This window comes from Aliiglaciecola sp. M165, assembly GCF_007197995.1.
GTDB lineage: Bacteria > Pseudomonadota > Gammaproteobacteria > Enterobacterales > Alteromonadaceae > Aliiglaciecola.
This window is the reverse complement of record NZ_VKKH01000006.1, coordinates 173,015-230,685: the sequence shown is the minus strand read 5'-3', so window position 1 is coordinate 230,685 and position 57,671 is coordinate 173,015. Positions and strand designations below refer to the sequence as shown.

General features: G+C 41.3%; 58 protein-coding genes and 1 tRNA gene (1 of these 59 cut by a window edge). 26 read left to right on the top strand and 33 right to left on the bottom strand.

Annotation, left to right across the window (positions count from 1 at the left end):
- On the bottom strand, nucleotides 1–1,101 hold the 5' portion of the coding sequence (locus tag FM019_RS12890) for a hypothetical protein (RefSeq protein ID WP_143836350.1). Its footprint begins 561 nt before the window's first position; 1,101 of the gene's 1,662 nt are visible here — the first part of the coding sequence; it begins with the start codon at nucleotides 1,099–1,101; its stop codon lies beyond the left edge, outside the window.
- A 104-nt stretch (nucleotides 1,102–1,205) separates the two neighbouring features.
- Nucleotides 1,206–3,299 carry a glycosyltransferase family A protein gene (locus FM019_RS12885; protein WP_143836349.1) on the bottom strand — a complete coding sequence of 698 codons (2,094 nt, stop codon included), beginning with the start codon at nucleotides 3,297–3,299 and terminating at the stop codon, nucleotides 1,206–1,208.
- 266 nt (nucleotides 3,300–3,565) lie between these two features.
- Between FM019_RS12885 and FM019_RS12880 the strand changes: the two genes are divergently transcribed.
- A complete protein-coding gene (locus tag FM019_RS12880) occupies nucleotides 3,566–4,276 on the top strand; it encodes a glycosyltransferase (RefSeq protein WP_185969282.1) in 711 nt (236 codons plus the stop codon).
- Here FM019_RS12880 and rffA read toward each other — a convergent pair.
- From rffA to wecA, 15 genes are all read right to left on the bottom strand, one after another.
- Complete coding sequence (rffA, locus tag FM019_RS12875; RefSeq protein ID WP_143836347.1) at nucleotides 4,260–5,387, bottom strand: dTDP-4-amino-4,6-dideoxygalactose transaminase; 1,128 nt, start codon at nucleotides 5,385–5,387, stop codon at nucleotides 4,260–4,262. The genes FM019_RS12880 and rffA overlap by 17 nt on opposite strands.
- Nucleotides 5,374–5,826, bottom strand: coding sequence for a CatB-related O-acetyltransferase (locus FM019_RS21095; protein ID WP_313901695.1), 453 nt, complete (start codon nucleotides 5,824–5,826; stop codon nucleotides 5,374–5,376). The genes rffA and FM019_RS21095 overlap by 14 nt, the downstream gene beginning before the upstream one ends.
- 205 nt (nucleotides 5,827–6,031) lie before the next feature.
- On the bottom strand, nucleotides 6,032–7,225 hold the full coding sequence (locus FM019_RS12865; protein WP_143836346.1) for an ATP-grasp domain-containing protein: 1,194 nt from the start codon (nucleotides 7,223–7,225) through the stop codon (nucleotides 6,032–6,034).
- A 20-nt stretch (nucleotides 7,226–7,245) separates the two neighbouring features.
- A complete protein-coding gene (locus FM019_RS12860) occupies nucleotides 7,246–10,101 on the bottom strand; it encodes a hypothetical protein (RefSeq protein WP_143836345.1) in 2,856 nt (951 codons plus the stop codon).
- 57 nt (nucleotides 10,102–10,158) lie between these two features.
- Complete coding sequence (locus FM019_RS12855; protein WP_221934380.1) at nucleotides 10,159–11,568, bottom strand: hypothetical protein; 1,410 nt, start codon at nucleotides 11,566–11,568, stop codon at nucleotides 10,159–10,161.
- Nucleotides 11,569–11,582: 14 nt separating this feature from the next.
- Nucleotides 11,583–12,662: a dTDP-glucose 4,6-dehydratase gene (rfbB, locus tag FM019_RS12850; RefSeq protein ID WP_143836343.1), complete on the bottom strand. Its 1,080-nt coding sequence runs from the start codon at nucleotides 12,660–12,662 to the stop codon at nucleotides 11,583–11,585.
- Nucleotides 12,659–13,528, bottom strand: a complete 870-nt coding sequence (gene rfbD / locus FM019_RS12845; RefSeq protein ID WP_143836342.1) for a dTDP-4-dehydrorhamnose reductase — start codon at nucleotides 13,526–13,528, stop codon at nucleotides 12,659–12,661. The genes rfbB and rfbD overlap by 4 nt, the downstream gene beginning before the upstream one ends.
- Before the next feature lie 2 nt (nucleotides 13,529–13,530).
- Nucleotides 13,531–14,082 carry a dTDP-4-dehydrorhamnose 3,5-epimerase gene (rfbC, locus tag FM019_RS12840; protein WP_143836341.1) on the bottom strand — a complete coding sequence of 184 codons (552 nt, stop codon included), beginning with the start codon at nucleotides 14,080–14,082 and terminating at the stop codon, nucleotides 13,531–13,533.
- Entirely contained in the window at nucleotides 14,079–14,957 is an 879-nt protein-coding gene (gene rfbA / locus FM019_RS12835; protein ID WP_143836340.1) for a glucose-1-phosphate thymidylyltransferase RfbA, read from the bottom strand. Before rfbA ends, rfbC begins: the two co-directional genes overlap by 4 nt.
- An 87-nt stretch (nucleotides 14,958–15,044) precedes the next feature.
- A complete protein-coding gene (locus FM019_RS12830) occupies nucleotides 15,045–16,487 on the bottom strand; it encodes a lipopolysaccharide biosynthesis protein (RefSeq protein WP_143836339.1) in 1,443 nt (480 codons plus the stop codon).
- Between the two features lie 3 nt (nucleotides 16,488–16,490).
- A complete protein-coding gene (locus tag FM019_RS12825; protein ID WP_143836338.1) occupies nucleotides 16,491–17,141 on the bottom strand; it encodes an ABC transporter ATP-binding protein in 651 nt (216 codons plus the stop codon).
- Nucleotides 17,138–17,923: an ABC transporter permease gene (locus tag FM019_RS12820; protein ID WP_143836337.1), complete on the bottom strand. Its 786-nt coding sequence runs from the start codon at nucleotides 17,921–17,923 to the stop codon at nucleotides 17,138–17,140. The genes FM019_RS12825 and FM019_RS12820 overlap by 4 nt, the downstream gene beginning before the upstream one ends.
- Nucleotides 17,924–17,941: 18 nt before the next feature.
- On the bottom strand, nucleotides 17,942–19,690 hold the full coding sequence (locus FM019_RS12815) for a polysaccharide biosynthesis/export family protein (protein WP_221934379.1): 1,749 nt from the start codon (nucleotides 19,688–19,690) through the stop codon (nucleotides 17,942–17,944).
- Nucleotides 19,690–20,049, bottom strand: a complete 360-nt coding sequence (locus FM019_RS12810; RefSeq protein ID WP_143836336.1) for a hypothetical protein — start codon at nucleotides 20,047–20,049, stop codon at nucleotides 19,690–19,692. The genes FM019_RS12815 and FM019_RS12810 overlap by 1 nt, the downstream gene beginning before the upstream one ends.
- 102 nt (nucleotides 20,050–20,151) lie before the next feature.
- Complete coding sequence (gene wecA, locus FM019_RS12805) at nucleotides 20,152–21,219, bottom strand: UDP-N-acetylglucosamine--undecaprenyl-phosphate N-acetylglucosaminephosphotransferase (RefSeq protein WP_143836335.1); 1,068 nt, start codon at nucleotides 21,217–21,219, stop codon at nucleotides 20,152–20,154.
- A 679-nt stretch (nucleotides 21,220–21,898) separates the two neighbouring features.
- On the opposite strand from wecA, the gene FM019_RS12800 reads away from it, so the two are divergent.
- From FM019_RS12800 to galE, 3 genes are all read left to right on the top strand, one after another.
- Nucleotides 21,899–23,428, top strand: a complete 1,530-nt coding sequence (locus tag FM019_RS12800; protein ID WP_143836334.1) for a peptide MFS transporter — start codon at nucleotides 21,899–21,901, stop codon at nucleotides 23,426–23,428.
- A 171-nt stretch (nucleotides 23,429–23,599) separates the two neighbouring features.
- On the top strand, nucleotides 23,600–23,905 hold the full coding sequence (locus FM019_RS12795) for a DUF6170 family protein (RefSeq protein WP_143836333.1): 306 nt from the start codon (nucleotides 23,600–23,602) through the stop codon (nucleotides 23,903–23,905).
- A gap of 1 nt (nucleotide 23,906) precedes the next feature.
- The gene (gene galE, locus FM019_RS12790) at nucleotides 23,907–24,920 is read left to right on the top strand and encodes a UDP-glucose 4-epimerase GalE (protein ID WP_143836332.1); all 1,014 of its coding nucleotides are present in this window, start codon (nucleotides 23,907–23,909) and stop codon (nucleotides 24,918–24,920) included.
- A 291-nt stretch (nucleotides 24,921–25,211) separates the two neighbouring features.
- On the opposite strand, the gene FM019_RS12785 is transcribed toward galE, so the two are convergent.
- A complete protein-coding gene (locus FM019_RS12785) occupies nucleotides 25,212–25,418 on the bottom strand; it encodes a cold-shock protein (RefSeq protein ID WP_143836331.1) in 207 nt (68 codons plus the stop codon).
- Nucleotides 25,419–25,798: 380 nt separating this feature from the next.
- On the opposite strand from FM019_RS12785, the gene FM019_RS12780 reads away from it, so the two are divergent.
- Genes FM019_RS12780 through FM019_RS12770 form a run of 3 tightly spaced genes read left to right on the top strand, consistent with a single transcriptional unit; the run spans nucleotide 25,799 to nucleotide 29,727 of the window.
- Nucleotides 25,799–26,143 carry a gamma-glutamylcyclotransferase family protein gene (locus FM019_RS12780; protein ID WP_143836330.1) on the top strand — a complete coding sequence of 115 codons (345 nt, stop codon included), beginning with the start codon at nucleotides 25,799–25,801 and terminating at the stop codon, nucleotides 26,141–26,143.
- A 49-nt stretch (nucleotides 26,144–26,192) separates the two neighbouring features.
- Entirely contained in the window at nucleotides 26,193–29,036 is a 2,844-nt protein-coding gene (pulA, locus tag FM019_RS12775) for a pullulanase-type alpha-1,6-glucosidase (protein ID WP_185969281.1), read from the top strand.
- Nucleotides 29,037–29,052: 16 nt separating this feature from the next.
- Nucleotides 29,053–29,727, top strand: coding sequence for a YceH family protein (locus tag FM019_RS12770; RefSeq protein WP_143836328.1), 675 nt, complete (start codon nucleotides 29,053–29,055; stop codon nucleotides 29,725–29,727).
- 19 nt (nucleotides 29,728–29,746) lie between these two features.
- On the opposite strand, the gene FM019_RS12765 is transcribed toward FM019_RS12770, so the two are convergent.
- Together FM019_RS12765 and FM019_RS12760 are read right to left on the bottom strand one after the other, a co-directional pair.
- Nucleotides 29,747–30,850, bottom strand: a complete 1,104-nt coding sequence (locus FM019_RS12765; RefSeq protein WP_143836327.1) for a glutathione S-transferase family protein — start codon at nucleotides 30,848–30,850, stop codon at nucleotides 29,747–29,749.
- Nucleotides 30,851–30,862: 12 nt separating this feature from the next.
- A complete protein-coding gene (locus tag FM019_RS12760; protein WP_143836326.1) occupies nucleotides 30,863–31,918 on the bottom strand; it encodes an alpha/beta hydrolase in 1,056 nt (351 codons plus the stop codon).
- 149 nt (nucleotides 31,919–32,067) lie between these two features.
- On the opposite strand from FM019_RS12760, the gene FM019_RS21090 reads away from it, so the two are divergent.
- On the top strand, nucleotides 32,068–32,571 hold the full coding sequence (locus FM019_RS21090; RefSeq protein ID WP_143836325.1) for a prepilin-type N-terminal cleavage/methylation domain-containing protein: 504 nt from the start codon (nucleotides 32,068–32,070) through the stop codon (nucleotides 32,569–32,571).
- A gap of 99 nt (nucleotides 32,572–32,670) precedes the next feature.
- On the opposite strand, the gene FM019_RS12750 is transcribed toward FM019_RS21090, so the two are convergent.
- Nucleotides 32,671–33,423: a glutathione peroxidase gene (locus FM019_RS12750; RefSeq protein WP_143836324.1), complete on the bottom strand. Its 753-nt coding sequence runs from the start codon at nucleotides 33,421–33,423 to the stop codon at nucleotides 32,671–32,673.
- Between the two features lie 536 nt (nucleotides 33,424–33,959).
- On the opposite strand from FM019_RS12750, the gene asnB reads away from it, so the two are divergent.
- Nucleotides 33,960–35,627, top strand: coding sequence for an asparagine synthase B (asnB, locus tag FM019_RS12745; protein ID WP_143836323.1), 1,668 nt, complete (start codon nucleotides 33,960–33,962; stop codon nucleotides 35,625–35,627).
- 241 nt (nucleotides 35,628–35,868) lie between these two features.
- On the opposite strand, the gene FM019_RS12740 is transcribed toward asnB, so the two are convergent.
- From FM019_RS12740 to queE, 3 genes are read right to left on the bottom strand one after another with little or no spacing between them, the layout of a single operon-like run.
- On the bottom strand, nucleotides 35,869–36,711 hold the full coding sequence (locus tag FM019_RS12740; protein WP_185969280.1) for an amino acid ABC transporter substrate-binding protein: 843 nt from the start codon (nucleotides 36,709–36,711) through the stop codon (nucleotides 35,869–35,871).
- Nucleotides 36,708–37,133, bottom strand: coding sequence for a hypothetical protein (locus FM019_RS12735; protein ID WP_143836322.1), 426 nt, complete (start codon nucleotides 37,131–37,133; stop codon nucleotides 36,708–36,710). Before FM019_RS12735 ends, FM019_RS12740 begins: the two co-directional genes overlap by 4 nt.
- Before the next feature lie 13 nt (nucleotides 37,134–37,146).
- Nucleotides 37,147–37,830, bottom strand: a complete 684-nt coding sequence (gene queE / locus FM019_RS12730; RefSeq protein WP_143836321.1) for a 7-carboxy-7-deazaguanine synthase QueE — start codon at nucleotides 37,828–37,830, stop codon at nucleotides 37,147–37,149.
- Between the two features lie 94 nt (nucleotides 37,831–37,924).
- Between queE and queC the strand changes: the two genes are divergently transcribed.
- From queC to hemW, 3 genes are read left to right on the top strand one after another with little or no spacing between them, the layout of a single operon-like run.
- The gene (queC, locus tag FM019_RS12725) at nucleotides 37,925–38,611 is read left to right on the top strand and encodes a 7-cyano-7-deazaguanine synthase QueC (RefSeq protein WP_260681632.1); all 687 of its coding nucleotides are present in this window, start codon (nucleotides 37,925–37,927) and stop codon (nucleotides 38,609–38,611) included.
- Nucleotides 38,612–38,623: 12 nt separating this feature from the next.
- Nucleotides 38,624–39,235 (top strand): XTP/dITP diphosphatase, encoded by a 612-nt coding sequence (locus FM019_RS12720; RefSeq protein WP_143836319.1) that lies wholly within the window; start codon nucleotides 38,624–38,626, stop codon nucleotides 39,233–39,235.
- Nucleotides 39,232–40,371, top strand: coding sequence for a radical SAM family heme chaperone HemW (gene hemW, locus FM019_RS12715; RefSeq protein WP_143836318.1), 1,140 nt, complete (start codon nucleotides 39,232–39,234; stop codon nucleotides 40,369–40,371). Before FM019_RS12720 ends, hemW begins: the two co-directional genes overlap by 4 nt.
- Nucleotides 40,372–40,420: 49 nt before the next feature.
- Here the strand turns inward: hemW and FM019_RS12710 are convergent, their stop codons facing one another.
- The 9 genes from FM019_RS12710 to FM019_RS12670 all read right to left on the bottom strand — a co-directional run bounded on the left by FM019_RS12710 (nucleotide 40,421) and on the right by FM019_RS12670 (nucleotide 47,688).
- Nucleotides 40,421–41,218, bottom strand: a complete 798-nt coding sequence (locus tag FM019_RS12710) for a DUF2884 family protein (protein ID WP_143836317.1) — start codon at nucleotides 41,216–41,218, stop codon at nucleotides 40,421–40,423.
- A 90-nt stretch (nucleotides 41,219–41,308) separates the two neighbouring features.
- The gene (locus FM019_RS12705) at nucleotides 41,309–41,836 is read right to left on the bottom strand and encodes a DUF1566 domain-containing protein (RefSeq protein ID WP_409553374.1); all 528 of its coding nucleotides are present in this window, start codon (nucleotides 41,834–41,836) and stop codon (nucleotides 41,309–41,311) included.
- A gap of 1 nt (nucleotide 41,837) precedes the next feature.
- Nucleotides 41,838–43,547 (bottom strand): DUF1566 domain-containing protein, encoded by a 1,710-nt coding sequence (locus tag FM019_RS12700; protein ID WP_260681620.1) that lies wholly within the window; start codon nucleotides 43,545–43,547, stop codon nucleotides 41,838–41,840.
- Nucleotides 43,548–43,636: 89 nt separating this feature from the next.
- Nucleotides 43,637–44,122, bottom strand: coding sequence for a PAS domain-containing protein (locus FM019_RS12695; RefSeq protein WP_143836316.1), 486 nt, complete (start codon nucleotides 44,120–44,122; stop codon nucleotides 43,637–43,639).
- 2 nt (nucleotides 44,123–44,124) lie between these two features.
- Nucleotides 44,125–45,120, bottom strand: coding sequence for a response regulator (locus tag FM019_RS12690; protein ID WP_143836315.1), 996 nt, complete (start codon nucleotides 45,118–45,120; stop codon nucleotides 44,125–44,127).
- A gap of 261 nt (nucleotides 45,121–45,381) precedes the next feature.
- The gene (locus tag FM019_RS12685) at nucleotides 45,382–46,086 is read right to left on the bottom strand and encodes an LrgB family protein (RefSeq protein WP_143836314.1); all 705 of its coding nucleotides are present in this window, start codon (nucleotides 46,084–46,086) and stop codon (nucleotides 45,382–45,384) included.
- On the bottom strand, nucleotides 46,076–46,432 hold the full coding sequence (locus FM019_RS12680; RefSeq protein WP_143836313.1) for a CidA/LrgA family protein: 357 nt from the start codon (nucleotides 46,430–46,432) through the stop codon (nucleotides 46,076–46,078). The genes FM019_RS12685 and FM019_RS12680 overlap by 11 nt, the downstream gene beginning before the upstream one ends.
- A 294-nt stretch (nucleotides 46,433–46,726) precedes the next feature.
- Nucleotides 46,727–47,074, bottom strand: a complete 348-nt coding sequence (locus FM019_RS12675) for a DUF3718 domain-containing protein (RefSeq protein WP_143836312.1) — start codon at nucleotides 47,072–47,074, stop codon at nucleotides 46,727–46,729.
- Nucleotides 47,075–47,358: 284 nt separating this feature from the next.
- Nucleotides 47,359–47,688: a hypothetical protein gene (locus FM019_RS12670; protein WP_143836311.1), complete on the bottom strand. Its 330-nt coding sequence runs from the start codon at nucleotides 47,686–47,688 to the stop codon at nucleotides 47,359–47,361.
- Between the two features lie 313 nt (nucleotides 47,689–48,001).
- Between FM019_RS12670 and FM019_RS12665 the strand changes: the two genes are divergently transcribed.
- From FM019_RS12665 to FM019_RS12600, 14 genes are all read left to right on the top strand, one after another.
- Complete coding sequence (locus FM019_RS12665; RefSeq protein WP_143836310.1) at nucleotides 48,002–49,429, top strand: DUF945 family protein; 1,428 nt, start codon at nucleotides 48,002–48,004, stop codon at nucleotides 49,427–49,429.
- A 201-nt stretch (nucleotides 49,430–49,630) separates the two neighbouring features.
- A tRNA-Ile gene (locus FM019_RS12660) sits at nucleotides 49,631–49,707 on the top strand.
- A gap of 173 nt (nucleotides 49,708–49,880) precedes the next feature.
- On the top strand, nucleotides 49,881–51,128 hold the full coding sequence (locus tag FM019_RS12655; protein WP_143836309.1) for an integrase domain-containing protein: 1,248 nt from the start codon (nucleotides 49,881–49,883) through the stop codon (nucleotides 51,126–51,128).
- A gap of 29 nt (nucleotides 51,129–51,157) precedes the next feature.
- Entirely contained in the window at nucleotides 51,158–51,583 is a 426-nt protein-coding gene (locus tag FM019_RS12650; protein WP_143836308.1) for a hypothetical protein, read from the top strand.
- A 15-nt stretch (nucleotides 51,584–51,598) separates the two neighbouring features.
- Entirely contained in the window at nucleotides 51,599–52,024 is a 426-nt protein-coding gene (locus tag FM019_RS12645; protein WP_143836307.1) for a hypothetical protein, read from the top strand.
- Between the two features lie 89 nt (nucleotides 52,025–52,113).
- The gene (locus FM019_RS12640) at nucleotides 52,114–53,415 is read left to right on the top strand and encodes a hypothetical protein (protein ID WP_143836306.1); all 1,302 of its coding nucleotides are present in this window, start codon (nucleotides 52,114–52,116) and stop codon (nucleotides 53,413–53,415) included.
- Nucleotides 53,416–53,522: 107 nt separating this feature from the next.
- Nucleotides 53,523–53,798, top strand: coding sequence for a helix-turn-helix transcriptional regulator (locus tag FM019_RS12635; protein WP_185969279.1), 276 nt, complete (start codon nucleotides 53,523–53,525; stop codon nucleotides 53,796–53,798).
- Nucleotides 53,799–53,809: 11 nt separating this feature from the next.
- Nucleotides 53,810–54,124, top strand: coding sequence for a helix-turn-helix domain-containing protein (locus FM019_RS12630; RefSeq protein WP_143836304.1), 315 nt, complete (start codon nucleotides 53,810–53,812; stop codon nucleotides 54,122–54,124).
- Nucleotides 54,121–54,360: a hypothetical protein gene (locus FM019_RS12625; protein WP_143836303.1), complete on the top strand. Its 240-nt coding sequence runs from the start codon at nucleotides 54,121–54,123 to the stop codon at nucleotides 54,358–54,360. Before FM019_RS12630 ends, FM019_RS12625 begins: the two co-directional genes overlap by 4 nt.
- 8 nt (nucleotides 54,361–54,368) lie before the next feature.
- On the top strand, nucleotides 54,369–54,794 hold the full coding sequence (locus FM019_RS12620; RefSeq protein ID WP_143836302.1) for a hypothetical protein: 426 nt from the start codon (nucleotides 54,369–54,371) through the stop codon (nucleotides 54,792–54,794).
- A 595-nt stretch (nucleotides 54,795–55,389) separates the two neighbouring features.
- On the top strand, nucleotides 55,390–55,992 hold the full coding sequence (locus tag FM019_RS12615) for a hypothetical protein (protein WP_143836301.1): 603 nt from the start codon (nucleotides 55,390–55,392) through the stop codon (nucleotides 55,990–55,992).
- Between the two features lie 51 nt (nucleotides 55,993–56,043).
- A complete protein-coding gene (locus tag FM019_RS12610) occupies nucleotides 56,044–56,250 on the top strand; it encodes a hypothetical protein (RefSeq protein WP_143836300.1) in 207 nt (68 codons plus the stop codon).
- 195 nt (nucleotides 56,251–56,445) lie between these two features.
- Nucleotides 56,446–56,688, top strand: a complete 243-nt coding sequence (locus tag FM019_RS12605; protein ID WP_143836299.1) for a hypothetical protein — start codon at nucleotides 56,446–56,448, stop codon at nucleotides 56,686–56,688.
- 599 nt (nucleotides 56,689–57,287) lie between these two features.
- Complete coding sequence (locus FM019_RS12600) at nucleotides 57,288–57,509, top strand: hypothetical protein (protein ID WP_143836298.1); 222 nt, start codon at nucleotides 57,288–57,290, stop codon at nucleotides 57,507–57,509.
- Nucleotides 57,510–57,671 lie beyond the last annotated feature (162 nt).

The window sequence follows — 57,671 nt, the reverse complement described above, 5'->3', positions numbered from 1 at the left end:
ATAAACCGCCGTATTGTGAAATACATCTACAACTACCGGAACTTTAAAAATACGATTGTCGTCTACACCTGATTTTCGTAGTTTTCTGTAATAGGCATCTTTTGTGCTTACTACGGTGTCATAGTTTTTCTTGGGGATATGTTTAATACTCGTCGGCAGGAACACAGTCTTGTATTTTAGACAAATTAATGCTCTGGCTACGTAGCTCTCATATACACCACTAAGGAAAACAACCAATGTTGGTTCTTGCTTAGTAATCCAATTAAACATTTTTTCCATATAGCTTTTTTTACAAATCACTTGGCCACCGTGGAGTGCCTCAGGAAAAATCGAACCAGGATTTACGTTAACCTGCTTCCACTTTTCAGTATGAAACCGTGACCTTGCTTTATCGTAAACGCCAAAATTGCCCCATGGTGTCACTAATGCATCCTCAGGTGAAAGTGCCAATTTCACATTTATGTGAGGGGCTTCATAGGTCAGAGCTCTAGCGACATTGAGCAACACATTAAAATGCGTATTTTTTTGATCAGGAAATGGACGACTTGCTACAAAGACAATAGTTGTTTTTTTCTCTGGTTCAAAAGCTTTTTCTGACTTAACTTTAGAGAATATCCATTTTAAAAGCGGTGTGTAGAAGTTTATCTTTTCTGGCTTGTGAGAAACACACATTTTGTCTATTACAATTTCCGCTTTGGCTCTTATTTTTTTTAATCCCCTCACATGATTGAATAGTGGAATTCCAACCCTTCTGCCACGGATAATAATTGATCCCCTGCATATCGAGTACATTTCCAACGGCCATTTAAGATCAGAATTTTGATAGCCGGACTCAATCAGCTCACAAGCAAACTTAACCCATCTCTTTTTTTCTCCATCTCCCTCTAGTATGGCTAAAATAGAAAGCTTAGTAGAGACCGATTCTTCCCAACTTGAAAATATTGACATGAGCAGCATTTGCGTAAACTTTCTGCATTCTCCATGCTTAGCGATGCTCTTCAGGTAGTCGTCGAATCTAATTGGATCAAAGTTGTCTAGTGACAACTGACAAAGTAGTTCAAACACCATTTCGAGAGAAAGCGACTCGTCGCTAGCTTCCATATTGCTATCTCCAAGCGATACGGAAACGTATGAAGGAAGGGATTTGGGATAGGGAGGTATATCGCAGGAACCAACTAATTCAAAAAATTTACTCCTTTCCATTATTATTGTTTAGCCTCTTTTTCATCCGTGATTTTTGAAATAATTTGAGTAGCCTCTGAGGCAAGAACGTAGCGGGCATGCTGTCCAAAAGCGTTATGCAAGAATGCGTCAAATTTTGATTCGTATCCATCACCTTTCAATACAATAGATTCATTGTTTCCAATAACCTCTGGGAAGCTATCGACGGGAAACTCCAACAATTTATGATTTGCAGTAATAACAAGGCTTGTTTTAACTTTCTCTCCAGCGACTACAGGGAAAGTCGTATCGTTTAATAAAGCTTTAAAGTAGCTTGCATGAAGTTGCGACGGTTTTTTGTTAAAGTCAGGCCAGTGAAACATTGCGACTTTAAAGCGGTTTTTAGCGAGGTTATCAACAAATTCAAACAAGTGATGACTCATTTCTTCATCCGAAAAATCAGAAACCAAAAGCACATCAGCAAGCATAGTATCAACGTTATTCCTCGTCATTTTCTGAGGAAAAGAAGGGTAAACAAGTTCCTTAAAATCTTTATTGGAAGCAGCGTAATCAGCGTGGGTCCATTTACAGGCTGCCCGATAAATATGACGAAGACCAAAGTAAACAGTTTTCACATGAGTAACTTTATTCCTTGTAAGTGATGCATCATCATCAAGAGCGAACGCGAAGGGAATCTTTTGGTCGCTTAGTTGGTATGAGTCGTCCCCATAGAAACTTTTCATTCTCCAAATGAATTCTGTATCACCTCCAACCCTCACATCATTCCAACCGCCTAAATCCTCATAGACTTTTTTTCTAAACATAAAGGATGAATGACTCCAATGCGTAAGTGAGTCATTAGGCCTCCAATTCTGGGTAAAAAACATATTCTCATTGGCTCGAATCCAATGGAGACACATTCCCATTTTTTGAGGGTTTGCTTCAAAAAATTTAACTTGTGTTTCGAGTTTTTGTGGGTGGGACCAATCGTCACTGTCGTGAGTCGTTATAAGTTCTCCAGTACATATCTCAAGAGCAAGATTTCTAGCTGCGTATGCTCCTTTGTTCTCGTTTTGCCTAACAGCGACTATACGGCCATCTAAACTTTGGAAATGTTGACAAATTTCAAAAGTTGAATCTGTAGAACAATCATCGACAACAATTACCTCGATGTTTCGCCAAGTCTGATTGATGAGAGATTCTAAAACGACCTTAATACGTTCTTCAGCGTTAAAAGCAGGTATAATCACTGAGACTTTAGTTTCGCTACTGATTCTTTTCTCTGTCGAGCAACAGAGATTGCTGATACTCAGCGGAAGTCGTTCATTTTTTTTCTCTATACTTGACAAATTGTAAGCGTTCAGAGCTTGATTGATAAGCGCTAATCGCTTTGCGTCATCATCAATGTATGCATTTGAAAGTGCAAACAGCGCGTCAACCGATTTTGGATTAATTTTCAAATATTTTTTTAATATTCGACTGGCCTTATCAGGATATCCCGTATAGAAATGGCAAAATGCCTTCAAATAAACTGACTCGATGATCAATTGGTTATTAGGATAAACTCTATCCATTGTATCCGCCATCGACATAGCTTTTTCAAAGTCGCCATGAAAGTACCACCATCGAGCTATATGCCAGGCGGCCAACCAACGTTCAGAACTTTTGACTCCATGATTTTCAACAATTTCATTGAGCTTTTTGAGAGCGTGTTGCGACAAACCGCCCCACAAATGAGCTGACAACCGCCGTCGGATCTGCCACTGTTTAGAGACTTTTGGATCAAGGTGAACGTTTTTACTTGGTTCACGACCTTCATGAATTCCGTGTTGAATATAGTGCAAAAGTGGATTTACACCAGCTTTTTTCACATCACTGTTTTTGGATAAGTACCATACAGTATTGAACCAAGGAGACGGATCGCGCCCCTCTTCGGCACCAAACTTTAGATAATGCTCCTGCGGATTCTGAGACCAATAAATGCTCTCAGAAACGTCATTATATTTAGCCTTATACCATGTTGCATCAAAGTGCCCACTGTGCTTTATCATTTCAACTAAAAATTCGTTTTCGTTTTTCTTCTTACTTCTTTTAATAGTTGTGTTTTTAATAAAGTCTTTAATTTTCTTAATTACCATTTAACACTTTTCTTCCACTTTCTAAATATAGGATTTTAAAACCAAATAACTTAAGGGTATGATACATCATATGCAATCTGTCATACAGAAAGAAAACAACTCACTTTTGCTACTTGTGCAAATTTTAAGGTAACTTATTCATTAAGCAGTAGTACAAATGTAAGGAAGAAAACCATAGGCGCGTTATGCATGCATCAAATCTATACTTGGTCACCCGATACAGTCTGAAATCATGGGATTTGTTTGAGGGACTGACAAGGAATTTATTGAGAGATGACCAATTACGGCGCGAATGGTTGTTGCACCGAAATGAACTATTTTTAAGTCTATGCCTACCTTCTATCTTGAGGCAATCCAAACTTCCGAACAGCTGGATAATACTTTTTGATGAGTCGGATGAATGGGTAGTCCAAGCTCTCAGGCTGAGCAAATATGATTGGATATTTCCTGTTCTCGTTAAATATGGTGAGGATGGTAAAACCCAAATTTTGGAGACCATAAAGAAAAACTTAGAACATTCGGGTGACCAATACATCAGAGTATGTAGATTGGACAATGATGATATGCTGTCATTTGACTATATAGAGAAGGTATCTGACGTCCCAGATAGCTTTGCAGAAAAATCTGTTGGTGACTCAAAAACATACGCAGTAGTAGCATCCAAAGGATGTAGATGGGACGGAAAAACTAACATAATCTTTGACTATCTCAACTCACCATTCATAACCTATTTCTTTAAAAAGAAAAAGTTAACTAATTCACTTTTTTTTTCACCATTCGAGAAAAAGCATACTTTAATTTTAGAGGAACCACACTTCATTTTGAAGTCTGAGCATCCATTATGGTTGCAATACATTCACAACAAAAATATGAGGAATGAGATGGCCCCCAAAGGGAAGATTTATCCTTCCCTTTCCAGACACAATTTGGAACAAATCTTCGGACTAAAAAGCGTTCAGACTAAAAGAAACTTTTAGTAAGCTCGATCACCCGATTGACATCAACATTTGACATTCCATAAAACAATGGAAGACGGATCAACTTTTCACTTTCATTGGTAGTATTCACATCGGGACCATGAAAAGAGCCAAGTTTTAAACCTGCCGGTGATGAGTGAAGGGGCACATAGTGGAACACTGTAGACACCCCATTTTGCTTCATAACGCTAATAAATTCGGTTCTTTCAGACAAACTTCTGAATTTGAAGTAAAACATATGCGCATTGTGGCTACACTCTTCTGGAACATGAGGTAATTGAATAATCTCATTGGAACCCAGCTCTTGGAACTCGTTATAATAGCGCCCCCATGTTTCCAAGCGATTTTCATTGATTTTAGCGGCTTCAAGCAATTGAGCATATAGATACGCTGCTTGAATGTCAGATGGCAAGTAACTGCTACCAATATCTGTCCATGTGTACTTATCAATTTGCCCGCGGAAAAACTGACTCCTATTCGTACCCTTCTCCCTAATAATCTCAGCTCGACTTGAGAATTTTTTATCATTGATAATTAAAAGCCCACCTTCACCACCACTTGTATAGTTTTTGGTTTCATGAAAGCTAAAGGTCCCCATATGACCTATCGTTCCCAATGATCTTCCTTTGTAAGACGCCATCATTCCCTGGGCAGCATCTTCGATTACGTAAAGGCCATATTTCTCGGCTATTTCCATGATAGTATCCATTTCACACGCTACTCCCGCATAATGAACTGGAACGATAGCTTTAGTGCGAGTAGAGATAGCAGACTCTATTTTTGTCTCATCTATATTCATTGTATCCTTCCTGATATCAACGAATACAATTTTGGCACCTCGCAGGGAGAAAGCATTTGCCGTACTGACAAATGTATAACTTGGCATGATTACTTCGTCACCTTCGCTAAGATCCAACAACAAAGCAGCCATCTCAAGTGCAGCTGTACAAGATGGAGTTAAGAGCGTTTTCTCAGCCCCTAAATTCTCTTCGAACCAATTTTGACATTTAAGCGAATACAATCCATCCCCGCTTATTTTGGAGCTACTAATTGCCTCTTCTATAAACTCTAATTCTCTCCCAGTATAACAGTGTTTGTTAAATGGAATCATATTTTTCTCTCTCCTTTGGAAAGCTGGCAAGGAAATCTAGATTTGACTTTATTTTATCATAACTCCATTCCCACCATTTCATTTTCAAGAGCATGTCGATTATTGCATGTTCAAAACGATATTTGATTACTCGTGCAGGGTTACCTGCCACAATTGCATAGTCAGGAACGTCTCTAGTAACCACAGAATTGGCTCCAATAACAGCACCATTGCCAATTGAAACCCCTCTCAAAACCACTGCACCACAACCAATCCAAACGTCATTGCCGATTTCAAGTCCGCGGGAGTATCGGTCGTACATGGGTTCCCTGTCTCCTAGAAATCCTTTAGATGGATCATACAACAAAGAGTGCTGAGTAACCCGATTGTAATCATGATTGGCACCGCCGATAGTCACGTTCCATGAAATCGAGCAAAATGCGCCGACGTTTGCCCACAAAATTGTTGCGTTTTTACCAGTGTATGTAGACCGACCGATAGTTGATGAAAATATGTGATTATTTCTATCGATAACGACTCTTGACTCTAAAATACTGTTACGAACTCTACTATAGTCCCCAACTATTGCTGAACTTCCGATTTTAGAATCGTGTATATCGCACCTAAACAGAGAGCTGTCTTTCGAGATTGAGGAGTTTTCAACATTAGTCTCTATTCGTTTCAAACTTCACCTCAATTTGTTTTAGTATACTCTCCATAAGCGCTTCGCACTCAGACAGCGTATCGCCATGGACTATTACTTGTCCGATTCTATCGGTACCATTTACGAACTTTTTCACATTGTCACCTGGTTTTATATCCATTGAAATCGTAAAGTTATCAATAAATGATTCGGCGTTAGGAAATTTAACCGATGCCACTTTTCCACTTTCAGGAGACATCAGTAGACGTGAAATATTCGCTTGTTTCTTTTTTGATGGTTTGTAGTTTATTTCGTCACCTAATGAGATATCAAGCAACAATTGATAGTAATTCATTGAATTATATATTCCGACATTTTCTGGTAGACAAGTGGCCCCCATCCGTGCCCCTACTTCTATTATAAAGGGATTATCTTCCACAACCATTATGTCAAAGTTACTAATGCAGTTGTCTATCTCAAGGGCCACCACTGTCGCCTCAGCTAATTTGGTAATTTTATGATGCAGCTCTTCTTCCAGTTCAAGCGGTAAAAAATGCCCGATTGGAACACAGATAGGAGGTTGAGTAACGATGTCCCCATGAACAATTACGTCCAGAACTTTTCCATTCACAACGACAACTTGTGCACCTATTTCAAACCCTTCCAAAAATTCTTCTACGATTACTTTTTTACTTGCACTAGCTTCCAGGGCATCTTTAAATGCACTTTCAAGGTTATCTGGGGAGTCCACTTTCGTGATACCTCTGCTTCCACTTGAGTCCGGAGCTTTAACCATAATCGGATAACCAAAATCTTTCTTATTTCCCAAAAAGTCATTTAAAGTGTCGAATACACCAAAATTAGCAGTCAGAATTCTATTTTCGACTAATTTTGACTTCATCAGAACTTTATCTGTGCAACATTTGGCAGATTCATATGAAGGGCCGGGTAAATTTAGAGTATCTGAAATTTTGCCCAATAGAGGCAGCGCAACATCAGTTCCGGTCGTTACAATTGCATCAATATTAAGCTCGATTGCTTTATCAGTAACACGTTCCACATCTCGTGTATCCATATCTATGTGCAGATTCGCTATGTCAATGCCAGGGTAATTTCCATCTGGCGTCACTACGATCGCGAAGTTACCACTATCTTTGATTTGCTCGATAAGCGGCACTTGATAGACACCTCCCCCCAACACCATTATTTTTTTCATATAAATCTTTTCCCACTGTTTTAATTTTTGCTTCGAGCTTCCTGCAGAAAGGAGACAAAACTTTCAGCTATATTGTTTAGGTCTCGTCTTTTACTCAATAGAGTCTTTGACTCTTCAACGATTCGCTTACCGATACTATCATTGATACTAATTTCGTTAATCAAATCAAAACCTTCTTCAAAACTATGAAAGTGTCCCAACGTTGGAACTACTGTAGTCGAATCGGATCGATAATCGACAAGAGAAGGCGTGCCGACTGATGTGGCTGCAGCCACAGTTGTCGCCCCTCCTAGTGTAGGTATAAAGACCAAGTTTGAATTTTCGATTAACCCTCCAAGATTATCGGTGTAATCAATTCGAATAATAGATTTATTGTCCAACAACTTTTTAAGTTCTGGTTTCATTTCAAGCACTTTCGAAAAAGTAGATTCTCTCTCTCCCACAAACACCCATTTCAAATATTTATTATTGTCAAATAATTTAATGAATTGTTTACTCTCAAATTCTGTCAAGCCCAGTAGCCATCGACTTATTCGACCCCCGACCAAAGGTGTGACAATAGAAAAATAATTTTGATTAGGATCCCAATATTTAGACCAATTCCAGTCAAACAATGGGAGTTCATTTTCTTCGAACATTGGTTTAGAAAAATGAATTACGGCGTTTTCTGGAATACCAAACTCAATTAACAAGTGTTTATGGTATTCATTGACTGCTCTAACGACATCGACATGTATGTCAGGTTTACCATAAGCATTGTCCACACTCCCAGTAGTAGGTATGAACGCTACAGGATGGTGTTCGTAGACCTTGCTTCTTGTTATCTTACTATCGTATGTGCCTCCAAGAAACAGTGTAGACAAAGGCTTGAGTTCATCTATTAATTTACAGGCCGATTCAACCCTTTTTGCTTTCGATAAGCCAGGCTTGGAGGAAAAGTCGAAAAAGGAGCTTTGGTCTTTAATTATTCCATCTCCAATCATGAATTCGAAATTATTATTTCTATTGCATGTTCGACCTTGAGTTCGAACCAGAAATGGCGTACGAAAGTCTTTCTCTCCTGTAAAGATAACCTTTAGACTCAATCGGTCCTTTTCACAAAGCTTTTCGTTATATACATTGATTAAATTACAATAAATTTTCAGAATATTGTAGTGTGAATTTGATCCAACATTAATATTGTCAGGAAAAAGTCGAGCTAAAACCACAACTATGCTGTTGGAATGTTGGGGAGATACCTTTTTCCTTGTCACACTTGCGATTCTGAGTTTGTCAAGCTTGCTAAAAATAACTTTCAATAGAGGTTTGTCAGCGCAAAACTTTAAACCAGCAGAACTAAGCCCAACCCTATTGACAGGATCAAACATAGTGTAAACTTCTGAGAATTCCTCAGTCGATGTATCTATTATTTTTTCACTAAGGAATGTCAAGTAGTAGTCTTCGCCAAATTTCTTGGAAAATAAAAAAAACAAGAATGATTTTTGGAGCTCATTAATTTCCGACCTTTCAAATGACATAATGGTATTAATTACTTCATGTGAAACGTTTTTCGATACATATCTTACGAAAGCTCTACTATATCTTAGAAAAAATTCACCATTTGAATCTAATCCGCTGCAGATATAGGCTGCCAAACAGTACTTTGAAATGGAAACCGTTCTATTAACGCTTTCAAGGTCGGCCAAATTACTCAGTAGACCAAACACTATTGAACCTTTTTCACTAGGAAGAGAGGTAAGTAAATTTAAGAAGAATTTTAGTTTTGAACTAACGTGTTCTGCCCCACAAGACAATTTGTATATGACTCTGTCTTCAATCGGCTCAATCCAACGAACCTCCTCGGAAATAAACGAGATATAAACGTTTAGTTCTTTTCCACAAAACCTAGACGCGAAAGACTTCAGCAGATTTTTTGAATAACAGCAATCTCTTAAAAAGATGAGCCTTTTAAAGCTATCAGATAGAGTAGAAATGGAAAACAACTGAGTGTTTGAATTCGCATAGTAAATAGTCGATTCAGTCTTGAATGGCTCTCCGATAGTGCGAACCTTTACCGTCCTTTCATCTATATATTTCTTTAAAGTTTTACTTTGGGGACTGTTAACTTTAGAGCAAGAGTTATCCAACAAAACAATTGAAACGTTCTGTAAATCGAGCAGTTTCAACTCAGCTAAAATAAACTGAACTTCTTTAGTACATGAGAAATCGAAATATATTGCAATATCAAAAGATTCAAAGCTTGAGTCGAATGAGCTCGTTACTTCAGAGACGCTATTATCCCCAATTTTGTGTAGTATGGAGAACGTGAAACTTGCATCCTCATGCAACAAATTGGCCAGACCAATTTCAGCGCAAATAATTCCAACTTGCAATGAAACTAAGTTTGTCTCCCCCTCAGTGCACTCTAAAATGTAATCTGGATTTAGACTTGAACGGAAAACCAAATCTGTAAGAAACTCCGAGGTTTCAAATGACAATTTTGGTTTCATTCTCAGAGTAAGATATATAATTAAGACTTTAAGTAATAAACGTTCTGTTCCAATTCTATCGTACGCTCTCAACGCACTTATTAATAAAACGTCTGCAGCTTCATTCTCTATCGTAGCATCAAAAGCTAAACTGAGGGCCCAAAAACGGTCTTGTTCTAAGATGCTTCCATCATCACTTGAATTTTTTCTTCTAAGAATTTTTCTGAGATCGTCATTCGATAGGCATACAAAAACTCGCTCTAGAAGATCGCAATCTATTCGCGCAGTCTGAAGGGCCAAGTACAACAAGGAATAGTTCGCACCTGAATCAAAATTCTTAGCCTTGTTGAAATGTCTTTGAAGCTCCTCAGCCAGTTTCTGTTGCGCTCTCCCAATCATTTTGTCCACGTTTAGTCGTTTCATTTTAATCTAAAAACTAACTTAGGCGCATTGTCACAAAAAAAGTCAAATTTTCCGGTTGCCACCTTTAACTCCTCTAATTTCTCTTCCCTCTTCAAAACCATATTTGATGTAATGCAACAGGGGATTTATTCCCGATTCTTTTACATCTTTGTTTTTTTCCAAGTACCAAAAAGTGTCGAAATATAAACTAGGTAGTCTTTTTTCAGTAACGCCGCTTACAAGGTAGTGTTTAACAGGGTTTACCCCTGAGTGCTTTACGTCAGGATATCTATTCAAATACCACATTAAATCAAAAAGGTCAGAATGTAACAAAAGCTTCTCATCATCCTCAGAGTATACGTTCTTGTTTAGTTTGTTACTTATTTTCTTGCGTGCATAAAAGTATTTATGGAGAAAAGTCTTTTCAATTGATAACAACTCCCGACGATTTTTAATTTCATAATATTTCGAAATTTCCAACTCTTTACTTTGCTTTACGAGGTGGATTTTTAGCTCATCAATTATGGATTGATGTTTACTTACTGTAGATTTAAATTTTTTTCTATCTTCAGTTATATTAGTGTTAAGTGAAGTTATTTCACGTTCACGTTCAAAAAGCTTTGTCTGCGTGGCATCATTTAAGGCTCGCAAAGATTTTAACTCTATTTCAAGTCCTTCCTGAGTCGTCTTTAAAACACTATTGGCTTTTAAGTTCAAAGAAAGTTCACTCTTGAGTTTTTTAACTTCATTTTCAAGTTTTAGATATTCACTATGCTTACTCTCCAATTCTTCTTGAATACTTTGTATTTGTAAAACCGCGATATTTAATGGTTCAAGAGTTTCTCGTGCATCTTGCAAGTTAACATCTTTATGAAAGCCACATGGTTGAAATTGATGCTCATTTTCTATCGCCACACTAGGTCCAGATGTCAAAGCTCTACCATCAATTTCTATTTTCAAAAGATGATTTATATCAGAATCTAAGTCCTCTAAATAATTTAGAATTGTTTTTATTTCTTCATGATTTAACGTTCTTATTAGACTAAACAAAAACAAACTGTCGGCTGGCTTACAAAGGTTTCTTGTCTGTAATTCTTGAATTTCACATTCGATTTCAGAAAAAAACTTACTTGGGGAGGCTAAGACGAATGACGTATTAAAAACCTTTATGTTTTCGGGAAACTTGTTTTTTAGTTCGAGCAAAGACTCCATACTCGAAATCCATTCTTGTTCTAGAGATTCTGCTTCTTGACCTCTTTTAAGTCCGTTGTAGAGAAAGAACTCTATTTGTTCATAACCCAACATCAACTCTGCATTCCCGGCTAACACAATTTCTAAAACTTCTTTAGTACTCAGAGGTTCTTTGAGCAATACGAAATTTCGATTACTCACATTCTTCTTTTCGAAAATGTCGAGCAGATTAGTAAACTCTTCGCAAAGAGGTTGTTGAATTATGCTACTTATTATTTTCATATGCTTATTTCAAACTAACGCTGCAAATGCCAGCCATCATTAGCAAGACACCAGCTCAAAGTCTTTGTCAATCCAGAAATAAATGTTTCTTTCGGTTGATAACCTAACTCGTTAAAAGATTTAGTTGCGTCTATAGCATATCTTCTGTCATGCCCTGCTCGATCATCCACAAATTTGATTAGGCTATTTGATTTTTGAGCTATTGCAGCCTTAGCGTTTGGAAACTTTTCCTTTAGCTGCTCATTACCCAAGAAAGCCTTATCTGTCAAATCACATATCAACTTTACTATATCCAGATTGCTCCACTCATTATGTCCACCAATATTGTAGTTTTCTCCCACTTTTCCCTTTTCTAATACCAATTCTATTCCTCGCGCATGATCGGTAACAAAAAGCCAATCTCTAATTTGCTGCCCGTCACCGTATATGGGAAGTGGCTTATCGTTTAATATATTAGTAATAACCAAAGGTATTAATTTTTCTGGATAGTGATATGGACCATAATTATTAGAGCAGTTGCTAGTTGTAACTTGAAGACCAAAAGTATGGTAGTAAGAACGAACCAAGTGGTCGCTAGCGGCCTTACTAGCAGAGTAGGGTGAGTTTGGAGCATAAGCATGATCCTCAGAAAATGCTGGATCATTGGGCTCAAGAGTACCATATACCTCATCCGTACTTACATGATGAAATCTATGTTCCAAAGGCTCCTTACCTTTAATTTTTGGATTGTCTATCCAAACTTTTTTTGCAGCTTTAAGAAGACTATATGTTCCCAAAATGTTGGTTTCTATAAAAGCGTCTGGACCCGTAATCGAGCGATCAACATGTGACTCTGCTGCAAAATGTATAATTGTTGAAATCTCATGTTCTTCCAATAACTTTTCAACGAGTTCTGTATCGCAAATATCACCGTGGACAAAACTAAATTTTGGATCAGACTCATGTGCTGCAAGATTTTTTCGATTTCCAGCGTATGTTAGGCTATCTAATACGACAACTTTTTTAATTGATTCTTTTTGCATCCAATAATGCACAAAGTTGGTACCTATAAATCCTGCTCCACCAGTGATCAAAGTAGCTGAGTTTTTGCTCATAATTCTTTATCTTCTTTTGTTAATTTTTTAATGACTATTTCCAATTCTTCTTTCCAATGCCTGGGTACCACCCCAAATTTATTCTCAATTTCGGACTTGTCCAAAACGCTGTACTTTGGTCTTTTCGCGAGTGAATTAAATTTATTTGATAGTATTGGCTCAATCTCAGCAGCATTTCCGAGAATATTATACTTGATTCCAAACTCGCGAATTTTAAGTGCAAATTCATACCAAGAACAATGGCCTGCATCAGTAAAATTAGTTTTCCCATTAAGATTCTTACATAAAGCAATATTACAAGCTCTTGCAAGAGACCAAACTGATGTAGGAGTTCCAACTTGATCTTCAACAACTTTTAAGGTTTGCTGAGTTTTCATTAAAGCTAGCATCTTAGTGACAAAGTTAGTACTCATATTGGAATACAGCCAACTTGTTCTTATGACGCATGCGCGTTCATTCGGATATCTAAAAACTGCATTTTCACCAGCAGACTTACTCAATCCATACACATTAATTGGTTGATGCCGTTCGTACGCTTTTATAGGTTTTACCGAGTCTCCTCGAAATACATAGTCACTTGAAATGTGTACCAGACCAATTTTATTTAATGCTGCAAATTCCGCCAGGTTTCGCACTGCTAAAAAGTTAAGTGCATAGGCTTGCTCTATTTCCTTTTCTGCTTTGTCAACTAGAGTGTATGCCGACGAATTAATAATATTTCTCACATTGAGACTTTTAAGAGTAGAGTCAATACTATTTCTACAGAATACGTTTACATCTGCTCTTCCTAGGAATATATAATCGGGGTTTAATATTCGAAAGGCCTTAGCAAGTTGCCCTGATTTTCCTATAACGACAGTTTTCATATCTACGAGATAAAATGAGGAGCATTAGACAAAGAGCAGCCATTCTTATCTTTATCAGACAAAAAAATTGGCGTATCGCCCAATTCTGGCCACTCAATACTTAGAGAAGGTTCATCGTAAGCAATTGATACTTCCGACTCAGGATCGTAATAGTTGGTGCAACGATAGCAGACTTCAGCTATATCAGATGTGACTAAGAACCCATGTGCGAACCCCTCTGGTACCCAAAGTTGATTTTTGTTTTCAGCTGATATTTTGAACCCCAACCACTTCCCGTAAGTCAAAGATCCCTTACGAAGGTCAACTACAACATCGAAAATTTCACCTTTTATCACGCGAACCAACTTACCTTGAGCCTGCTTTCGTTGATAGTGTAATCCGCGCAAAATACCTCGGCTAGATTTACTATGGTTATCTTGAACAAAAGTGACATTTGCGACATTTTCGCGGAACCAATCTTCTCGGTACGATTCCATAAAAAAACCGCGATCATCAGTAAATACAACTGGCTCAATAATTTTCACATCTTTTATTTTGGTCTCGGTAACTCTCATTTAACTGTTTCTCTTGCTACCTTTATTAAGTACTGACCATAACCACTTTTAACAAGTGGTTCAGCAAGATTCTCCAATTCTTCCTTGTCAATAAAACCCTTTCTATAGGCAATTTCCTCTGGGCAACATATCTTTAGACCTTGTCTTTTTTCAATTGCTGCAATAAAGTTGGAAGCCTCAAGTAGACTATCAATCGTACCGGTATCCAACCAAGCCGATCCTCTGCCCATCAACTCCACTTTAAGCTTATTAGTGCCTAAATATAAGTTATTTAAATCCGTAATTTCCAGCTCCCCTCTAGGGGACGGTTTTATTTGCTTGGCTAAATCAATAACAGAATTGTCATAAAAGTATAAGCCAGTAACAGCGTATTGAGATTTGGGCAGTGACGGTTTTTCTTCAATAGATATAGCATTCCATTCGCGATCAAATTCAACCACACCGTAGCGCTCTGGGTCGTTAACGTGATAGCCAAATACCGTAGCTCCGGAACAGTTTAGCGCTGCATTATTTAAGGAAGACTGTAAGTCATGTCCATAATAGATGTTATCTCCTAGTATCAATGTGCAAGGACTGTCACCTATAAAATCCTCACCAATAAGGAAGGCCTGAGCTAGACCTTCTGGAGAAGGTTGCTCCGCATATTCAAAGTTGACCCCCCACCTATCTCCATCTCCTAATAATGACCTGAAACGTGGTAACTCGAGCGGAGTAGATATTATTAAAATATCTCTGATACCTGCAAGCATCAACGTAGCCACAGGATAGTAAATCATTGGTTTGTCATAAATAGGCATTAGTTGTTTGCTTACGACTGAAGTCAATGGGTGAAGACGCGTGCCCGAGCCTCCGGCTAAAACTATTCCTTTTCTCATATCATCACCTGCTATATAAACTTTTTAAATCACTATATTTATACTTATTTCGTTATTAGGCTTATAGTCGGTAGAGCTTACCTATTTTTATCTTAGCTCTTCGACAGTCGCAATTATAATCTTCCCAATCCCAAATAGCATCAGTAACAGCGCAAATGCTAGACTTAAGTTATAAAATATGTCTGGATACTTATCGTTTTCAGGAGTTGTGGGGCTCTCCACAACAACTAGATATTTTAATTGCCTATACGCTTCTATTCTGGACTTTTCAATTGAAACCTGTGAAGCGGCATAAGCTTGTAAAGCTAGTTCTAAATCAATTTTGTAATCACTAAATTTCGCTAGAATTTCACCTATACTTAGTTGATTTAAGTTGTTTTCTAGAGAATCGCTGTTCGCTAATTTAGCTCTCTCTGCTTTTAGTTGTTCTATTAGACCATTCAACTGAGATACCGCTTGAACCACTGCAGGCGCGGTATTGCTCATAGAGCTTAACATTGAGTTTACTTCTGCTCTCTTTGCTGCAATGCTCCCTTCCAACTGGTAAGTAATCTGTTGACGTGCTAAGCCTTCTGCTTCTGGATCTAAAATGGCATGTTGCCTTTGAAAATCCAATAGTCGCGATTTAGCACCCTGAAGTTTCTTCTCAACTAGTTCGTGTTCTCCCATGACAAAAGCCATTTGTTCCTTAGCTAGGAGATGGCCTATTTCATTGATATACCACTCAGCTCTTTCCAAAATCGCTTCAGTCATCTTTTTTGCGAAGACGGGGTCAAACCCCTGCGCAAATACGCTTATAATTTGAGAATCTTGGTCGATTTCAACCTCAATCCTCTTGAGAAAATAAGCGAATTGACTCTCGATACTTGCATTGCTGCTTAATCTGCTAAAGAAATCTTGGTCAGAGTCGCTAAAGTGTGTGCGAAATCCAATTCTCTCTTCCAAATAATTCATCATATCGTTGGAGTTTATAAACGCTTGCACGAGCTCAGTATCTAAATTTGATGACTGAACACCAAAGCCTGACAAAACCGCCATTGCAGGGTCCAAAGTGGCAAGACCATCAGGCTCTTTAACAATGAACTTGGTTTGACTCTCGTATCTTGGGCTCGCAATCAATACGAAATAAACGGTTAAAATTAAAAATGGAAGCAAAACAAACAAGTAAAAAGGTCTTTTTATCAGACCTAACCTACCCTTCAACTTGAGAAGTGATTCACTCAAAGACAACTTATTAACCACGGACTTAGAAGATAGCTTTTTAACTTTTTCGACCGTAGAGATCGATTTTAGATCTGGATTACTCTCTAAAGCCTTTGCTCCAAGTTGTTGCAATTTCCGTTGATTTTCGTCAGATGGGTTGAGCACTTTCACTCTTTGCATTATCCGAAAAGCCAGTTCAACATCTTTTTCTTCAAAAGATTCTATCTTTTGTTTCAAATAAACTTCATTCGACCATTCACTATCAGCTATGGATCGTTTAAATTCTAGCAGTCTCTTCTCTAACTCTTTCTGCGCATACATGCTCATTGACTATAATGCCTGATAAGTTTCGATCCCCGATTCGAGATCATTGTAAAATGTTAGCTCTCCATTATGAAGTACTATGACAGAATCACAGAACTGACGAATCTCATTCATTTCATGACTGACCATTATGACGTTTGCATTTGTACTTTTCTCCAACAATGCACTCTTTGCTTTTCTTCGAAACTTAGCATCACCAACCGAAGTTACCTCGTCGATCAAATAAACATCAAAATCAATAGATATAGAGCATGCAAAGGCCAATCTTGGCTTCATTCCACTGGAGTAGTTTCGAACCGGTAGATCGAACTTCTGGCCTAATTCAGCAAATTCGATGACCCTCTGTTCATACTTATTCAAGTCTTTAACGCCATTAATTTTGCCTATAAAACGCGTGTTTTCCCTTCCTGTCATATGAGGATGAATTCCAGTTGAGAGTGCCACTGGCCAAGAAAGGCTTAAATCAGTTTTTATTTCCCCACTATTGGGATATTCACTCCCAGCAAGGAGCCTAAATAGGGTGGATTTTCCAGCCCCATTAGAACCCAAAATACCAATATTGTGCCCCGATGGAATTTCAAAACTGACATTTTTAAATATATATTGATTACCAATTCTTGAAGGGTAATATTTCGTTAGTTTTTCCAACTTAATCATCTGCTTATCGCCTGCTTCCATGAAATGTGGTAAACACAAAGGGATAGTGTAAACGTAACAAGCGTGACGCCTGTTAAGTAATTTAAACTAACACCACCACTACCATAAGTAGAATAAACAGAAAATCTGGCTAACTCGATTGCATGTAATATGGGATTCCAGTCTAGTAGGTACCAATAGTCTTTTGGAAAATCTTGGAGGGAGAAAAACACGCCGGAAATGAAAAACAAAGGTCTAGTCATCAAATCTCTGATTTTTTTAATTTCAGGTATAAACAATTCAGAAATGCCGAATGCAAGACCACTCAACATAGCAAACAACCAAAGCACCGCGTAACAATAAATGAAAAGAAGTGGGTTCGAGATAGTCACTTCCATACCTAGGAAGTACATCAAAACTATGATGCCAAATATTACGAACAACTTTACAAGGAATTGAAAAAGCCCTGAAGCGACAACTGCACTTATGGGTTGAACCTGCCTAAACGCGTAAAGCGACTTATTCTTGCCTATTGCTCCCGCGGCAGCTCCCAGAGTTTGTAAAAATGACTGGATGAATACTATACCCAGTGCCATAAAAGTAAATGCTGGGATTGTGTGAATGTCCGCTCCTCCTATTCTTCCTCGAATGAAAGACAGTATGAATATAAATACTACGGGACTAATAACAGCCCAACTCAAACCAAATTTATCATTAAACCCAGTGCGAATTTCACGAGCAAACAATGCAAAAATGACATCTCGCCAGATTTCCCATTTGTTACGCTTTATAACTGTTGTCATAAGGACTATTTAGCTCTACTAATCAGATGCGACATTTGCAGCAATAGCTATCTGATAGATGATTTGGGTAACATCTTTGATCGTTTGCATAAACTTAGTATCAACTTTAGGTAGGACTAGTATTTGGTCCCCAGCTTGCAAAGATTTTCCATCTCTTTCGCGGTACCAGTGTCCACCGCCAGATTCAACAAACGAGGTTAAACCGTTGGCATGTAAAATGGCGATGCGGTCATCGTCGGCGCGTTCACTAAACCCACCAGCCCAGGCAACGTAATCTTCAATAGTTGCTTCAGGGTTATACACGATGGCCTGAGGCATCAGAACTTCACCTGACACTTGAATCAAATCTGTTTGCGCGGGGATTACTATCTCGTCACCTTGTTCAAGACGAATATTTGCTACCTTGCCATTTTCGGAAACAATTACTTTTCCAAGTGGTTCGATTTGTCTGGCTCTTGCCACAAATTGCGATACTAATTGTGCTTCTTGAGCGCGAATTCGCGCTTCCCCATCACTGCTGGCAGGCGCGGTGAAAATGCTACGTTCCAAACGATTAAGTGATTCGTTTATTAGTTCTTTTTGCTGTTCGGCAACACTCTCTCGCTTAATATAAATAGAACCGTAATTGGCTTGCGCTGGATCGATTTCTATATGATTCAGCAAATCAAGTAGACGAGTATCTTTTTCTACCGTGTAAAACGAAGGCCCTATGTAACTTCCGGAGAGTTGCACACTAATTACTTGAGGTCTTATGTCATCGTTAAACAGCACTTTATCGCCATCAGCCATTGAAAAAGCATCAAAATCGTTAATGGGTAGATAGACAGAAATAGGGCCTTCTGGTCGACTTCCGGTTACCGCCACATGGCTAGTCTTAGACAGCGGTCGGGAATAGAACACCAAAGACTCACCAGTGCTATTATCTTCGGTAAGCTCGAATCTAAATGGGTAACGAGCTGCGCCTTCTACCGTCACCATAGCACCTTGCTCGCCTACCAAAATTACATCTTCATCTTTAAAAGAAAATGCCGGTAATCGACCGTCTTTAAGAAACTTGTACAGATCATAATCAAGTACAATTTCGTTGTTTCGCAATACCGTAATATTTCGATAGCTTCCACGATAAGGATCTATACCACCCGCACGCTTCAGGAAAAATAAAACCGAGTCAGATGCTAACCCAGCATATTGCCCTGGTCGTACGACTGGACCTGCAACAAACACGCTAACAGGAGTAGCTGTGAGTAAATTGACGTAAATTCTAACGTTGTTGGTGTAAACAGTTTTAATGTTTTGGGTGACAACGGAGTTAATTCGATTTGCAGGTACATCCTTTACTGTAATGGGACCAACATCGGGAATAAAAATATTGCCTTGGTTATCAACTGTTACGACTTCTGCGCGGTTAACTGTACCCCACATCTGGATGGAGATTTTGTCCCCGGGTGCAACAAGGTAGCTGCTGTTTAAACCGTCACTACGTTCTGATTCGTAACCCCCATCAAACAAATTTGCTCCATACGGAGGCGGCATACCTTCCTCTCCAGCTGGCATAGGTCCTGATGATGTGGGCAAATTAATTGGCTGGTTGCGTCCGGTACTATTGCCACCAGATTGGATATATTGTGATAGGTCAACTCGGTCACTTTGACCTGCTTGTTGCGCCTGTCGCAATTGTTCTTCTGTAATCGTTTGTTGCGCTACCGCACTAGTGGCGTGCCCAAACATTATGATAAATAAAGTAAGAAGTTTAATCATCTGGCGCATTATTTTGCTTCTAACTCCTCAGCAGCTTGATATTCAGAGATAACTCGATTTACCTGAAACCAATCTTGAAGTCCCCGCTGGCAATAAATACGTTCACTATTTTCATTTGATGATGCGGTTCTGCAAGTTAAACCAGAGGCAGAAAAAAATGTTTTTCCAAAAAGAACTTGCTCCCCTCTAACAATCATTACTTTGCCAACAGGAGCATTAATCAATGCTGTTGCCAGAGCAGAATCAACTGGCTGAGCAGGGTCGACATATTCGTGCTCCACCAACGCTCGTTGAGCGACTGGCTGATCGATACTCGAGCATCCTTGCAATGCAAGAATTGCAGCGCAAAAAGTAAGTAAATTTTTCATGAAGTTATATGGTCACACTACAAATGAATAGATATTACAGATAAGCGACGTATTTGCAAAGTCTACGGCGCCGTCCTTGTTTGATTACAACGAAGTGTTCGACTACGATGTTTTTCTGATGTTCCGCACGATACGCAAAATTGTCCAGATATTCTGAATAACCAGGCTGTACACAACTAGTGAAATCATAAAGCCCCAAAACATGATTGTTTCAGAAACCTCGTAAAGCTCTCCTAGAATACCTATCGCGGCATAGCCACAGCCCATCAGAAGAATAGCAGCCAATGAACGACGCGAAGACAGGCCTGCGCGCATGAAGATATTATGTAAGTGCTGACGGTCGGGCTTAAGCACTGACTGACCTTTTCTAGCTCGACGGTACATGATGGCGGCCATGTCCATTAGTGGTAAACCAATGATCCACACCGCTGTAATAGGACGCATTGCTGCTTCTGCCCCTTGGGTAAAATCAACCATCAACCAAACGATTGTTAGCCCAACGAACATACTACCACTGTCGCCCATGAAAATCTTATTACCTTTGAATCCTTTCCAGCTGAGGTTAAACGCTAAGAATGGGACGATAGCAGAAACCACCATCATTGGGGCCATGATTGCTTCGCCGTTGTTAGAAACCAATAATAAAAACACGACGGCTAGTAACACAATTAGACTCATTCCACCTGCAAGGCCGTCAATACCGTCTATCATGTTGAAGGCGTTAATAACACCCACAACGCATATCAAAGTAAAGAAATAGCCAAACAAACCGAAGTCTGTTGCACCAAAGCCAAAGATATCACCAAGAGAAGTAATGTAGTTTTGAGCTGCCCACGCCATAATTGCTGCGACGCCAAATTGACACATCAATCGCCCCTTGGCGCTTAAATCAAATTTGTCATCTAGCATTCCAAGCAGAACGATAAAAAATGAAGCAGTAAAAAATAACGAACCATTCTTGAACCACACATCGGTGAGTACACTGGTAATGAGTACTGCTCCAAAAATAGCTACCCCCCCAGTTAAAGGGACGCGTCCGTTGTGGTGTTTACGGGCAGAAGGATGATCAACTAAACCGAGCTGGTGTGCAAACGGTGTCATCACAACTAATAGGATTACCGCAACAAAAAATGCAGTAAATAGTGGAACAAATTCCAAGTGGGCTAACATATAATACAGTGTCCCTTGTCAATCCATCGCTTTTTCTTTTTTATGAACCAAAGCAATATTTAAGCCTTATTTTATTAAATGTCATTCGTTAGCACGTGTTCCTTGCTTCGCTGAGGCAACATTCTAGTTTTTGACAAAGTAAAAGACTTAATCCATACACCTTTGTCTTTATTAACGGCGCTAACGCTACGTCGACTTTGGGATCTTACCAATAAAGTGTCACTTAATACCAGCATTATCGTGTTACAAATTTTAACCGAAATGTAACTAATCTGTTAATTACAAACGAAAAGTTTAGTCTAATATTCGCACAATACACCGTCGCAAGAATGCGACGGTATTTTCAAAAGCAATAGATGACGACCAATAATAGGGCGCTTTTGCACTTTAGTATGCGCCATTTTTGCACGTGATTTTGCACCATAACAATGCACCGCGCAATAAAGTTGTCATATTTGTAATATTCATTTTCTCGGGATTTAGTAAACTAAAATTTATACTTCGATTTTCTTTTCAAAATCTTTCTTGGTTGTTTTGTTGCTTGGCCTTTAGTATAAACAACTCTCTCAATCATCCGACGTATGCGTTGGGTAAAATTATAACAACGATAATATGAGTATTAGGTAGCAAACTTTTAGTCTATAGAGGTTTGTCAACGCTCACCTAAAGGCAGCAATAAATGAATTCTAAAATTCCAGATTTTTTTGGTCACCCTGGTGGCTTACTTACACTTTTTTTCACTGAAATGTGGGAAAGATTTAGTTATTACGGTATGCGTGCATTGCTCGTACTCTATATGACGGCTAGTATCCAAGAGGGTGGGTTGTTGATAACTGTTGCAAGTGCGACGGCGATCTACGGATTATATACTGGTGCGGTCTATCTTATGGGTTTACCAGGTGGTTGGATTGCGGATAGATTACTCGGTTGCCAAAAAACGGTTTGGTACGGTGGACTGGTAATACTAGCAGGGCACATTGTATTGGCCATACCCAACGATAACACTTTTTTTGTAGGTCTAATTTTAGTAGTTCTAGGAACTGGTTTGTTAAAACCAAATATCGGAGCTTTGGTTGGGCAGCTTTACGATGAGAAAGATAAACGAAGAGATGCAGGATATACCCTATATTACATGGGAATAAATATCGGTTCTTTCATTGCTTATTTATCGGTTGGCCCTCTGAAAGAAGAAGGATATTGGCACGGTGCATTTGGACTCGCAGCGATTGGTATGGCGCTAGGCTTAGTAGTTTTTAAAATTACGCAGCACAGATTAGGCGAAGCAGGCGCAAAACCTACACATGAATTATCCCCAAAAATGCGCAGTACAAGCTGGATGATCATTTTAGCCTTTTTAATAGGCCTATCTGTCATTACTGTATCTTCAATTATGGGACTACTAGTCATCAATCCTGTTTCCGTAGCAGAGTCAGCAGCTGTCATTATCACTGTCATTTTCATCGCATATTTTGCTGGAATATTTTATCTCGGAAATCTAAACGCAAACGAAAAGAAAAGCTTAGCTGCTTTATTTTTGGTTTGCGTAGCCTCGGCTTGTTTTTGGGCGGGCTTTGAACAGGCGGGGTCATCTTTAAATCTTTTCGCACAAGACTTCACCGACCGGGTTGTCGACCCTGTCACAATTCCAATAATTGGCTATGTGTTTGATGAGATTCCAACAATTTGGTTTCAGCTATCAAATTCTCTTTTTATTATTATTCTCTCCCCTTTCATTGCTGCACTGTGGATTAACCTAGCTAAAAAAATGATCACTCCATCATATGGCATTAAATGCGCACTGGGTCTGGTCATTATGGCAACCGGGTTTATCGTGATGTTTTTCGCAGCACAACTTGCCGCGACAGGGTTGAAAGTTGCACCATATTGGTTGGTAGCAACGTATTTCCTCCATACGGTAGGTGAACTATGCCTGAGTCCAGTAGCATTGAGTGCTGTGAGTAAACTTTCACCTAAGCGTTTCGCAGGACAAATGATGGGCGTATTTGTTTTAACTTATTCAATAGGAAATGTTGTTGCCGGCCTACTTGCTGGTAGATTTGACCCCAACAATGTAAATCAAATGCCCGAACTTTTCTTGCATATCGCATTGGTAACCATTGCTGTTGGTGTTGTAGTTGCTCTGTTTACACTCAAGACAAAAAAATGGGAATTGTTAGCCGAGGAAAACGTGGAAACTGCTAAAGCTTGATTGTGTTAGATTAGAACCATTTAATTAATAGTATAAATAACACTATTAATTAATTGTAGAAATTGTAAACTACGCCCTGTTCGAAATTTTAACTTCGAATCAGGGCGTTTTCTTTTTAAATGGGTATAATGCGCCCATTTATTGACTAACACTCTTTTAGAGGTTGAAACTGTGAAGTTATATTTTTCTACCCGTCAGATCCCGCAATTACAGGGCCTTGCCATGGCAGAGCGCATGGATAAGCTCAGAGCTGCTGAAAACAAGCTGACAGCCCCAGAAAAATTACTTCTGAATATATGTAAACTTTTAATAATAGTGCCTGTGTTTGTGTTTATTTTGCGTTCTGCAGAGGATTGGTCCGCGTTAGTATGGGCAGGGTTGTTCATTTTGGCTTATCCTTTTTTACTCAAACCGTTTCAGTACAGCATGTGCGCTAAATATTTAAGTGACCCATCTGAATCTAAAGGAAATGATTAATATGCCAGCGATTTTAGTTACCGGCGGAGCCGGCTACATTGGCAGCCATACTGTGCTGCAACTTTTAGAGGCCAACACTAAAGTCGTTGTACTCGACAACTTATGCAATTCATCTGCCGAATCCATTAAACGTGTTGAAGAAATCACAGGCAGATCAGTCACTTTTGTAGAAGGTGACATTCAAGACGCAGACATACTCAACAAGCTTTTTACCGAACACCAAATCAAATCTGTAATTCATTTTGCTGGGCTTAAAGCTGTCGGCGAATCGGTGGAAATGCCTTTAACTTATTATCGTAACAACGTATATGGCACGCTGGTATTGTGCGAAGTTATGGCAAAACATGAAATCAGATCACTGGTATTTAGTTCATCCGCCACTGTTTACGGTGACCCGACTACCCTACCACTCCATGAAAACCTTCCCACAGGGCAACCAACAAACCCCTATGGGCAGTCTAAGTTAATGGTAGAGCTGGTTTTGAAAGACTTATATCAATCTGACAATCGTTGGAACATCGCACTATTAAGGTATTTCAATCCTGTCGGTGCGCACCCATCTGGTCGTATTGGCGAGAATCCTAACGGCATTCCAAATAACCTGATGCCTTTTATCACCCAAGTCGCTACCGGCAAACGTGAATGTTTATCAGTATTTGGCGATGATTACGACACTGCTGACGGAACAGGAGTTAGAGACTATATTCATGTTGAAGACCTAGCCAATGGCCATCTAAAGGCTCTTGAAAAATTAGCAAGCAATTGCGGGTTAGTGACCTATAACTTGGGTACTGGCCAAGGCTACAGCGTGTTGGAAATGGTCAAAGAGTTTGAAAAACAAAGTGGTCAGGCAGTACCATACAAAATCGTTCCGCGACGCAGCGGTGATATCGCCGCTTGTTATGCTGATCCAACGTTGGCTGAGGCCGAATTGGGTTGGAAAGCGACTAAGACCTTGGCGGATATGTGTAAGGATTCGTGGCACTGGCAGTCGCAGAACCCTAATGGTTATTGATCTTTAAACGCCAAATCTTACCCCGATTTTAAAAACACGTCTTCCCCGTTACATCAAATACGCCTTCCCCGTTACATCAAATACGTCTTCCCCGAGCGCTTTTATCGGTGATCTGTTCGGGCATTGCGAAAGGTTTAGAAGATCCCGGCTCAAGAGCGTGCCGGGATGACGTTGATTTTTACATACCGGGACGACGTTGATTTATTGCACAACGGGATGACGTTGTTTTTTACGCGCCGGGATGACGTTGATAATTTGTGGTTTTCGTATTCGAAAATTCGAAACGACAAACTAAATCGTAACGTTTGCGGCTTGCGGTCCTTTTTGGCCTTGCTCAATTTCGAAGGATACTTGCTGCCCTTCGTTTAGAGTTTTGTAACCATCGATTGCGATCGCACGAAAGTGAACAAACACATCTGCTCCGCCGCCATCAGGAGTAATAAAGCCAAAGCCTTTTTCTGGGTTGAACCATTTAACAGTTCCAGTAGTTTTAGACATAGTGATTCCTATATTTTAAAAATTTCAGCGCATGCACGCTGGTTAAGCTGTGTAGAACGAAATTACGACGCATGTGACTAACTGAAACTTTCCAAAACGAACTGGTCAAACAGAAGTATAGATATTCCAATGTACATGTATTTGTTGTGTAGTGTTACGTCCGTGACACATTGCAAAAATAAGGTTAGCAGATAAAAACGCCAAGTGTATAAAATTTATCACTTTTTTTGCATTTTGGTGTTCACAATGCCTGTCTCATCCGAGTTCTTTTTCGCTGATTCATGCGACAATAGACTTGGTATTAAAGCCAGAGGCGCCAAAAAGATATGCAATTGTTTTGACGGTGCATTAATCACGCACTAGCCCAAGAACGGTTATTTATGAACAACAAACTTTTTACCTACGGCACCTTGCAGTTTGAGCAAGTGCAACTTGACACATTCGGTCGTACATTATCAACGCAACCACAGCGGTTGATCGGCTATCGGTTGGATCAGGTCGAGATAACCGATCCTGAAGTGCTTGCCAGCAGCGGAGAGCGCTTTCATCCGATCATTACCCGCACAGACAACAGTGAAGACAAGGTCGATGGCGCAATTGTTCTCATAAATGATGAAGAGCTTGCCAATGCAGATCGCTATGAAGTGGATGACTACAAACGCGTTCAAGCAAAAACAGAAGACGGACAAGCAGTTTGGGTTTATGTCAGCGCAGTGTCATCTTAGTTTTGCGATGCCACTTAATTTTCAATTTTTATTAGGGATTAATACACATATGCTTTCCTCAACAAAAGTGACCTTACCTGTCATTATAATATTTTTGATGCTTCTTGGCGCTTGCCAAGCCAGTTCAGGTGGCAAAGGTAGCGCTGCTAATAAGGCAAAAGATGCTACGCCGACGATAAACCTCGAAGTTTCCTCGGCAAAGGTTGATAGCGCAGCCCATTTTTTGACCAAAGATCTCATTGTCAGTCAAAAGAACATGGCAGCCCCTTACTTGTTCGTCTCTGCAAAAGCCTCTATTGATGAAAAAGGACAAGGGGAACTGTTGATTCCTTTAGTCGCTATCGATACTCCAGCATGGTTGTCCGTCAAACATCCTCATTTGACTCAATTTTTTACCTATCAGGTCGACCTTCCCGACTCTCAGCTTAAAAACCTGTTAAAACAGCAAATGGCACTAGTGGATGTTGTTGATCCGCAAAAACGTAGAAAATCAGCGTCACATATCTCTTATGTGCAGACAGCAAAAGTGTTAGACCAGCTATACACTCAGGGTGCAAACGATGCGGACGAATATCAACATTACGGCGCGCTGATAAACTCAAGCGCAACGCAATTTTCAATCTGGGCGCCCACTGCTACTCGCGTTGAAATCAAACTCTATGACTCCAATAAACAGCCCATTGAAGGAGGTCAGGTTTCATTAACAGAAGACAAAAACACTGGGATTTGGCGTGGTCTTTCGGTTAGAGCCCCACAAGGCACTTATTATCGATATCAAATGAGTGTTTACCATCCTCAAACTTTGCAGAACGAAAAAGTATGGGTTACCGACCCGTATTCCTTGAGTCTATCCACCAACAGTTTGTATTCTCAGGTCGTTGATTTATCGCATCAAAGTACCAAACCAAAAGGCTGGGATGAACAAATGGTTGCGACCCTAGATTCGCCTGAACAACTTATTTTGTATGAAACACACATTCGTGATTTCAGCGCCTCTGACAAAACCTTGTCAGATCCCTCCCAAGCTGGCAAATACGCGGCGTTTAGCCAAGCGCACAGCGATTCCATTAATCACCTAAAAGCCCTTCGCGAAGCTGGGTTAAATACTGTGCATCTGCTGCCGACCTACGACATCACTACGGTCGATGAGTTGCCAGCGAATCTGATTAAATTGACTGACAGCATCGCGAGCATTTGCCAGCGCTACAGTCAGTTATCTTTGTGTACCGCTGGGCACGACGCAAGCCAGTCACTTGAGAACGTATTATCTAGTTTCGAACCAAGCACTGCTAAAGCACAAGCGGTGATTGAACAGATACGCGCACTTGACCCCTACAACTGGGGCTACGACCCCTATCACTACACGGTGCCAGAAGGGAGCTATGCATTAAACCCTGAAGGGTTAAGCAGATTGGTTGAATTCAGACAAATGGTACTGCGCTTACACCAATTGGGCTTCAGAGTCATAATGGATGTTGTGTACAACCATACTTTCGCTGCGGGTCTACACCCAAAATCCGTGTTGGACAAAGTGGTGCCTGGCTACTATCACAGGTTAAACCCCGTCACAGGAGCAATCGAACAATCCACCTGTTGTGACAACACTGCCAGTGAACACCGCATGATGGCTAAACTCATGCTTGATTCCCTGATTGTTTGGTCAAGAGATTACAAGATTGACGGTTTCCGCTTTGATTTGATGGGGCATCAACCCAAAGATCTCATGCTAGAAGCTCGTGCTGAAGTGCAAAAAGTCGATCCCGATACGTATTTTTATGGAGAAGGTTGGAATTTTGGCGAAGTGGCAAACAATGCACAGTTTGTGCAGGCCACTCAGAGCGAATTAGCCGGCACGGAAATCGGCACTTTCACTGACCGTTTGCGTGATGCCATACGAGGGGGTTCATCTTTTGTTTCTGGTAATGATATTCGCGTTGGTCAGGGGCTAGGTAACGGCCTAGTTACAGCACCCAACGAATTGCACAACGCGCAGAACCGTGAGCAAATGATGCAGGAATATCTATTGTCCCTGGACCAAGCCAGAATTGGCTTAGCAGGTAATTTAGCCATCTTCCCAATTGAAAATGCCCAAGGCGAAAACGTATTTGGCAGAGACATTGATTACGGTGGCGCACCAACAGGTTACGCCCTAGACCCAGCAGACACGGTTAACTATGTCTCTAAACACGATAACCAAACACTTTGGGACAACAACCAGTACCGCATCGCCAGCGAACTCAGCACAGGTCAGCGTGTACGCATGCAAATCTTATCCTTGGCCTACCCGATGCTGGCACAAGGGATCCCTTTTATTCACATGGGAAGCGAATTATTACGTTCCAAGTCTTTCCTGCGAGACAGCTATGATTTTGGCGACTGGTTTAATAAAGTCGACTTTTCTAAACAGTCCAACAATTACAATGTTGGTTTGCCGCCTGCGGACAAAGACCAGGCCAATTGGGACGTAATCGGCAAAATTCTCAGTCAAAACGAAGGGCGTGACAACGTCAACGCTCAACATATCGAATTTGCATTCGAGCGCTTTAGGGAACTACTAGCAATCAGAAGCTCAACACCGTTATTTAGCTTGCAAACCGCCGATCAAATTATTCGTCGGACAAAATTTTTAAATACCGGTCCGGAACAGACTTTGGGCTTAATCGTCATGAGCATAGACGACCCTTATTCAAGGGATTTGGACCCCAATATTGAACAAATGATTGTCATTTTTAACAACAATATTGAAACTCAGACGTTCGATTTTAGCGATGCTGGAAAATTTACTTTGCATCCTGTTTTAAAACGTAGTCAAGATCCACATATGAAAAATGTTGTGACATCTACCAACAGTTTTACTGTCCCGGGGCTAACCGTAGCCGTTTTTGTCAGATAACCCGTTAGGAGCCTATATGCTTGTTCAACTAACCCCTCTCCAGTGCCGGATCATTGGTGTGTTGCTTGAAAAAGAAATCACCACACCGGACCAATATCCGCTGTCTCTGAATGGACTAACCCTTGGCTGTAACCAAAAGAGTAACCGTGAGCCGGTGATGAATTTGAGCGAGAGTGACGTGCAAGCTGGCTTGGATGAGCTCAAGGCGCAAAAACAAATCAATGAACACACAGGTTTCGGTAGTCGTGTAGTGAAGTATCAACACCGCTTTTGCAATACCGAATTTGGCGACCTAAAGCTCACACGCCAGCAATTAGCTATTGTCTGTGTATTATTCTTGCGTGGACCACAAACGCCCGGAGAGCTGCGAACTCGCACCAACCGTTTGGCTGAATTTGACAATGTCGAAGAGGTGGAACAGGTTCTGAATTACATGCAGGATTTGAACGCAGAATGTCTGGTCACAAAACTACCAAGGGAGCCGGGAAAAAGAGAATCACGCTATATGCACCTGTTTTCAGGCGAACCTGATCTATGTGCACCATCAGACGATATGCCTGCGGCAAATGAAACTCAGGGGAATGCCCCGTCAAATCATTTGTCGTTGAACCAGCGAGTCGAGGCACTCGAGTCTGAGCTTAGCGAACTGAAGCAAGCCTTTAGCGAGTTAAAACATCAGTTAGGTGAGTAAAGCGCAATTAAGGGCGATTTTATCGCCCTTTTACAACAAGTTTATTATTTTCCCGCACCACATTATTGTCGATATCAACACTTTCTATACGTAATTGAAAATGCTGCTTCATTAGATCTGCCAGCGCGGATTGCTCGTGCTCAGTTAGCGCCTGAAACGCTTCCTGCACTCTTTGAAACTTCCATTGATGGAACGTAAGAATTGCCCGTTGCTCCGACACATCACCGATTCGGTATGTGTGTTGCCCTATAGTTCTGGGCACTTCACGTTCCTGCGGGTGGCTTGAAATCCATAGTTGTGTCTTCTCGACCGTGCTTATCAGCACTGGCCAGAACTCACTGAAGATCCGCTGCAACAATCGGATCAGGGTCTCAGGCAATTCATCAACATTGAGCCACTGGCCAATGTCATCGGGCGGATTGTTCATTCGCTCCACCCACTTTGCCACATTGGGCGCTTTTTGCTTCATCAACTTGCCAGGGGCTGGATCCCGATATAAATGCGCATATAAAGGGCCTATCAGACCAAAATCTCCGGCACAAGGACGGCCACCGAGTAAATAATCGTGTTCAGAGAAATGTGCGTCCAACTCTTTTAGAACATGATTCTCATACCAGTTTTCAATTGCTGGGATTGTTTTTGTGGTGATCCCTAACATCGGTACAAAACCTTTAAATTTCGCTCCAATTTTCTTACCGACAAATCGTCGGACGAATGCCGGCATGTTGGGCGTGACCACCCGCCCAAATTCCTCGTAAATAAACGGGAAATTGTCGTGATTCCACCGATAGTGCATTGCCGGGATAAGAAGCCACTCGTCACCCCAGATTTGTAATACTTCCGAGATCAGATTCAAAAGTGCCGAGTCAGGCGTAATGGTTCGTTCAGGATGTCGGTCTTCCAATGTTTCCATGATCACCGTAGTGTCTTGGATGAACTCATTGTTCGGCGTTTCGACAACAGGAATAAAGCGCACCCCAGTATTAGGTACAATAATGTTCTTATAAACTTTTATGGACGAGAACACTTCTTCATAAGGCAACTGCTTAAATTTGAGGTACGCTCGCGCTTTTCCGGTATACAAGGAAAGCGGTGCACCATAAAGTTTGTAGTTTTCTGACATCTCAGTTCCTTGTTACAATTTGGCAGTCTGATTAAGAAAATCAACTAGTGCGGCCAACATCTCATCATGCAAAGGATTTGCCTCGGGTATCTGGCAAGGTTCGGTGCCCTCAACTTGCGTGGCATCATAAGCCATCTCCACAATTTGCGATTCACTGACAACTAAATCGGCGTGACAAACGCCAAATTGCTTATCGATAAAGAAGGGGACATTCAAGCCTTTGTTCACTTCCATCAGGTCTTTAACACCTCGAATTGGAGTGGTGACATCCGCTTCAGAATGCGCACTGAAAATCGGTATATTAATGCCATTGTTTTGTTGCAATTTTTCCCTCACGTCAAAAATTACATCGATTAACATAAATGCTGAATGACGCGCCACACTGGGATATTTATAGGGATTGGGGCCTTGGGTTTCATATTGCCAATCTAACAATTTGGCGAGGGATTTAATTCCCCAATACCCTGCCATGTTTTCAACGGATTCATCCAGCGCTAATGCGCCAGAAAACAACATTAGCCCTTTAATTGGTTGAGAAGACTTTAAAATGTGCTGAGTTGCCAGTGCCCCCCCAGTTGAAAAACCTCCAACATACACATCTTTACTGTTGGCGTGCGCAAAAGCCATTACTTGGTCAACATGCTCAGCCCAACGCAGTGCCAGTTTGTTGTCGTCCATATCGTCATCGGCGTCGAGTTTGCCGTGTCCTGGTAATAACGCAACTATAACCGTATGACCCATTTCATGTATGGTTGGAGCAATATGAGAAAAGAAAAACGGCGAGTCACTTAAGCCATGAAACAGCACAACTGTAGTATCGGTTGGCGCTCCATGATGCAACACAAAGGGTGCGTTTCCATCGTTTTTCAGCGCACTGGAACAAACGCGAAAGGTATTGCTCTTTTCCGCTTCGCAAGCCTGTACGCTGCCAAGCTCGGTCTCATAAAAACCACTAAATGTCGATAACCAGGCCGAATTTTGACTTTGGGTTTGCTGAGCATTCGCGGTGACAACAGCCATGCTTGCTGCCAAGCCAATAATAACGGGTAATAAACTGGGGAATTTCATAATGTATCCTTATCGCTTAATAAATTCACTATAAACAGCCTTTTGTTGCTTGGCTATGATTTTGTTAAGCAATTGTTTCAAATAGCTATTTTCAATTTGGTAGATTTTTGGAATACTACACCAATGTAATTCATGCAGAGTAAAAAATAATGGGCAGTAAACAAAACGGCTTCACGTTAATAGAGCTGATCATCGTAATCGTTATTCTTGGGATATTGGCAGTCGTTGCGGCCCCCAGGTTCATTGACTTATCAGACGATGCACGCACTTCAGTTTTTGTTGCTACTGGGTCTGCGTTTCAAGAAGGGGTTAACCAAGTCCACCTAGCTTGGCTCATTCGCGGCAATGGCGCTGCGGTTTTGAACTTTTTACCTATTAGCGATCCAGAAGTCGGTGGTGCACTGTCGGTCAATGCCGCAGGCTACCCTGCGGACACAAGAGGAACTAGTCTAACGCTGAATAGCGAAAACGATTGTTTAGACGTGTGGCGAGCAGTGCTTGACAATGCAAGCTCTGACGTGGGTAGCGAGGCAACGGCTCAATTTGATGCCACCTACAATGATCCCGGAGCCTGCACCTATACACTCAAAGCAGACACGACCAAAACCATTACTTACGATTCCAATACCGGAGCCGTAACTATCAATCAATAGTTTTTAGTTTATACATGACAAGGGCTAAGTGACTGCATAATGGCTTAACAAGCACAAAAAAGGGGCGTTAATGCCCCTTTCGTTTGTCTGACAGTTATTTTATTGGTCGTTAAAATATGCCTCTAAATCATCACTTCCACCAATATGTTTGCCGCCAATAAACACTTGGGGCACAGTTTCACGGCCAGTGACAGCCTTCAGTGATGTTAATGTTGCGCCGTCGCCCATGACAATCTCTTCATAGCCATAGCCCTTTTCAGACAACAATTTTTTAGCTTTCGCACAGAACGGGCATCCTGGCTTTGTAAACAATGATACAGGTGCTGGTTTGACGGCATCTGGTGCAATGTAATTTAGCATGGTGTCGGCATCAGACACTTCAAACGGGTCGCCTGGTAAGTCGGGTTCGATAAACATTTTGTCTACGACTCCGTCTTTTACAAGCATAGAGTAACGCCAGCTACGCTTACCAAAACCTAAGTCATTTTTGTCAACCAACAGCCCCATACCATCTGTAAACTCTCCGTTCCCATCTGGGATGAGAGTAACATTGTCGCTTTCTTGGTCAGCGGCCCATGCATTCATCACAAAAGTATCGTTTACGGAAAGGCAAACGATGTCGTCTACACCATGTTGCTTGAAAGTACTCGCTAACTCATTGTAGCGAGGTAGATGTGTTGACGAACACGTTGGTGTAAAAGCGCCTGGTAAAGAGAAAACCACGACAGTTTTACCTGCAAACAGATCATCAGTAGTCACATCAACCCACTCGTCGTTCTGGCGAGTTCTGAAGGTTACTGAAGGAATTTTCTGACCTTCTTTATTTTCAAAGTTTGGGTTTGCTTGTGTCATTTGTATCTCCTAGAAAAAGGTTAATCGGAATTTCTTTTTGATGCAGAGAAGTATAGGGTTACAGAAAAATTTAATACAGCGATTAAAATAAATCGCCTCAATCGATATTTTAGATTAGAAAGCGTTTCAATGAATAAACTTTGATTGACGCTTTGAAAAGAGTATTCGTTTAGTAGTGTAAAGCATGTTTTAAGTCGTTGTGAATGAAATCGATCGATAAAACACAAACTTTAGGAATTTCCGTCGGGATCCGACTGTTATTACTGAATTAGTAGCGATATAAACATCAGTTATAGTCGACAAGAATAGTCAATTTCCAGTGATTTCAATGAATTAAACAGATGCAACAAGGCAAAATTGGCTTAAAGTGAAAAAAAGTTACACTTTCTCCTTGCAATTTTTCCTCATACTGGCAAATTTCCCCTGTGGAAAAGGATAAATATCATCATTTTCATTAAGAAATGAAATGTTATTTCAATAATACTCCCTTTGTCATAGCGATAATCTCATCAACCGAAAAAGCGAGAATAAATTATATGTGTGGAATATTCGGCATTCTGGATATCAAGACTGATGTGTCAGAACTTAGGAAGCAGGCATTAGAGCTTTCCAAACTATTACGCCATCGCGGCCCTGATTGGTCAGGAGTTTGGAATAATAATAATGCTATCTTAAGTCACGAGCGCTTAGCGATCGTTGACGTAGATACTGGTGCGCAACCCCTAGTCAGCCGAAATAATAATCAAGTTCTTGCTGTGAATGGTGAAATCTACAATCACAAAGCGCTAGAGCAAGCATTGGCGACACCATATGACTTTAGAACCAAGTCAGATTGCGAAATTATATTGCCTTTATATCAACAAAAAGGCCTGGATTTTATCGATGAGTTACAAGGCATGTTCGCATTCATATTGTATGACGAGGAACAAGATGCCTATTTAATTGCACGCGACCATATCGGTATCATTCCGCTCTACACAGGCTTTGATGAGCACGGTAACTTCTATGTTGCGTCTGAGATGAAAGCGTTAGTTCCTGTGTGTAAAACTGTGCAAGAATTCCCGCCAGGACACTATTTGTGGAGCAAGACTGGCGAGCTGAAAAAATATTATAAACGTGATTGGATGGACTACGCTCAAGTTGAAAAAAATGAGACCAATTTGAACGACTTGAAAGCTGCATTAGAAAAGTCTGTGAAGTCTCACCTGATGTCTGATGTTCCATATGCAGTGCTGTTGTCCGGTGGGTTAGATTCCTCGCTCGTTTCAGCCATTGCTGCAAAATATGTTGCCAAGCGAATTGAAGACGAAGACAGATCTGAAGCTTGGTGGCCACGATTGCATTCCTTTGCTGTAGGTCTTGAAGGGGCACCCGATTTAGCTGCTGCACAAAAAGTTGCAGACATGATAGGCACCGTCCATCACGAGATCCATTTCACCATTCAAGAGGGAATCGACGCAATTCGTGACGTGATTTACTACCTTGAAACCTACGACACAACAACAATTCGTGCGGCTACTCCCATGTATTTAATGAGCCGTAAAATCAAAGCCATGGGAATTAAAATGGTGTTGTCTGGTGAAGGGGCTGACGAGATTTTTGGCGGTTATTTATATTTCCACAAAGCACCTAACGCCCGTGAATTCCACGAAGAAACCGTGCGCAAACTAGAACGTTTACATATGTTTGATTGCGCACGAGCCAACAAAGCCACGTCTGCATGGGGCGTCGAAGCCCGGGTGCCCTTTTTGGATAAAGAATTCATGGACGTAGCAATGCGCCTTAATCCTCAGGACAAAATGTGCCTGGACGGTAAAATGGAAAAGTGGGTATTACGCAAAGCATTTGATAACGGTGAATATTTGCCTGCCGAAGTCTTGTGGCGTCAAAAAGAACAATTTGGTGACGGTGTAGGCTACTCTTGGATTGACTCCATCAAAGATCATGTTAATGAGCAAATCACTGACCAACAATTATCGACCGCTGAGTTTCGCTTCCCTATGAATACACCTGATACCAAGGAAGGGTATTTCTACCGGACGATATTCGAAGAATATTTCCCTCAGGAAAGCGCAGCCAAATGCGTTCCAGGCGGCAAGTCTATCGCTTGTAGCACCGTTGAAGCCCTTGAGTGGGACGAGAGTTTTAAAAACATGGCCGACCCTTCTGGGCGCTCTGTGATTAGTGTGCACGGCAAAGGTTAAACGAAAGCGGCGTGTTGATGATCCAGCGTTATCCCAAAGAGATCTCCGACAAGAGCGCTCGGAGATGACGTAGTTTGTTGTATTTGGAAGTGACGTGGCTTGTTGTATTCGAAAGTGACGCGTGGTGTTGTATTCGGAAGTGACGTAAGTTGTTGTACGCGGAGGCGACGTCTATAAAAAACGTCTTCCCCGTGGTCTCTTCTGGCACGCACGCAGTGGGGGATCTCTCGAATACCCTACTCTAATACCATAGCTCTGCGCGTTCTATGGGTGTTCTCTCAGGTAATAAAGGATTATTAATTTCATAAAAAAATCGACTATCCATATTTGCGCGTTCGAGTGATTGAGCAAAATGTTCGTTGAAAAGTTCGTCGAATTGTCCATTCTCTATGGCTTTTTCTAACCCGACTTCAAGTAATCTTGCTAATGTTTTATTGTTACGATTAACAAATAAGTACATCGCTGTAGGATATTTGATCCCCAAGCTGGGCTCCACAACTAAGGATTCGTCTAAATCTTCACTGTCGAGTTCACCCCAAACTTCAACCAAAGAGCGAGGGAAAAAATCACCTTGCCCCTGGGTTAGCATTGAAAACAAAGAGGTGTACGATTTTGAGGTAAACACATCAAAGCCGTTCGACTGGAGAATCTTGGTATCGGGCCATTCTGCGCCTTGAATGGGTTTGTGTTGAATTAGACCTTGTAAGTTTTTAATTCGACTAAATTCGGATACTTTGTCCTTTTTAACCAGGAAAACGCGCCATCCAATAAGTCCTTTGTAGATGGGAATTCGAATAGGTAGAAGATTCACTTCGCGATCTTTGTCGGTCATACTCCACACAACATTAACGCCGCGATTCTCGCCCAATTGTTTAAGCGCTTTCACTTGGCCCAACACAGCGTCTGAAGGAGTTAATCGATAATTTACACCGGTTTGTTCAAGTGCTAACGCAATGAGCTCGACCGGATAATCCGTGCGCTGATCGTTTTCAGTTAACGGCCTTGGATAGGTTATTGTCCAAGTAGCGCTCCAAGCAGAGAAACCCAAACTAAACAATAACAACCCAAGCATACCTTTAATCATTTCTTTTCCTGCGCTTGTTTCATTAAATCACTGATAATATTTTGCTCGTCATCTAAAACAGATATGAGAATTTTTAGCGTGTCGCCATTTTCAACTTGCATTGTATAAGAACAATAGCAGCTGAATAACGCTTGGTCTGCACCATCACAAAATACCCACCTAACTTTGACAAAGCGCACCGAATCAGACAGCCGCATCGATTGCATTATTTTAGGAATATGTTTGACTACGCCCCCCTGCTTTAAGCTGGACATAAGCAACTGGTGGACCTTGTCAATATCCTGTAGAGAATGGCAAATAGTTTTTGTTTCATCGGAGACAAACACCATTGGCTTCATCGAAAAACTGGTTAGTCTTTGCACATCAGCGTTATCCATCGCTTCACTGTATTGCGCAAAAAACTGCTCAAGTGTATCTACCATAGAAATTCCTTACTTACTCAATACCAATAAATTTATGAGTTTGCAGCGACAAACGCCAATTTTTTGCGATACAGGTTTTAACTGCTAAGTCGGTTGCACGTTTTTGTTGACTGATCGGTTGTAGATAAATCAAAGGCTTAGCGTCTTTCGGTACCCACTCTAACAATTTTTCTAACTCTGTAACATGCTTTTCCATGGCAACCGGGTGTTTGATTTCATTGGCTCTCTCAACGGCATCTTGGCGGACTTCCAAGCCCCCTTTCATGTCAATCTTTGGAGAAAGGGTTACCCATGTATTTGGGCTGACTAAAATTTCAAAGGTTCCACTGGTCTCAACAGAAACCGAATAACCATACTGCTCCAGTGCATCACACATGGGTCTTAAGTCATACATACACGGCTCACCGCCTGTTAGAATCACATTTTTCGCGGTATAGCCATGCTGTTTAAACAAAGTCAGCAACTGATCAACAGAGTGACCAAACCACCGCTCTGATTCACTCTGCTCAGCCATCACTTCTTCGGCTGAGGTTTTTAAATCCTCTTTTATTTCCCATGTATGTTTGGTATCACACCATGGGCAGCCAACGGGACATCCTTGCAGACGCACAAAAATTGACGGAACACCGGTTAGCGCACCTTCTCCTTGAATAGATTCGAACACTTCGTTTATTTTGTATTCAATCGAACTTTGCAACTAGACTTCTCACTTACTTAATCGAAATATTAATAGCGTATCGTTTAACGACGCTGCATAATTTGCGGCTTTAGCGCCTTTCAAAGGCAAAACTCTGACAGATTATAGAGAAGCGAGACAAATGTCACAAAAGGTGGTGGTAATTTTTTCAGGCGGTATGGACTCTTTTACCGTACTCAATAAGGTAGTTCGTGAACACAATGACGTTTATGCCTTGTCTTTTAACTATGGACAACGACATAGCAAAGAACTCGATTATGCGGCAAAAGTATGTAATGAGTTGGGTGTCCATCACAAAATTATCGACATTTCAGCCATTAACGAATTGATCGGCGGGTCGTCTTTAACCGCCGATATCGATGTCCCAGAAGGACATTATGAACAAGAAAGCATGAAACAAACGGTTGTTCCAAACCGTAATATGATCTTGCTTTCGATGGCTGTGGGTTATGCCGTATCGTTGCAAGCGAACAAGGTATATTACGGCGCGCACTCTGGTGATCACGCCATCTACCCAGATTGCCGACCGGAATTTGTGCACAGGATGAATGACGTGTGCGCCATTGCGAACTATGAAGCGGTGGAAATCGCCTGTCCCTATTTAAACGTATCCAAAATTGATATTTTAACGGATGGGTTAATAATGGGCCTGGATTACGGCAAAACCTGGACCTGCTACAACGGCAGAGAAAAAGCGTGCGGAAAGTGTGGCGCTTGCCAGGAACGACTCGAAGCATTTGAACACAACGGCGTCACAGACCCGTTATCCTACGAAGAATAAGAGAAGCATTTGATGAAACAAAAGATTGTGCTTGCCACGGGGAATCAGGGCAAGGTGAGAGAATTCTCACGGTTGCTTGAAAACTTTCCTTACGAAGTGTTACCCCAAAGCGAACTCGATGTACCAGAAGCAGAAGAGATTGGCACGACCTTCGTCGAAAACGCAATCATCAAGGCTCGAAATGCGGCACAAAAAACTGGCTTGCCAGCGATTGCGGATGATTCAGGGTTAGCGGTTGATGCCCTCGACGGCGCACCAGGGGTCTATTCGTCACGATACGCCGGCCCACATGCTTCCGACAGCGACAATGTCGATAAACTATTGCACGCCCTGAAAGATGTGGATGAAGCGAATCGAACTGCGCGTTTTTTATGTGTCATTGTATTTATGCGCAGTGCTCAAGATCCTACTCCGATAATTTGCCAGGGCGAGTGGCATGGCCATATTAGCAGTGTCCGACGAGGTGAAGATGGATTTGGTTATGACCCGGTATTTTGGGTGTCATCACAAAACCAAACGGCTGCCCAATTAATTCCAGATGTTAAAAACCGGCTAAGTCATCGCGGCAAAGCAATGAAAATTCTATTGGAAAAACTCTCTGACAAATTAGGGCTGATAGATTGATCACCCCTGCCCTGTCGCTGTATATCCATATTCCCTGGTGTGTTCAAAAGTGCCCTTACTGTGATTTTAATTCACATGGCTTAAAAGAAACGATCCCTGAAAAAGAGTATGTTTCTCATTTATTGGCCGATTTGGCCACCGATGCTCAGAAAATCGGAAATAGACAGGTCAAGACCATTTTCATTGGCGGCGGAACACCTAGTTTATTGAGTGCCGACGCACTGAACGCTTTGTTATCGGGAGTCAAAGAACGGGTAAACTTGGATGCTAGTGCCGAAATCACGCTTGAGGCTAATCCTGGCACTGTTGAAAGTCACAAGTTTGCACAGTTCAGTGAGGTGGGTGTTAACCGCATTTCAATTGGCGTGCAAAGTTTTCAGCAGCAAAAACTGGAGTCATTAGGCCGGATCCACGATGGTCAACAAGCAATGAAAGCGGCTGGCTTCGCCCAGAATGCAAAGCTAAATAGTTTTAACGTAGATTTGATGCATGGGTTACCCAATCAATCCATCGAGGATGCCTTGTCTGATCTGGATGTGGCGATTTCCCAAGCGCCTCCTCATCTGTCTTGGTATCAGTTAACGATTGAGCCCAACACACAATTCCATTCAAAGCCGCCTCGCCTGCCAGATGATGACGTCTTGTGGGACATCCAGGAGCAAGGGCAACTACGACTAAAGCAAGCAGGTTATGAGCAATATGAGATAAGTGCCTACAGCCAACCAGGACAACAATGTCAGCATAATTTGAACTACTGGCGATTTGGTGATTATTTAGGAATAGGCTGTGGCGCTCACGGTAAAATCACCGACACGCAAACAGGAAAAATCACTCGAACAGAGAAAGTGAAACATCCCAGAGGCTATATGGATTTGACAAAACCTTATCTTTATCGCAACTGGACGGTGACAGAAGAGGATTTACCTTTTGAATTTTTTATGAACCGATTGCGGCTGCTTGAACCTTGCCCTAAAGCAGACTTTGAATTACTCACAGGCATTGCGCTACCTTCGCAAACACAAATGAATCTGCAAAAAGCGCTTCAAAAAGGATTGATAGTGGAGAGTCAGGACAGTTGGCAACTCACGCCGACCGGCCTTCGTTATCTAAACACTTTATTAGAAACCTTGGTGTAAGGGTGTTATCTAAGCGGTAGTTTGGCGGCAATATTGTGACAACACTGGGTTAATTTAGTCCCTTGTGTTTTTTCATGGTGTCTTTGGTAATGATCACATTGATGTCGCGCAATTCAGGCACCGTTTCCCGTAACTTTTCTTCGATTTTGTCTAAGTGATGCATTTTATTGCAGAACCATCGAGCTTTTTTACGTAATGACTCAGCCTTAGTACCAACTTGCCTTTCGTACTCTTGCCCCATGATTTCCAAGCGCTGTGAAAGATCTTCGATTTTTTGCTCGGTTTCTTCGCTACCACCGTCTGTTAGTCCACCAATTGCCGACAAAACACCGCCAACTGAGGTATTAATGGCTTGTTCAATTTGCTCTTCTATTTCTCGGTCAACCAGGTCGTTGACGTTTTCTAATCGTCCAGGGCCGATATAAAAATTTTCATTGGCATGAACAAACTTTTCTCTGATCCGGCGCTGGACCCGTTGAAGTGAAGATTGTACTTTTTCATAGCTTTGATGATCAGTACCTACCAGCCCTTGATAGACATGCTCGACGGTTTCCACTGCCAATTCGACGCCTTCGGTGGCTAAAATGATCATTTTTGGCACCACGTAATGAATACCTTTAGAGATGTCTTTTAAATCGCGGGCTTGCTGCTTGTTTAATTCGACTACGTTACCCAACACAATCAACTGTTCATACCCATTGATTTGGTAGAGCGTACGACTTTCATCGATCACTCTAATCTGGCGGTCATTAACCACCAAACCGTATTTTAAATCAACATTACAGTTTAAATCTGCGCGACTGCCTGCAGATAACACTAAACCAATGAGTAACAACAAAAACCGCATTTACGTAACCTTCATAGTAGATAACCTACATTGTGTACTCAAAGTGCGCAGATGAAAAGTCTCTACAAGACAAGGCGGATAAAAATTAGGTTAATCAGCGGTTCGAACTAACCTAACAAAAACAAACAGGTTTTTTTCTTTAATGGAGTTACTACTGTTGAAGAACGCAACAACCCAAGCTCGCTGCTGGTCTGCCAAAGAAGGGGTTGAGCTCCAGAAATCATCAGATGGAGTGCTCGGAAAAAGCGTTTCATTAATTGAAGGGCGCACACACTGTCGTTCGGTTAGCGAGGACAGCTCTTTCACGTTTGGCAGCCGCCATCCATCCAAGCTGGCGAATTGATAGCCATGGGCGGCCTGCAACGCTTCTTGCCAATTAAAAGTCTGTGCATCACCGGTACAACTACCATTACTGAATGTTTGCCCTAAACTGCATTGCATCCACATTAAGCCGCTGGTGATATCAGTGATGGTACCATCACCATTATTGATAAAATTGGCAGTGGGAGCCGTCGGTGGCGAATCCGATAGACAGGTTTGGCTGTAAGCCAAGCTGCAAAAAAGTAGCAACACGGGAAGTAACACCAATGCGCGGATAGCTCTGGTATTTATTTTCATCTTAACGTCCTCCCCTGACTAAACGAACTTTGCCTAATGTTGCTTTATTTAAGAAGTTGTCATTGCCTGTAGCAAAGTCGATTGCCCAGGCTGTTTGCGCAGTTTCAGATACACCGTCGGCACCAGGTTGGTTTGTCCAATACCATAAAGGTGATGTGACTAGGTCATTGGTGTTTGGAAAGTAGACTGTGTCGATTTTTGTACCTGTGACGTTGCCAAAATGTACCAGTGACTGCAATTCTTGATGAGTTGGCACTCGCCAGTCAAAAAAGTTACAACGCCCTGCAGTGTTAACCGCATTAACATAAGCCGTCGTATCGCATTGAGCATTAGCACAAGTAAGACCGGCAGACCCTGTTTGCCCTTCAAACCCGCCATTATTTTCTTCAAAATACCAGCTGTATGTATGTTCGGTGCTATGCAATCCCGCATCCAGAGTTTTGACTTCCCATACCAGGCCTGTGTTGTTGTCTCTGACACAATCCCAAGGCTGAGTAACATCGTCTTGCTCATCTCCCACAGCATCTAGGCGGGTAAAATCAAAACCTTGTTCACCGCGACCTGCTTTTTCTAAAAAGCCGTTTTCACTGATGATGTCTCTACCTCGTTGACCATCTTGACCAGGGTAATCAGCTTGATGCTCTGTTCCGACTTCCGTGTTTGAAGCCTGTAAGGTCACACCTGTGTCGTTGACTGGTTGCAATGGTAAAGGTTTGATTCGCACGCTGACACTGTCGTCAACTTCGTTGCCAAACGCATCGGTCACGCTAAAGGTAAAGGTGACCAACTGAATCTGCGTCACTGCCGGAGCCACCGCAAAGGTGCGTTGTGCACTGCGGTTGTTAATCAGAGGCACTAATTCTGAGTCGTTTAACCAGTTAAATATCAATGGCTCTCCTGCAGGTATGCTGGTGCTCGCTTCGCCTGTTAGCAAGATAATTTCACCGGGAAAAACCTGGTGATCGACACCTGCGTTAACCACGGGTTGAGTCTGACTGGCGCTTAAGATATCCAGCGTTATCGTCGCACTGTCCTGCGCGCCCTCTTGGTCGGTAACCGTTAAATCAAAACTTAGTTGGGAGGCGTCATCTAATATTGGGGTAAAAAAAGCGATGCTATCGCCATCCAAACTCACCCCACTGAGTACGTCCTCTCCGGCAGTTTGTTGCCATCTCCAAGCGGCAATTGGGTCAAGTGTGTCCGGCGGGTCTATGTCACTGCTGGCGCTGGCATCAAGAATAACTTCTACTCCAGCTGGGTATTGCGCACTAGAACTGATTAGCGGCTTAGTGACGTTTATTAGCGCGCTCGGCCCCTCATTTACTGGTTGCACTTGGTATTGAACGGTGTCAGAGCCCTGATTGCCACTTTCATCTGTTACTACCAGGGTAAATGTGTAGGTTAAGATTTCAGTGGTTGCGGGAGTCAAAAAACTCGCTGTCGGGGCATTCACATCGTTTTGGGTAATCGTAATTGACGGTGACGCACTCCACGCATAGGTCAAGGTTTCAGAGGTGCCAATTGCAGAACCATTAAGCTGAACAGTAGATTGTTCGTTGACCGACTGACTCGCACCTGCATTCACCAAAACCAGTGGGTCGGGCTGATCGGTATCGCTATCTAAAGAGCTTCCACCACAAGCAAATAGCATGCATGCACCAAAGAGCATAGCGGTTCGAGTCAATAGTTTAAGGTTGTTGGTAAAAGTCATAGTCCGCGAATTGTGAAACGTCAGTTAATCTAGAAGCAGCAAATTCTGTACCAGCGTTCGAATTCAAGCATCAGTTTCTACTTGGACATTTAAACTACGGCTTTTTTCTCGTTGTCTTCACTGATTTGGACTTGCAATGCTTCAAGCTGCTTTTTGTTTGCGGCTACATCTGTGACATCGTAGATCATCATGCAAATATTATCGACTTGGCCCGTGGCGCTGGCCAGCGGTGAAAGGGTGATATTTTGATACATATAATCTTCACTGCCGGTAATCGGACGATAATTCGGAAACTTAAACAAAAACGGACGCTGCTCCCACGTCATGAACGCACGGGTGCGCAATTCAAACACCGGCTGAGACTTGCGCCGGAACCAGTTTTCATTGATATCCGGATAGAGTTCAAAGAGGCTTTTGTCATGCACTTGACTGGGCAACAAGCCGCTGTGACTTTCCATGAAGCCATTCCAAACTTTCACCGAGAAATCTTTGCTCAGCACAACGATGCCCACGTCAACCGTTTGCACCATGTCCATCATCCAATGGAATTCAGCCATATCATCAGTATCAGTCATGGCTAATCCTCCAGCAAATGCGACAATTTGTAGTTCATAACATTCATGGACTCTTCAGTAAATAGCAGAACCAGATCACATTGCACATTATAACCTTCAAGACCATAACTCAATTCTATTGCCAATGTACGTCGCCACTTAGTTTTGTTACTTGAAATTAATTCAGAGACACTGCGATGTTGTCCCAACACAACAGGATGTCCTTGACTAAAATTCAAATCCAATTGATTTGCTAAACCACGCAAACAGGTTCCAATTAGTATGTTGGCCGCGTCCATAAGCATTTCAAGTTGCACTTGGTCGTCGACTTCCTCATTGATATTGAGGATCTTTGCAACATCACCAAAACTCGAATCACTAAGAATAAACAAGGCTTCACCGGACACTCCTGCACCCAGGAACCCCTGGCAAATACCAGAAACTGTGTCTTTGTCTTGAATGTCCTGCAACATCATATGCAGTTCTGACACTTCGATTAGATTGACGTTTGGGATCGGAAGTTTGACAAAAACATTCAATAGTCGAGCAAGATGGTCGCCCGCTTGGCCCATGGCGATATTGGTGATTTCCTGATAACAATCGCGGATGTCGGGTGGTAATGCCGACGATTCAATTTCTTCTTCTGGTTGCTCTTCTCCCAAAAACCCATGCTTCACCAATACGTCGTAAAGCAACTCGGGTTTCACGGGTTTTTCAATGAATTCTAATGCGCCCAGGGCTTTTACTCTTTCATGGGCTGTCGGTTGAATGTCGCCAGAAATGACAATAACTTTTGACTCAAGCTTCTTTTTTTGCAGCGCTTTTAAGGTTTCATAACCGTCTAAAACTGGCATGTTGAGGTCGAGAAACATTAATTGCCCCTTACCCTCTTCGATCGCCTTGACCGCCTCTTGCCCGTGTTTAGCAAAATGCACTGCTACCTCCCATTCTTGAGGTAAGCATTTAGCGACTTGTTTACGAGCGACCATGGAGTCGTCACATATTAGAACTGAAAACATAAAAGCCTAAAACTGTTGAGAACGAAGAACACTCTATTGCTGTGGTGTTCACTACTAAACTCTGGTTAGAATTCGAAGCTTACAAACTTTAGAAAATTCATTTACTTGAGTCATTATAGATAGCAGTTCTTGATGATAATACCAAGTTTAATCTTATATTTTACTGAATAAATTGACATTCACTTGACCCACGTACTGTTACGTTATCGGCCAAAAAGATTTCAGCTTTATTTAAGCGCCAAGCAGGCGATTAAATCCCATTTATAAGCCAGTTGTTATCCAATACCCGACCGTCAGAAAAATCGACGTCACGATACCGTTGATACACAGGGCCAAGGTAGCAAAACCCGTGGCCTTGTCACTTAAGTTGGCCGCATGGGCAGTACCCAATGCATGTGCTGCGGTACCCAAAGCAAGCCCTTTAAACACATCGTTCTTTATATTCAAAACAGTGAACACTAAACCACATACCATCACGCCAAATAAGCCCGTAATAATCACCATAATGGCTGCAACAGACGGTTGCCCTCCAATAATCGACGTTGTTTCAATCGCCAAAGGAGTCGTGATTGACTTGGTTAGCACCGAAGCCATGATGCTGTTGTCCATTGCAAAAGCATAAAAAATACCAATACAAATAAGCGGTGCAATCACTCCACCCACGAGAACAGGGATCACCACCTTAGCCCCTAATTGTTTTAGTAAAGACAATTGGTTGTAAAACGGTACAGCAAGCGCGATAGTTGCTGGCAACAATAACCAGGACAAGCCTTTCGTTCCTTGAATATATTGCTCAACCGGGGTTTCAGTAAATCGTAATAAGGCATAAAGCGCTGCTACGCTAAAAACGATTGGGTGGAACAACCCTAATATCTTGCTTAGCTGGCATATCTTAACGCTGATCGCATACACAATTAACGTGGCCCCTGTCCAAAATAATACGTCAGCCAACATATCAATGTTCATGTCTATTCCCTGACAATAATATTTGAGCAACCCAGGCCGTAACAGCCAGGCTTAATACCGTACTGACACACAATGCGCCCAGTATGGTCCAGATGTGTTGTAGCAAGTCATTATCGATGGTAAACACAGAAAGCGTAATGGGTACAAAAAACAACGCCATATTTCCTAGTAACAGTTGAGTCACCTTTGACAAACCCGCGGGGACGCGGCGCAGTAGGATGAGAAAAATCAGCAACATTGCCATACCCAATAACGATACGGGAATTGGTAAAGCCAGGTATTGACCAAACGTTTGGCAGAATAAGCTCAACATAATAAGTGCTGCGCCAAAATACACTGTTTTCATAGGCTGCCATTTTATCCAAGTATGAAAGTAGTGTAGCGTGATTAGGTAGTTAGTTTCATTAAAGTCTAAAAAATTGGCATAAAAAAGAGGCTGTGTTTTGCAACAAGCAGCCTCAGTAAATCCAGGAAACAATACACATTTATATAAAATATGTATTCATCGGGTCACTACTCCGACACTTTTGATTCTAGCTGTCCCGCAGAGGTTTGACAGACGTTTGTGACGAAATCACCATCTACTGGGATAAAAAACAACATTACGTATGGTAACGGTAGTTTGTTGTCCAAAACGCTCCTACCTTTTTGCCAGCATACCCTCATGTTTGATATTTGCTTTTTTGGCCAAGAAGCCAGCGGTGTTGTTTGCGTCATTAAAAAGCGCAAAATCCATCGCCGACTTACCATTGCACTTTAACCCTTCAGCGATTTGCTTGTAGCCGAGTCGGCTTTGCTTAACTGTGCGATGCAGGCGAATTCTGCTGTCACTTTTTAAGGCATGACAGATTTTCACCAATTTAGCTTCTGTTGATTTATCCAATCGTGTTCCAGCATTTGCGCTTGCACTAACAGAAACAAACAATAATGTCAGTGCTGCTGCACCTAATACATTTTTTACGTTAAAAGCTTTGATTACATTTTTCATTTTTCATTCCACCCTTTGCTTAACATTCAACTTTATTCGAATTCATGTTTTTTCGAACATGGTTAAACCTTAGTGATAGAAGTGAAGAAGAAGCAGCGTTTTTCGCTAAGATACAGGCTCTTGCGACGTAGCGACAAACCGACGATAGCGCAGGATTATTAGTCTTATCAGAGGGTAATTGGTCGCATTCAGGATACGAATTGTAACATTTAGCAGAAGTGCGGGCGTTTAAAAGAGATTGAATACGCCCTACGAACAGGAAACTGATTCGCAGGGCATAAAAACTAGAATGCGTTGTCTTGGTGAATTTTGATGAATAAAGAAGTGCCTAACTTGCTGTAGTCCACTTTGTATTCTTTGCCATTGATCGTTTGCACAAATAACAAGGTTTTTTCGTCACCAAACACATCAGAAGAGGTCACATCGACAAGCTCCATGTCCATCATCTTGGCTTCACGCTTGTTCTCTGGAATTTTCCCCGAATATTCTTTGAGCGCCTTGTGCGTAACCAAAATAGGCGGATTGTCTTCGCCATTCAAAACTAACAAGTCATACTTTCGAATTTTGTGAATAATGGTATTTCGGCCACTCACCAAAAAAGGTTTTTCGGTCATATTTGTCTCCACAGCGGCAAGATGCCAATTGTTTTTGTTATACGGCTGATAGTATCTGATGAAGATAACAAAGTTTTTTAGCCGATGCATCCCTATTTTTAGGGACTTGTACGGAGTGTTTTTAGCATTTGTCAGGATTAATCTAAAATATGTGCAAAATAGAAAAATTCCGTATAGCCAATGCGCTCCATCTGAATGTGCAACGTTTTATTGCGTCTCGCATCATGGCATACTCACTATCGTTTATAAGTACTGAGGCGCAAAGAATAGTACGCACCTCAGTTCAAAAGCCTTCAAGCCAAGGAAGTTAATAATGAAAAAGCGTTTTATCGCTGCGATTTTGTTGTTGGTATTTGTTTTAATCACGCCAAAAATAATTTCTAGCCAAACCCAAAATCGCACACTCAATTTTGTCGAATCCATCAAAGAACGCATTGAAACAGGTCATTTAAGAGGCTATACAATTGATGTGCTTAGTTATGATGCAGGTTGGTTTAGCTCGCAAGCACAATACAAACTCACGATTAACTATCAAGACATTGACGGGAACTCAAATATCCCAGAAAACCTGTCTAATCCTACATTCGTCATTGATGTAACGTCTTATCACGGTCCAATTTTCCTTTCTACTGAAACAGGTTTCGGTTGGGTGCGTTGGGACGCAAGGGTTGACGGAGAAAAGCTAAGAGATGATTTGACATGGGACGATGATCGCGGGTTTTATGAGTCAACAACTACCTGGGAACTATTTGGTGGTTGGTCAGTAAACGATAGCGTAGCAGCATTTAGATCAACTGAAGTGCCCGATACTTCAGTGGAGTTTTCAGGATACCAGGGTACAGGATACAGCAGTCATGAAGGCTTCAATTATGATGCCTCTATTGCGTTTTTTAGAGCAAACACGCCCAAAGTCAGCATTAATCTGGACAACTTTAAAGTGGTTACCCTTTTAAAGGGTGATTTCACACAAATTCTTGAGGGTAACTTAGAGGATTCACACCTCGCTATGTCTGTCCAATCTTATAAACAAACAGCTAAACAAGCGGGTAATCAAAGTGGTGAATTTCAGAATGTTGAATGGCTATTTTCTGCGGTGACAAACCAGGATAAAAATTCAATGTCATTTACTCAACGTTTTTCCATTGAAGAATTTCAACTAGCTGAGTATCGCGCCAAAAACCTGCTTCTCGATGCAGAGATCAGCAGTATTAGTAAACCATTCATCGATGCCTATCAAAACTTTTCTCAGCAACTGCCTAGTTACGATCCCGCTACGCAGCAAATGGAAGTCAAACGTTTTATACAAAGTAATATGCTTGAACTTTTGAGTCATCAACCAGAATTTAATATTAAGGAGCTCTCAGGCAACCTCCCTGAAGGACAATTTACATTGGTAAGTGACAGCACACTCGTCGGCGTTACTGCATTGCCAGAATCCTTGGAAGACCCTAAATTCTGGCTCGAACACCTAGATTCTCAAAGCAATTTAATCGCTGATGAAGCGGTTATCAAACTAATCGCCCAAAACTATATGACTCGGCAGATATTGGCTAACCCACGCGCGGCTCAGATTACCCAAGAGCAACTCGAGCAACTACTCGAACAGCAATTACCAGTTATGCTGCAAACTCTTGAACAACAGGGCATGCTGGTAAAAGAAAATGATGTTTATAAAGTCGACTTTACAATTAAAGATGGTGAAGCCGTACTAAATGGCACCCCAATGCCATTGCCATTTTAGAACGTACAGGTAACCGCAATTCCAAGGCACAAAGCAACATGTGCATTGGTCTGAAACTGATAATGGCAATTTTTACGTTTAAAAATTCATCAAACGCAAATTTTGCCTGCACAAACACATGACAACGCCGTTAAAACTGCTTATACTGCGCACCGCTTGATTGCAAGAGAACTCTCTTTTGCTTCTGGCAAATTCCTCAAAGGCCCGATAGCTCAGTTGGTTAGAGCATCCGACTCATAATCGGCAGGTCCCCTGTTCAAGTCAGGGTCGGGCCACCATTTTTATGTTCCATAGCGTTCTCAATTAAACTTTAACGAACTTTAACACCTTTAAAATCAAGGGCTTGATATACTTTACCGTTCCGTAAGGTTCTTTAGCGCTTTGTAACAACCACGCTTTTATGTAACATAGAACTTAACAATCAGATTTATTTTTGAACGGAATTGTTACAATGGCGAACACCACCAAACCTCTAACTAACACAGAAGTTAAGCAAGCCAAACCGCGAGAGAAAGAATATAACTTGGCAGATGGTGGCGGCCTTGCATTGAGAGTTAAGCCAAATGGCAATAAGTTCTGGTTATTCAATTATTCAAACCCTCACACCAAGAAAAGAACCAATATAGGCTTTGGCTCCTATCCTGATGTTTCACTAGCCGATGCCAGAAGGAAAAAGGAGGCAGCTAGAACCCTCCTTGCCAACAATGTCGATCCGAAATACCACAAAGAACAAACCGCACGAGAACAAAAAGAAGCGATGGAAAATACCTTTGGTGTGGTGGCTGAGAAATGGTACCAACTCAAACTAAAGGAAGTTAAAAAAGAGACGGCCGATAAGTCTTGGCAGATATTGAGCAAACACGTACTACCCGCTATTGAATCAACACCTATCCACCAGCTAAAGCCTAAAATGGTCATTGATATACTCAAGCCAATTGAAGCTAAAGGCAGTAGAGAGACGGTTAAGCGGCTTTGCAGGACTATCAATGAAGTCATGCGCATTGCTCTTGCTTCTGGTCTTATCGAAGTAAATTACCTCACAGACATTACCAAGCTATTCGCAGCACCTCAGAAAAAGAATATGGCTACCATCACGCCTGATCGCTTGCCAGAGCTTATGCAAAACTTAGCTAGGGCTAACATCATGTTGGTGACGCGTTGTCTTGTTGAGTGGCAATTGCACACCATGACAAGACCAGCAGAAGCAGCCAAAGCGAAATGGGAAGAAATCGACTTCGAAAAACAAGTTTGGGTTATTCCAGCTGAACGCATGAAAATGGGTCGTCCCCATACAATCCCCCTCACTCCTCAAATGTTATCTTTACTCGAACTGCTCAAACCCATTAGTGGCCACAGAACCTATTTATTCCCTAGTCATAGAAACGCTCACTCCCACGCCAACACCCAATCAGCAAACATGGCACTGAAACGCATAGGTTTCGCGGGTGAATTGGTGTCACATGGTTTACGAGCACTGGCTAGCACCACTCTAAATGAACAAGGCTTCGATCCCGATGTGATTGAAAGCGCCCTCGCCCACGTTGATAAAAACGAAGTAAGACGAGCCTACAACCGCGCTGAGTACCTAGAAAGAAGAAGAAAGCTCATGTGCTGGTGGTCACAACATATTGAAGATGCCGCGACAGGTAACGTTAGCCTGTCAAACTCAAAGCAAGCCCTGAGGCTTGTTAACCAATAACCACCAAAAATCAGAAAGAGGGATTTATTATGAGCAATTTCGAACTAAATACAGAGCTATTTGACATCTCACTGGCTTATGAAAACTACTGTGCAATGGTCGAATGTATTGAGAGGCTTAGCAGTTTAAGCACTAGGAAAGACCTAATTAAATTTAATCGCAAGGTTAAAAACATCAATTTGTTATCCGAGGAATTGAAGAAACGAATGCTTTATTTGGACGAACGTCCTTATACAAAGATCACAACTGAAGTTATATCAAACTTACGCGAAGAGATACATGAGCTAGGGGAAACAATGCAATATGCTTTGGACTTAAGGTTAAGCTCTGACGAGTCTGACATATCAGAATCTGAGATGTTGAACAAAGCCTTGCAAGGTGCGTTTTTGCATCTTCATGATATTGGGCAGAAACTTCATGAGTGTAAAAACCAGCCCGTTTTGAAAGCTGCTTAACTGGGAGAGCTAGATATGAATCAAATACAACTAGACACAAGGATTTGCGATGTTTACTGCTTGTTTGAGCAGGCATTGTCGATTGTTACATGTCAAAAGTATATATCTACGACTTCAAACCAGAAAGAAATCAAAGATAGATTGAATGTGTTTCACCATGTAGAAGTTAAAATGAAAAGCCTTATTGAGGATCTAAAAATCTTCAATGAAAACGAGCTTAAATCAGCTGGTTTTTCTGAACTCTTTAGAGCTAACAAAGCACTTTGGCAAATAAACTCAATGGTCGAATCGATTATGGAAGATTATAGCGACTTAGTCCCTAACCAAACGGAATTGGATGGTGCTCAAATAGTTAGTTTATTTGCAATGCATTCGGCATTGTTTAAAGCTGGAGAAGCTTTTGATGATTTGCTGCTAAATCCAAAGAAGAAAGCAGCTTAAGAGTTTACCAAGTCTAGGGTAGCTCCCGAAAGGCCAGAACCCTACTGGCCTGACTTGGTGATTATTAGGGTATCGTGGAGGGAGCGGTTATGGCGATAAATCTTGTCGAGGAGTATGGAAATGTTTTAGTCACTGCAGAACTATGTATGCCTCTGGTTTTAGAGGCGAAGCTCGATGTCACGAGTATGGAGTGGCACACGGTTGAAAAGGAATCTGCCGCAGACATAAGCAAGATTAAGTCTCATCATGAAGAAGCATACAATAGGTTTAGAAGGATGGTTCGTGGAGAAGCAAATGATGACGAAATTGATAGCCAAAATGACGTAATAGAAAAGCTTAAAATCAAACTGTTCGAAAACCTTTCAAAATGTACACAAACCAAAATCACCTTAAACACATTTCTCAATGAGCTAGTAAGAGGCGTTTCTAAATCGGGTGACTTCGGAGTATTGACATCAACGGAAGCGGGCACCTGGTTGATTCACACTCTGCATTGTTTGCCGGAGCAATTTAATCTCGACTCAGAAGAATTTATAGATTTTATTCAGGTTGTTCACGATTGCTTCGGTAAAAGTGGTTTAGAGGCAGTCATAATAGGGCTAGGGGTTACGCCACCTATTATAGAGAAATATTTTCCTCTTAAAATAGATGTGGAACGTGAACAGCAGCAAGAACTCCCCCTAGATGGAAAATTGTGGTTTGATATCGAAAGCTTAATTGAACGATGGAAAAAGTTTGGGCTTAATCAAAATGACATAAGACATGAAGCAGAAATAGGTAATTTGGAAATATGTATCAATTGCAGTGCTATCAATGAGGGAAAAACAAGGTACTATTTCGGTTCGGGCAGATATGACACGGTCTCCCCTCTTATCAACTTTAAGTTAGACACGATTCATATACAAGAAAATGGCTACAGAGATGGATTTGAGTTTCCTTACTTATTGAGTCCACTAGACAACTCATCACCCTTGGCCGAACTCGCCGCAATTGATCGAGACACATATAAGCGTGTCGTTTATAAGGGTAAAACCGCACAAGTTAGTGCAAGAGCGGCAGGTTTTAGAGTTGACTTGTCCCCACCTAACGGTTGGAACCTAGAAATACAGCATTTAGTTGTCTCGTGTAGAGAAGTTCGCAGATACGAAATGGAAATTCTAAAGAAAACTAAAAATGATAGTGATCACAACTCTGAGCCAGCCCTAACTAAAGGTGCTTGGCTGACTATGGGAATTTTGTATGAGCGTTTGAGGGAAAGCCCTGGGTATAGAAACAAAAACCATCTTGTACTTGAGATACTAGAAAAATATCCAAATCTTCACGGTGTAGGTGAGACAAACCTTCATAACTTTTTAGCGCAGGCAGAGAGAAAATTAGAAGACAAAAAATAATGTAATTCACGAATTATAGTTTTTAGTTTTTTATTGCAATTGCAATGACTAAATCCTGAAAATCTATGAATGTTCACTTGAATCAACATGAAACAAAGGTGAACTTTATGGAACGACAAATTAAAATCATCAAGCTCTGTGACGTCATGTCCCTGAGCAACCTATCAAAGACTTGCATTTATAGGCGAGTGCAAAATCAACTAATGCCCCCTCCATTTTCTCTTGGAGGGCGTGCAGTCGGTTACTACGAGCACGAAATTAAGGGCGTATTGTCTGCAATGGCGGCGGGTTACTCCGACAAAGAAATCAAATCGTTAGTAGTCTCTTTGATTGAAAAGCGAAAGCAAGCTGCCGACGCTTTTGTTTCGTCAATTGCAGCATAGGAGGCTTAGAAATGAAAAAGACTTCTAACAGCAACGCAAGAAGCCCTTTAAATAGCAAAGACACAAGCGCTCATGCACAGCGCCTTCAAATGTTAGCACTTCTCGAAAAAAGTGTTTCAATTAACACGCTAGAGTTTCGTGAAAAAGGGTTTATCAGCCCAGCTCCGCGCATTCTAGAATTGAGGCAAAGAGGCTACGATATTTTATCAATTCGAGAGGATGTAAGAACACAGGACGGCAAACTTCACAGAGGAATTGCTAGATACATTTTGAGAGTGAGGCCGCAAAATAACGGGAAAATAACGGGTTTGGAGGATGCAGCATGAAAAAGTGTGAATTACTCCCAGTCTTAGATCGCCATCAAAAACGATTAGAGCAAGCAAAAGCAATCGGTAATTTAGTTGTTATTGCTGGTGGAAATGACGAATGCCTTAAAAGCGATCTTTGCGACTCTGTGAGCGTTGTTTGTGACTTACTTGAAGAACTAAGCACAAATGGCAAAACGATCTCAGAAGCTGTTGCAAGGCTTTACGTCGTCAATGATGCGGTTAGTGGCCGATAGGCTCAAATATGGCCAGAATCAAGCACAAGAAGAATAAGGGACGCTTTGCTGGCGTCCCTGATGTCGTGATGAATCACCCCGATTACTACGAACGTAGTTTCAGTGCCAAGGCTTTGCTATTCGAGTTTGCTTTGCAGTATAGGGGAAACAATAACGGCAAGTTATGTGCTGTCCATAGCCAACTAAAAGAACGAGGCTGGAGCAGCGATACAACGTTGAGAAACAACATCGGTGAGCTGATTGGTGCCAACCTGATCGTGAAAACTAAACATGGTCTGTATGGCGCTGGCAAACGCCTACCAAACTATTACGCAATAACTTGGCAACCGATAGATGATATTGCAGGGTTTGATATGGAAATTAAATCCACTGTAGTTCCAATAAGAGCATTCAGCGTCGAATTAAAAGTTGTTGGAAAAAAACATGCTGCTTAAATTTTCACTACCCCATTTTTTAAGGGTTGAAACGGCATTTCGACACCATTTTTTAAGGGCTGGACTCTCTGACAACACCATTTTTTAAGGGTAGGTAAAAATGCGTTTTGTTAATTTTATTGGCTTTTAAGGTTAGTGAACACTTCAGCCCTACCCTTATTTTTTGGTGTCCTATATATATAACCATACCCTAAGTAAAAAGATGCAGTTTTAGAATGCGATAGTTTTTTAAGAATATTGAGCGAATCATCAGAAAAACATGGAACAAATCGCAAAGACAAAAATTTGGGCTGAAAAAGAGAACGATTAAAAGGGCGAGATTAGGGCGAGAACTAGAGATTAACAAGGGCAAGATTAGGGCAAGGTTGAATTAGGAAAACGGTGAGATTGCGGTAAGCTTTATTTTTAGGAAATAACAACAAGATCGCAACAAGGTAAGAGTAGATTTCGGAGCAGTACGCGAGATGCAGGCTAGTAAATTGAGGTTTTCGGAGTCCATAGAGGAAGCTGCAGTCTTGAGTTTTCCGACACCGTTAAGGACATTTAAAACCTAGTTTAGCCTGTAGATTTGGGTTAAAAACAATTGGAGGCACAAATGGGTGGTCGCGGATCGGGAAGTTACTGCAGATACTATACAAAAACGAATTTGACGACAGATTATTTGGCTTTAGACATGCGCGTGATTGGCAAAACTCCGTGGTTACATTCGAAACATTACATGACCTACAGTTGGAATGTTAGCGGCAACGAACAAGCTCAAATTCTAATGGCAGCAGAAAAAGATTGTTTAAAGTTGCGATACACATTTACTCCTAGCAATGGTGAACCAATAGAAATTGTTGATTACATCCCTATCAATAAGAAGTCTTGCAATTTTGGTGGTGAACGCTATTACTTCGATTGTCCTGATTGCCGCAAAAATGTGTTACTGCTTTACGCTGGAAAATATTTCCGTTGTCGCCATTGTCTCGGATTGGTTCACCCTTCCGTTAATGAGAGTAAGCTAGATCGTTCTATAAGATCTCTCAGGCGCTACCAGCATAGATTGGCACCTTCTGCATCACTAAGTCCATTCGATGGGGTGAGAAGCTTACACAAGCCCAAATTTATGCGATATAAAACGTACTTCGACTTAAAATTCAAAGGGGCAGAAAAAGAGGATGCTATGCTCGACTTGTTAATGAAGGAAATTGGATAGCAATAAAGTTAATTCAATTGAGAACATTTTAATTTTAAAAAGGCTTTGAGGATGATTGAAAGCAAAGAATCTCAAACAAACCAAATCTCAAAAGATATCCGCGAAAGCTCCATTGAAACACTCAACGGGTCAAAAATCACACTACCAATTGATTTGCATCCGAGCATTAGAATCACAAGAGCAAGTTCGATGGATGAAGAATATGAACAATCATTTTTTCGTAGGCTGGTGGACAGATATAGAAGAATGTTTGATTGAATCAATCGCGATTTTTCGGACATCGTTATGAGACCCCACTTTTTGGTCAATAAATAGCAAGCTCCTGATGCAATAAAATGGCTGAAAGGTCGGAATTACTTAGTCCACCAGCAATTGTAACGAACGTGAGTTTTCTTACTCTGTAAGTATGGTACGGCAATCATGATTATTTCCAGGTCATACGCTGGGCAAAAAATGACTAGAGATGAATTTAGACAACATCGACAAGCAACATTAAAAGCCGTTATTGAGATAGTAGAAATGCGCGAGCGTCCTTGGCACACACCAACCTACGTAACGGTACTTAAACATATGCATTCTCGCGGCCTCAGAACGGCCTGGGGCAACGAATGGACAATGCCTAGGCTCTGCATGTTTTTAAATAGAATGGGCTATGTGGGGCTGCATGGAGTTGCAAGACGAAACTATGAGTTATAATCTTTCAAAACGTTCATTTCAGTATTTTCGATTTGAAAGTCACTATTTTAGAGGGAGCTATTTCAATTGAGTGAATATAAAGAAAGTAATAATCATAATGATTTTGAGGCTCTAAAAGAGGTTTACTCTAAAGCTTCAGAATGGATTAATGTGGCTAATCGAGTTGTTTGGATGATAATAAGTATAATCTGGCCATTGGCAGGAACCTGCTTAGTTCTTGCTTCCCATCCAGACTACAAAGAGTACAAATTCCCTCTTCTTTTGTTCTCAATTAGTCTTTGGTTAACAGTTTTGTACATGTATCGTCTATATGGGAATAGCACTTCAATTGCTCGCAATGTTATGAGGAAAATAGAGCTTGAATGGAACATTTCTCCTGACATACAGCTATACACATTGATAGGTTCGATGAGTAAAGGGCGATTTGGATCAAACAATTTTTTGTCAGTGTTGTCAGTCGTCTATTACTCAGTATGGGCTTACATTCTTTTGAAATAGGCTTGAAGCGGGTGTTTCAATCTTATTTGCGATTTTTCCCCTAAAACTGCCTCAAAAAATATTTGAACATCTAATCTCCATCAAAAAATAGGAGATTAATTGTGAAAACAAACTTTACTGAAACTTTAGAAATTGAGTTTGAAGGTCAGACATTTGTTGGCCTCAGAGTAGTCACAGGCAAACGAAAGTTAGAACAAACAATTTATTTTAAAAATTTTAGTAAGCGTGACCCGGCAGTTTATGAACCTCATGAACTACACACCTCGATGAAAGGCATAGCTAATCATATCTTATGGGAATTGGTAAGCGGAAGAAACATATAGTATCTCGATAAATGGGGGCGGGTAAAATTTCAACGACTTTTAAATGAAGTACCGCCGCACTAACTTTTCTTACACAGCCGCGAAATTAAAAACTTTTTAGTCCTAACTATACGATGAGCTTTGTAATTCTGAGTTGCGCTTTTTGTAGTTAATCCAAGTTAA

Coding starts and splice junctions, on each gene's coding strand:
- FM019_RS12705 (WP_409553374.1), bottom strand. CDS start 41,836: ATGAAAATAAATACCAGAGCTATCCGCGCATTGGTGTTACTTCCCGTG.
- FM019_RS12865 (WP_143836346.1), bottom strand. CDS start 7,225: ATGAAAAAAATAATGGTGTTGGGGGGAGGTGTCTATCAAGTGCCGCTT.
- FM019_RS21090 (WP_143836325.1), top strand. CDS start 32,068: ATGGGCAGTAAACAAAACGGCTTCACGTTAATAGAGCTGATCATCGTA.
- rfbA (WP_143836340.1), bottom strand. CDS start 14,957: ATGAGAAAAGGAATAGTTTTAGCCGGAGGCTCGGGCACGCGTCTTCAC.
- FM019_RS12645 (WP_143836307.1), top strand. CDS start 51,599: ATGAATCAAATACAACTAGACACAAGGATTTGCGATGTTTACTGCTTG.
- FM019_RS12810 (WP_143836336.1), bottom strand. CDS start 20,049: ATGAAAAATTTACTTACTTTTTGCGCTGCAATTCTTGCATTGCAAGGA.
- FM019_RS12700 (WP_260681620.1), bottom strand. CDS start 43,547: ATGACTTTTACCAACAACCTTAAACTATTGACTCGAACCGCTATGCTC.
- FM019_RS12680 (WP_143836313.1), bottom strand. CDS start 46,432: ATGAAAACAGTGTATTTTGGCGCAGCACTTATTATGTTGAGCTTATTC.
- asnB (WP_143836323.1), top strand. CDS start 33,960: ATGTGTGGAATATTCGGCATTCTGGATATCAAGACTGATGTGTCAGAA.
- FM019_RS12800 (WP_143836334.1), top strand. CDS start 21,899: ATGAATTCTAAAATTCCAGATTTTTTTGGTCACCCTGGTGGCTTACTT.
- FM019_RS12635 (WP_185969279.1), top strand. CDS start 53,523: ATGGAACGACAAATTAAAATCATCAAGCTCTGTGACGTCATGTCCCTG.
- rfbC (WP_143836341.1), bottom strand. CDS start 14,082: ATGAGAGTTACCGAGACCAAAATAAAAGATGTGAAAATTATTGAGCCA.
- FM019_RS12620 (WP_143836302.1), top strand. CDS start 54,369: ATGGCCAGAATCAAGCACAAGAAGAATAAGGGACGCTTTGCTGGCGTC.
- FM019_RS12685 (WP_143836314.1), bottom strand. CDS start 46,086: ATGAACATTGATATGTTGGCTGACGTATTATTTTGGACAGGGGCCACG.
- FM019_RS12720 (WP_143836319.1), top strand. CDS start 38,624: ATGAAACAAAAGATTGTGCTTGCCACGGGGAATCAGGGCAAGGTGAGA.
- FM019_RS12695 (WP_143836316.1), bottom strand. CDS start 44,122: ATGACTGATACTGATGATATGGCTGAATTCCATTGGATGATGGACATG.
- FM019_RS12655 (WP_143836309.1), top strand. CDS start 49,881: ATGGCGAACACCACCAAACCTCTAACTAACACAGAAGTTAAGCAAGCC.
- FM019_RS12765 (WP_143836327.1), bottom strand. CDS start 30,850: ATGTCAGAAAACTACAAACTTTATGGTGCACCGCTTTCCTTGTATACC.
- FM019_RS12670 (WP_143836311.1), bottom strand. CDS start 47,688: ATGACCGAAAAACCTTTTTTGGTGAGTGGCCGAAATACCATTATTCAC.
- galE (WP_143836332.1), top strand. CDS start 23,907: ATGCCAGCGATTTTAGTTACCGGCGGAGCCGGCTACATTGGCAGCCAT.
- FM019_RS12625 (WP_143836303.1), top strand. CDS start 54,121: ATGAAAAAGTGTGAATTACTCCCAGTCTTAGATCGCCATCAAAAACGA.
- FM019_RS12675 (WP_143836312.1), bottom strand. CDS start 47,074: ATGAAAAATGTAATCAAAGCTTTTAACGTAAAAAATGTATTAGGTGCA.
- FM019_RS12820 (WP_143836337.1), bottom strand. CDS start 17,923: ATGACAACAGTTATAAAGCGTAACAAATGGGAAATCTGGCGAGATGTC.
- FM019_RS12735 (WP_143836322.1), bottom strand. CDS start 37,133: ATGGTAGATACACTTGAGCAGTTTTTTGCGCAATACAGTGAAGCGATG.
- FM019_RS12665 (WP_143836310.1), top strand. CDS start 48,002: ATGAAAAAGCGTTTTATCGCTGCGATTTTGTTGTTGGTATTTGTTTTA.
- rffA (WP_143836347.1), bottom strand. CDS start 5,387: ATGATTCCATTTAACAAACACTGTTATACTGGGAGAGAATTAGAGTTT.
- FM019_RS12770 (WP_143836328.1), top strand. CDS start 29,053: ATGCTTGTTCAACTAACCCCTCTCCAGTGCCGGATCATTGGTGTGTTG.
- FM019_RS12785 (WP_143836331.1), bottom strand. CDS start 25,418: ATGTCTAAAACTACTGGAACTGTTAAATGGTTCAACCCAGAAAAAGGC.
- FM019_RS12630 (WP_143836304.1), top strand. CDS start 53,810: ATGAAAAAGACTTCTAACAGCAACGCAAGAAGCCCTTTAAATAGCAAA.
- FM019_RS12615 (WP_143836301.1), top strand. CDS start 55,390: ATGGGTGGTCGCGGATCGGGAAGTTACTGCAGATACTATACAAAAACG.
- FM019_RS12710 (WP_143836317.1), bottom strand. CDS start 41,218: ATGCGGTTTTTGTTGTTACTCATTGGTTTAGTGTTATCTGCAGGCAGT.
- FM019_RS12830 (WP_143836339.1), bottom strand. CDS start 16,487: ATGAGCATGTATGCGCAGAAAGAGTTAGAGAAGAGACTGCTAGAATTT.
- FM019_RS12610 (WP_143836300.1), top strand. CDS start 56,044: ATGATTGAAAGCAAAGAATCTCAAACAAACCAAATCTCAAAAGATATC.
- rfbD (WP_143836342.1), bottom strand. CDS start 13,528: ATGAAAACTGTCGTTATAGGAAAATCAGGGCAACTTGCTAAGGCCTTT.
- FM019_RS12605 (WP_143836299.1), top strand. CDS start 56,446: ATGACTAGAGATGAATTTAGACAACATCGACAAGCAACATTAAAAGCC.
- FM019_RS12815 (WP_221934379.1), bottom strand. CDS start 19,690: ATGCGCCAGATGATTAAACTTCTTACTTTATTTATCATAATGTTTGGG.
- FM019_RS12780 (WP_143836330.1), top strand. CDS start 25,799: ATGAACAACAAACTTTTTACCTACGGCACCTTGCAGTTTGAGCAAGTG.
- FM019_RS12760 (WP_143836326.1), bottom strand. CDS start 31,918: ATGAAATTCCCCAGTTTATTACCCGTTATTATTGGCTTGGCAGCAAGC.
- pulA (WP_185969281.1), top strand. CDS start 26,193: ATGCTTTCCTCAACAAAAGTGACCTTACCTGTCATTATAATATTTTTG.
- FM019_RS12650 (WP_143836308.1), top strand. CDS start 51,158: ATGAGCAATTTCGAACTAAATACAGAGCTATTTGACATCTCACTGGCT.
- FM019_RS12825 (WP_143836338.1), bottom strand. CDS start 17,141: ATGATTAAGTTGGAAAAACTAACGAAATATTACCCTTCAAGAATTGGT.
- FM019_RS12690 (WP_143836315.1), bottom strand. CDS start 45,120: ATGTTTTCAGTTCTAATATGTGACGACTCCATGGTCGCTCGTAAACAA.
- FM019_RS12740 (WP_185969280.1), bottom strand. CDS start 36,711: ATGATTAAAGGTATGCTTGGGTTGTTATTGTTTAGTTTGGGTTTCTCT.
- wecA (WP_143836335.1), bottom strand. CDS start 21,219: ATGTTAGCCCACTTGGAATTTGTTCCACTATTTACTGCATTTTTTGTT.
- FM019_RS12640 (WP_143836306.1), top strand. CDS start 52,114: ATGGCGATAAATCTTGTCGAGGAGTATGGAAATGTTTTAGTCACTGCA.
- FM019_RS12750 (WP_143836324.1), bottom strand. CDS start 33,423: ATGACACAAGCAAACCCAAACTTTGAAAATAAAGAAGGTCAGAAAATT.
- rfbB (WP_143836343.1), bottom strand. CDS start 12,662: ATGAGCAAAAACTCAGCTACTTTGATCACTGGTGGAGCAGGATTTATA.
- FM019_RS12885 (WP_143836349.1), bottom strand. CDS start 3,299: ATGGTAATTAAGAAAATTAAAGACTTTATTAAAAACACAACTATTAAA.
- FM019_RS12855 (WP_221934380.1), bottom strand. CDS start 11,568: ATGAAAATAATAAGTAGCATAATTCAACAACCTCTTTGCGAAGAGTTT.